Genomic DNA, 45612 nt, shown 5'->3' with positions numbered 1-45612 from the left:
GCTGTCAGGTTTTGCGCCGGCTGCGCCGTCGAGCGCAGCCTCGCGGGCTCGGCAGCGGCTACAGGCGCTACGGGCTCAGCGTTGCATGCCCCAGCGTTTCACGGTGACCCGCTCCAAGGTGTCGAACACCAGGTTCTCCACCAGCAGGCCGATCAGGATCACCACCGCCAGGCCGGCAAAGACTTTGTCGGTGTACAGCTCGTTGCGGTTCTGGAAGATGTACCAGCCCAGGCCGCCCTTGCCGCTGGTGGCGCCGAACACCAGTTCGGCGGCGATCAGGGTGCGCCAGGCGAAGGCCCAGCCGATTTTCAGGCCGGCGAGGATCGACGGCAGCGCCGCCGGGATCAGGATGAACAGCACGAAGCGCATGCCCTTGAGCCCGTAGTTGCGCCCGGCCATACGCAGGGTTTCGGAAACCCCGAGAAAGCCGGCGTAGGTATTCAAGGCCAGGGCCCAGAGCACCGAATGCACCAGCACGAAGATCAGGCTGTTCTCCCCCAGGCCGAACCACAGCAGGGCCAGCGGCAACAGGGCGATGGCCGGCAACGGGTTGAACATCGAGGTCAGGGTGCTCAGCAGGTCGCGGCCCACCTGGGTCGACACCGCCAGGGTGGTCAGGGCAAAGGCCAGGGCGATGCCGATCAGGTACCCCTTGAGCAGCACGACCAGGGAGATGCCGACCTTGCCCAGCAGCTCGCCGCTGAGCAGGCCGTCGTACAGCGCGCTGGCGGTCTGCAAAAAGCTCGGTAGCAGCAGGTCGTTGTTCTGGTAGCGGGCCACGGCCTCCCAGAGCAGCGCCAGCACGATCAGGATCAGGCTCTTGCGCAGCCAGCCTTGTTGCCACAGGCGCTGGCCCAGCGGCAACTCACGCTCCAGCGGCACCGCCAGCAAGGGTTCGAGGGCAACTTCGTATTCCTGGCGAACAGGTGATGAATGGCTCATCGGGCGTTCCTCTTAAAGGCTCAATAAGCGATACGGATATCGGTGAAATCCAGCTCGCGCTCGGTTTCCGGCGACTGGCCTTCGTCGAACAGCAGCCGGTGGATACGCCGCGCCGTCTGCTGGAACGCCACGCCGCCGAGGCTTTGCAGGTCGTACTGATGGCTGTGGATTTCCGCTCGCACCCGCCCCGGATGGGGCGACAGCAGCAGGATGCGGTTGCCCACCACCAGCGCTTCCTCAATGGAGTGGGTGACGAACAGCAGGGTGAAGCGCACCTCTTCCCAGAGCAGCAGCAACTCCTCCTGCATCTTGCGCCGGGTCAGGGCATCGAGGGCGGCGAAGGGTTCGTCCATCAGCAGGATCTTCGGCTGCATCGCCAGGGCGCGTGCTATCGCCACCCGCGCCTTCATGCCGCCGGACAGGGTGTGCGGGTAGGCGTCGGCAAACGCCGCCAGGCCGACCTTGTCCAGGTAGTGCAGCGCGCGCTCCTCGGCCTCGCGACGGTTGAGGGTGTTCGACGCCAGCAGCGGGAACATCACGTTCTGTTTCACGGTTTTCCACGGCGGCAGCTGGTCGAACTCCTGGAACACCACGATCCGGTCCGGCCCCGGCTGGCTGACCCGCTGTCCTTGCAGGCGAATCTCGCCCTCGCAGGGCTGGATGAAGCCGGCGACCGCCTTGAGCAGGGTCGACTTGCCGCAGCCCGAGGGCCCGAGCAGGACGAAACGGTCGGCGGGATCGATTTCGAAACTGACCTGGTGGGTGGCCCGCACCACGCGCTGCGGGGTGCGGTATTCCAGGTTGACCTGGTCGACCGCCAGCAGCGCCTGGGCCGCCGTGGTCGGGTTGCTGGCCGTGTGGCCTTGCAAGGGGGCGTTCATGGCGATCAGCTCCCTTGCAGCGGCGTGGTGTCCTGGAAGAAGTAGTCCTTCCACGATTGCGGCTTGTTCTTGATCGCGCCCACGCGGTAGAGGAATTCAGCCAGCGGGTAGGTGTTTTTCGGGGTGACGGTGAATTCGAACTGCGGGTTGTCGATGATTTTCAGCAAGGCTTCGCGGTCGATCTTGGCCTTGGTCACGCGGATGTAGGTATCCGCCGCCGCGCCCTTGTCCTTCTGGGCGAAGTTGGCGGCCTCGGCCAGCGCCTCGACGAAAGCCTTGTAGGTTTTCGGGTTCTCGCTGCGGAATTTCTCGGTGGCGAACAGCACGGTCGGCGAGTTCGGACCCAGCAGGTCGTAGGTATTGAGCACCACATGCACATTCGGGTTGGCCAGCGCCTGGTCCTGGAACGGCGGGTTGGAGAAGTGCCCGGTCAGCTCGGTGCCGCCGGCGATCAGCGCCGCCGTGGCGTCCGGGTGTGGAACGGCGATGGTGTACTTGTCCAGGCGATTGAATTCCTTGTCGCCCCATTGCTTGGCCGCCGCGTACTGCAGGAATCGCGACTGCACGGAGACCCCCACCGCCGGCACCGCGATGCGGTCCTTCTCGGTGAAGTCGGCGATGGTCTTGACCTTGGGATTGTTGCTCACCAGGTAGTAAGGGAAGTTGCCCAGCGACGCCACCGCCTTGACGTTCTGCTTGCCGTGGGTGCGGTCCCAGATGGTCAGCAGCGGGCCGACGCCGGCCCCGGCGATGTCGATGGAGCCGGAAAGCAGGGCGTCGTTGACCGCCGCGCCGCCGGACAGCTGGGTCCAGTCGACCTTGATGTCGATGCCTTCTTCCTTGCCGTGTTTTTCGATCAGGTTCTGGTCGCGCACCACGTTGAGCAGCAGATAGACGATGCCGAACTGTTCGGCGATGCGGATCTCGCCTTCGGCATGGGCCACCGTCGGCGCGACCAGGCCAGCGGCCAGCAGGCTGAAGCCCAGACCGATGGCGGCCGCCAGTTTGCCCAGGCGCGGGAGGCGTTGAGTAGGTTGGGACATGGTGTTTCTCCTGCCGTGGGTGGCCGATCAGTAAGGGGCGTCGCCCTGGATGGTGGTGCGATAAAGCTTGCGGCGCAGGTGGCTGGGGCAACCGGCGGCCAGGTGGATCAGCGAGCGGTTGTCCCAGAACACCAGGTCATGGGGCTGCCATGGGTGGCGGTAGATGTTTTCCGGCAGCACGCTGTGGGCGTAGAGCTCGGCGAGCAGCTGGCGGCTCTCGTCTTCCGGCAGGCCGACAATGCGGGTGGTGAAGCCTTCGCTGACGAACAGCGCCTTGCGGCCGTTTTCCGGGTGGGTGCGCACGACCGGGTGCACCACTTCCCGGACCTGGGCCAGTTGCTCCGGGGTCAGGGTCGGGCGCCAGTTGCCCTCGAACTTGGTCTCGCTGTAGCGCGCGGTGTAGGAGTGCGCGGCAGAGCGGCCATCGACCGCCTTGCGCAACGCTTCGGGCAGGCTGTCCCAGGCTTTGTGCATGTCGGCGAACAAGGTGTCGCCGCCCTCGGACGGCAGCTCCTGGGCGTGCAGCATCGAGCCCAGGCTCGGCAGCTCCTTGTAGGAGAGATCGGAATGCCAGAACTTGCCAGCGTCCCCCAGGCCGATGGACTGGCCGTTTTCGATGATGTTGGAAACGATGAGGATTTCCGGGTGCCCGGCCAGCAGGAACTGCTTGAGCACATGGATCTGCAGCACGCCGAAACGGCGGCTGAAGGCGATCTGTTGTTCGGGGGTGATGCGCTGGTCGCGGAACACCACGACGTGATGATCCAGGTGCGCGCGGTGAATGCGCGCGAAGTCCTGGTCGTTGACCGGCCGGGCCAGGTCCAGGCCGACGATCTCGGCACCGACGGCGCCGCGGAACGGGCGGATATCAAAAGCTTGTGCGGCGATGGGCGCGGCACTTGGAGAGGGTACGGACATAAATCACTCCCACGCAGAGCACGCCCGGTGGCGCGCGCGTCGATCAGAAACTCACGGAGGTCCCGTGTGGGTTCATTTCGTGCGGCGCGCCGATTGGTCGGCAGGTACGCAGGGAGTCGACTTTATAGATATAAGAACTTAATTTTAAATACCGTTAACGAATAACGATATGGCGATTCAGGCGGGGGAATTCAATGGTGAATCCACAGGCGCCATCGCGAGCAAGCTTCGCTCCTACAGAAGCCGCGCGGTGCCTTCTGTAGGAGCGAAGCTTGCTCGCGAATGGATCGAAGATCGACGCCGCTCATATCCTGCCCATCCGCAGAATGATCAGACGCAGGCGGCAGCGGCTACCGCATCAACGCTCGTGCAGCGCCTCGGCACGGGCGCGGATGATCGGCTTGAGCAGGTAGCTGAGCACGCTCTTCTTGCCGGTGATGATGTCCACCGAGGCGACCATGCCGGGGATGATCAGCAACGGCTTTTCATCGGTGCCCAGGTGGCTGCGGTCGGTGCGCAACTTGATCACGTAGTAGGTGGTCTTCTTGTCTTCGTCGGTGATGGTGTCGGCGCCGATCTGTTCCAGCTTGGCCTTCAGGCCGCCGTAGATGGTGTAGTCATAGGCGGTGAACTTGACTACTGCTTCCTGCCCCGGGTGCAGGAAGGCGATGTCCTGCGGACGGATCTTCGCTTCCACCAGCAGGGTGTCGTCCAGCGGCACGATCTCCACCATGTCGCTGCCCGGCTGGATCACACCGCCGATGGTGTTGACCATCAGTTGCTTGACGATGCCGCGCACCGGCGAGGTGACCAGGGTCCGGCTGACCCGGTCCTCCAGGGCCTTGCCGGTGGCGCTGGCCTTGTTCAGTTCGGTGCGCGCCTCGTTGAGCTGGGTCAGGGCTTCGCTGCGGAATTTGCCGCGGGTTTCGTCGACCTTGCGCTGGACTTCCTTGATCGCCGACTCGGCACGGGGAATCGCCAGGGTGGTGGCGTCCAGTTGCCCACGGGTCTCGACTTCAGCGCGCTTGAGCCGCAGCACTTCCACCGGCGACACCGCGCCCTGGGCCACCAGCGGCTCGGACATGGCGATTTCCTGGCGCTGCAGGCTCAGTTGCTGGCGGTACTGCGCCTGCTTGGAGGTGAACTCGCGCAGTTCCTGCTGCTTCTGGATCAGTTGTTCCTGCAGGCCGCCGACTTCGTCGTGCAACTGCTGGCGACGGCTTTCATACAGCGACTTTTCGCTGGCCGCCTGGCCAGGCACGGCGGCCATGGCATCGGCCGGGAAATTCAGTTCGCGGTTGTCGATCTCCGCGCTCAGGCGCTCGACCCGCAGCAGCATCGACAGGCGATCGGCCTCGGTCTCGCCGACATTGGACTTGAAGCGCGTGTCGTCCAGGCGGATCAGCGGGGCGCCGGCTTCGACGATCTGCCCTTCCTTGACGAACAGTTCGGAGACGATACCGCCTTCCAGGTTCTGGATTTTCTGCACCTTGGACGACGGGATCGCCTTGCCCTCGCCCTTGGTCACTTCGTCGATCACCGCGAAGTTGGCCCACAGCAGCAGGAACAGGAAGAAGCCGATGATGCCCCAGATGGTCAGGCGGATAACCCGCGGCGCATCCTCGATCAGCGCCTTGTTGACCTCGGGCAGGGGTTGGTCGTGCAGCGATTCGGTGCCTTTGAAGTAGCGCAGGATCGAGTCTTTGAAACCGGATTTAAGCAACACTGATCTGCCCCTTCTTCAACGCTTCCATCACGACTGCTTTCGGCCCGTCGGCGAGGATCTGCCCGCGGTCGATCACCAGCAGGCGATCCACCAGCGACAGCAGCGAGGCACGGTGGGTGACCAGCACCACGGTCTTGGCTTCCACCACGGCTTGCAGGCGTTGTTTCAAGCGTTCTTCACCCGTGTTGTCCATGGCGCTGGTCGGTTCGTCGAGCAGCAGGATCGGCGGGTTGAGCAGCAGGGCCCGGGCCAGGGCGACGTTCTGCCGCTGGCCGCCGGAGAGGTTCTGCCCGCGCTCGCCGACCTGCAGTTCGTAACCCTGCGGGTGCAAGCGGGCGAACTCGTGGACGCCGGCCAGTTCGGCGGCCTGCAGCACCAGTTCGTCTTCGACGTAACGGGCGCCGGAGGTCAGGTTGTCACGCAGGGTGCCGGCCAGCAGCTGGATGTCCTGGGCCACATAACCGATGTTGTGGCGCAATTCGCTGACGTCGATCTGCCGGATGTCCACGCCGTCTACCAGCAAGGCGCCGGAGTCCGGGGCATACAGGCCCACCAGCAGCTTGGCCAGGGAGCTCTTGCCCGAGCCGCTGCGGCCGATGATGCCGATCTTCTCGCCCGGCTTGACCACCAGGTTGATGTTCTTCAACGCCGGATTCTGCTGCCCCGGGTAGGTGAAATTCAGCTGCCGGCATTCGATGGCGCCCTGCAACACGTTGCGGCTCAGGGGGCGCTCGTCGAAGTTGCGCTCCTGGGGCAGCTCCATCATCTGGTCGACCGAGGTCATGGTTACCCGCGCCTGCTGGTAGCGGGTCAGCAGGCCGGACAACGAGGCCAGCGGGCTGAGGGCGCGGCCGCTGAGCATGTAGCAGGCGATCAGCCCGCCCATGCTCAGGTTGCCGTCGATGATCTGGTACACGCCGAAGACGATCATGATCACCCCGGCCAGTTGCTGGATCAGCAGGGTGATATTCATCGCCAGGCTGGAGAGCATCTTCACCCGCAGCTCGAGGCGGCCCAGGGTGCCGATGGTCTGTTCCCACTGGTACTGGCGTTCGCTTTCGGCGTTGTTGACCTTCACCGCGTCCAGCCCGGCCAGGGTCTCGATCAGGCTCGACTGGCGCTCGGCGCCCAGGGCCATGGTTTTTTCCATGGTGGCAATCAGCGGTTTCTGCAGGGCATAGCCGATGCCCAGGGCAATCGGGAAGGCCAGCACCGGAATCCACACCAGGTGCCCGCCGAGGATGGCGATCACCAGGAAGATCAGCAGGGTGAACGGCAGGTCGATCAGGCTGGTGAGGGTCAGCGAGGCGAGGAAGTCGCGCAGGCTCTGAAACTCGTGGATGTTCTGGGCAAAGCTGCCGACCCGCGCCGGCCGGTACTTCATGGCCATGCCGACGATGCGCTCGAACAGCGTGGCCGAGATGATCAGGTCGGTCTTCTTGCCGGCCAGGTCCAGGCACAGGCTGCGCAGGCTCTTGAGAATCAGGTCGAATAGATAGGCGCCAGTGATGCCGATGGCCAGCACCCACAGGGTGGCGGCGGCCTGGTTGGGGACCACGCGGTCGTAGACGTTCATCACGAACAGCGGCGCGGCCATGGCAATGACGTTGATCAGCAGGCTGGCGGCGATGGCGTCGGCGTACAGCCAGCGCGAACGCTTCAAGGTGTCGCGGAACCAGGAGCGGGCGCGAGGAATCAGCGAGCCGTGGTTGACGTCGAATTTGTGTTGGGGCTGGGCGAAGAACACTTGCCCGCTGTAGTCGTCGGCCAGCATCTGGCGACTGACGCTGACCTCGCCGCCGTCGCTCTCGCTGAGCAGCAGGCGGGCCTTGTCTTCGCCCTGCCAGCCGAGCAGGACGGCGCTGCGGCCGTCCTTGAGCAACAGCATGGCCGGCATGGCGATGGCAGGAATCTGCTCCAGCTTGCGCCGCAGCAAGCGCCCCTGCAGGCCGGCGCGAGCGGCGGCGCGCGGCAGCAACTCGGCGCTCAGGCGCTGGGAGGGTAAAGGCAGGCCGGTGGTCAGCATGGCCGCGCTGGCCGGCTTCTGATGCAAGGAGCACAGGGTTAGCAGGGCATCCAGCAGCGGGTCGTCATGCATGCCGCGTGGATCATGGCTAAGTTGCACTCGACTGACTTCTGATTCCACGCTCGGCACTCTTTAACTGTCTATTGGATGAAAAGTACTCAATTCATCCCAGGCAGTTGGACCTTGGGCTTCACATCGTTCTGCACGACGGAAGCCATGGGTGCGACCACTCCCTGGCTCTTGAGCAATTCGCCCATGGTCGCCTTGATTCGATATTGAGTAAATAACTGAATGTTCTTGATTTCCGCCAAACGACGCGAGGCGGTGAACAGTTCATTCTCGCTATCGAGCAAGTCGAGCAAAGTGCGCTCGCCCAAACTGAATTGCTTCTGATACGCCTCACGCACGCTGGCGCTGCGATCGACATATTGCTGGGCGATCGGCACTTGCGCATTGGCGTTGTTCAAGGCGTTCCACGCCAAGCCTAGCTCTTCATTCAGAACACGCAGGGCGTTGTTACGAATATCCAGCGCCTGGGTGGACTGATAGGCCTTGGATTCCAGGTCGGCCTTGTTGCTGCCGCCGGCGAACAGGTTGAAGCGCATGCGCAACATGGCCTGCCATTCGTTGTTGTGGCCGTCGATGCCGTCCAGGTTGTTGTCGGCAGTACGCCCAAGCTCGGCATCGAAGCGCGGGTAGAAGGTCGACTTGGCGGCTTCGTACTGCTTCTCGGCGGCGACGATGTCGGATTCGGCCGAGCGCAGGATCGGGCTGTTTTCCAGCATCTGGCGCTGGGCTTCGTCGAGGCTGGCCGGCAGCAGGGCCATGAAGCCGACCGGGCGCTCCAGCTGATCCGGCATCTGGCCGACGGCGCTGAGGTAGTTGGTCTGGGCATCGGCCAGGTTGGTCTGTTCGGTGATCAGGTTGTTGCGCGCCTGGGCCATGCGCGCTTCCGCCTGGTCGAGGTCAGCGCGGCTGCCGACGCCGCGCTGGGTGCGCAGCTGGATCTGATCGTAGATGCGCTCGTGATTGCGCATGTTGTCTTCGGCCAGGCGCACGAACTCGCGCCGGGTCAGCACATCCAGGTACACCTGGGCCACGGTCAGCGCGGTGCGCTCGGAAGTGCCCAGCAACGAGTACGCCCGGGAATTGACGGTGGCTTGTTGACGCCCCACCTCGCTGGAGGTGGCAAAACCGTCAAAAACCATTTGCTGGAGACGTAAACTTGACTCGCTGCGGTTCAGCGTCTCCCAGTGATTGCTCGATCCTGCACGGGTGGTCGGGCTGTCGGTGCCTTCACGACCATAACCGCCCAGCAAATCGACCCGCGGCAAATAGCCGCCCTTGGCCGCTTTGAGCTGGTAATCGGCTGCCAGGCGGCTATTCACCGCGGCCTGGATTTCCGGATGGACATCCAGCGCTTTCTGCATGGCTTCGGGCAGGGTTTGTGCTTGGGCGAAACTGGCGGCGAGTACGAAGGGTAAGGCTTTGAACAACTGCGGACGCATAGAGGGGTTCCCAGGACTTCTTGTCCCAAATCACAGCAAAACGAGGCGCTGCATCGGATGATGGCAACCGGAATGACCGTATATCGGAAAGTTCAAACCATGAACTGGGTCACACACTTTTAGACAGGTCGCCGCATGAATATCAATGTGACATTACCTTGACGATTGTTTAGGATGACACTCAGAAGGTCAATAGTTTGGCATATGGTTAATAGCAAAAAAATATAGCCAATTTATTGACAAATGTTCGCGTCAAAATCACGCGTTTCTACACTCTGAAGAACGTCCAGACTGCGTCGGCGTATGCCCGTCAGGAACATGGAAGTCTACTGAACGGTACCCCCCGGAGAATCCTCAATGAGCAGTGTTGTTGCTACCGTCAAAAGCATTGTTGGCCAAGTTTTCGTCGTATCCCCCGAAGGGGTTCGCCGCGTACTCGTTGAGGGTGATCGCCTGTATGTAGGCGACCAGGTCGATACCGGCCTGGCAGGCGCCGTCAGCCTGGAACTGGCCGATGGCCGGACCCTGGACCTGGGTCGCGAAACGCAATGGAGCGGCAGTGCTCCGGACTCCAGCACCGACCTGGCCGAGGCCGCCGAGCAAGCTGCGCCGTCAGTCGCTGAGCTGCAGCAGGCAATCGTCGCCGGCGCGGACCCGACTACCGAGCTGGAAGCCACCGCGGCCGGCCCGACCGCCGCTGGTACCGGCGGCGCTGCGGGCGGCGGCCACAGCTTCGTGATGCTCGACGCCACGGCAGGCCGAGTCGACCCGACCATCGGCTTCCCGACCGTAGGCCTCGGCGCGGCGGGCACCGCGGCGCAAGACACCACCGGTGCGCTGACCACCAATGACAGCAGCACTACCACCGAGATCCTGCGCGACTCGACCCTGAGCCTGAGCGCAACCCCGACCATTACCGAAGCCGGCGGCGTGCTGGTGTACACCGCCACGCTGACCCAGGCACCGCTGACCGGCCTGACCATCACCCTGTCCAACGGTTCGGTGATCGTGATTCCGGCTGGGCAACTGACCGGCACCGTCAACGTGCCGCTGGCACCGAACGACACCGTCTACAACGACCCGAAAGAGATCAGCGTGGGCGTCACCGGTACTACCGGCGGCGGTGGCCTGGTCGTGACCGTCGACCCGACGCCAGCCGTCACCCAGGTCACGGACACCGTGGACACCACCACCGTGACCCTGACCGCGGGCTCCAGCGTGACCGAGGGTGGCCAGATCACCTACACCGCGACCCTGACCAACCCGGCGCAGACCCCGGTCACCGTGACCTTGTCCAATGGCTCAACCATCACCATCGACGCCGGCCAAACCGTCGGCACCGTGGTGGTCGATACCCCGCCGAACGACGTCTACAACAATGGCAGCACCGTCAGCACCAGCATTACCGGGACTACCGGCGGCAACTTCGAGAACCTGGTTCCGAACCCGACGCCGGCGGTGACCACCATCACCGACTCGCCGGACACCACCGGCCTGACCCTGACCGCCAACGGCACCGTCGTCGAAGGCGGCCAGATCACCTACACCGCGACCCTGACCAACCCGGCGCAGACGCCGGTCACCGTGACCCTGTCCAACGGCTCGATCATCACCATCGACGCCGGCCGGACCGTCGGCACCGTGGTGGTCGATACCCCGGCCAACGACGTCTACAACAACGGCAGCACGGTCAGCACCAGCATTACCGGCACCACGGGCGGCAACTTCGAGAACCTGGTGCCAAGCACCACGCCGGCGGTGACCACCATCACCGACTCGCCGGATGCCACCGGCCTGACCCTGTCGGCCACCGGCAACGTGGTGGAGGGTGGCCAGATCACCTACACCGCAACCCTGACCAACCCCGCGCAGACACCGGTCACCGTGACCCTGTCCAATGGTTCGACCATCACCATCGACGCCGGTAAGACCACCGGCACCGTGGTGGTCGATACCCCGGCCAACGACGTCTACAACAACGGCAGCACGGTCAGCACCAGCATTACCGGCGCCACCGGCGGCAACTTCGAGAACCTGGTGCCGAGCACCACGCCGGCACAGACCACCATCACCGACTCGGTGGACAACACCGGCCTGAGCCTGACCGCTACCGGCAGCGTTGTGGAGGGTGGCCAGATCACCTACACCGCGACCCTGACCAACCCGGCGCAGACCCCGGTTACCGTGACCCTGTCCAATGGCTCGACCATCGTGATCGAGGCCGGCAAGACCGTCGGCACCGTCGTGGTCGATACCCCCGCCAATGACGTCTACAACAACGGCAGCACAGTCAGCACCAGCATTACCGGCGCCACCGGTGGCAACTTCGAACAACTGACGCCCGACACCACGCCGGCGCAAACCACCATCACCGACTCCGTGGACGACACCGGACTGAGCCTGTCGGCCAGTGGTTCGGTCGCCGAAGGCGGCTCGATCGTCTACACCGCCACCCTGACCAACCCGGCCGGCACGCCGGTCACCGTGACCCTGAGCAACGGCGCAGTGATCACCATTGCCGCTGGCGCGACCATGGGCTCTGTGACCGTCGCGGCTCCCGCCGATGACGTCTACAAGGACGCCGGCAAGGTCGAAGCGACTATCCAGGACGCCACCGGCGGCAACTTTGAAAACCTGGTGCCGAGCACCACGCCGGCGGTGACGGACATCACCGACACCATCGACACCTCTACTGTTTCGCTGACCGCGACGCCGTCCGTGGCTGAAGGCGGCACTGTGGTTTACACCGCGTCGGTGACTGCGCCAGTGACTGGCTCGCCGGTTGTGGTGACCCTGTCCAACGGCCAGACCATCACCATTCCAGTGGGTGAATCCTCCGGTACCGTCAATATCACGGCACCGAATGATGCCCTGGCCGGCGGCAGCTCCCTGAGCGCGACCATCACTGGCGCCACCGGTGGCAACTACGAGAAGTTGGATGTCGACAGCAAACCGGCCGAGACCTCGGTTACTGATACCCCGGATACCACCAACCTGAGCCTGACAGCGACTGACACCGTCGCTGAAGGCGGTTCGATCGTTTACACCGCTACCCTGACTAACGCTGCCGGTACTCCGGTGACCGTAACCCTGTCGAACGGCGCGGTGATTACTATCGCTGCCGGCGCTACTACTGGTTCCGTCACCGTCGCAGCGCCTGCTGACGATGTGTACAAGGATGCGGGCAAGGTTGAAGTCAGTATCAAAGAAACTACTGGCGGCAACTTCGAGAACCTGGTTCCGAGCACTACCCCGGCCGTGACTGATGTCACTGACACCATCGATACCTCGACCGTCAGCCTGACCGCGACGCCTAGCGTTGCTGAAGGTGGAGCTGTCGTTTACACCGCTTCCGTAACGGCTCCAGTGACCGGCTCGCCAGTAGTCGTAACCCTGTCCAACGGACAAACCATCACCATTCCGGTGGGTGAGTCGTCCGGCACCGTGAACTTCACGGCACCAAACGATGCCCTGGCCGGCGGTAGCTCCCTGAGCACTACCATCACCGGTGCGACTGGCGGCAACTACGAAAAACTCGACGTTGACGGCAAGCCTGCCGAGACCTCGGTTACCGATACTCCGGATACCACTACCCTCAGCCTGACTGCGACCGATACCGTCGCCGAGGGTGGGTCCATTGTTTACACCGCGACCCTGACCAATGCCGCTGGCACTCCGGTAACCGTGACCCTGTCGAACGGCGCAGTGATCACCATTGCTGCCGGTGCAACCACCGGCTCCGTCACCGTCGCGGCTCCAGCTGATGATGTGTACAAGGATGCCGGCAAAGTTGAAGTCAGCATCAAAGACGCCGTAGGCGGGAACTTCGAGAATCTGGTGCCGAACACCACACCGGCCGTCACCGACGTGACCGACACCATCGACACCAGCACTGTTTCCTTGACCGCTACTCCTAGCGTCGCGGAAGGTGGCGTGGTGATTTACACCGCGTCGGTCACCGCTCCAGTAACCGGCTCGCCGGTTGTGGTAACTCTGTCCAACGGCCAGACCATCACCATTCCGGTCGGCGAGTCGTCGGGCACCGTGAACTTCACCGCACCAAACGATGCCCTGGCTGGCGGTAGCTCCCTGAGCACTACCATCACTGGCGCGACTGGCGGTAACTACGAAAAACTGGATGTCGACAGCAAGCCGGCCGATACCTCGGTGACCGACACCCCGGACACCACTAGCCTGACCTTGAGCGCCACAGACACCGTGGCCGAAGGTGGTTCGATCGTTTACACCGCGACCCTCACCAATGCCGCCGGCACACCTGTGACGGTCACGTTGAGCAATGGCGCGGTAATCACCATCGCCGCCGGCGCCACCACGGGCACCGTAACCGTGGCTGCTCCAGCCGATGACGTCTACAAAGACGCTGGTAAGGTTGAAGTCAGCATCAAGGATGCTACGGGCGGCAACTTCGAGAACCTCGTTCCGAGCACCACCCCAGCGGTCACCGATGTCACTGACACCATCGACACCAGCACTGTTTCGCTGACAGCCACTCCATCCGTGGCCGAAGGCGGCATCGTGGTTTATACCGCCTCCGTGACCGCGCCGGTGACCGGTTCACCAGTCGTGGTGACCCTGTCCAACGGACAAACCATCACCATTCCAGTGGGTGAGTCGTCCGGCACCGTGAACTTCACCGCGCCAAACGATGCCCTGGCAGGCGGTAGTTCCCTGAGCACCACGATCACCGCTGCAACGGGTGGCAACTACGAGAAGCTCGATGTCGACAGCAAACCTGCCGAGACCTCGGTTACCGATACTTCGGATACCACTACCCTCAGCCTGACTGCGACCGACACTGTCGCTGAAGGTGGATCGATCGTTTACACCGCGACCTTGACCAATGCTGCGGGCACGCCAGTCACCGTGACTCTGTCGAACGGTGCGGTGATCACCATTGCAGCGGGTGCCACCACAGGCTCCGTGACTGTCGCAGCCCCGGCGGACGATGTGTACAAGGATGCGGGCAAGGTTGAAGTCAGTATCAAAGAGACCGCTGGCGGTAATTTCGAGAACCTGGTTCCGAGCACTACCCCAGCTGTGACTGACGTCACCGACACTATCGATACCTCGACCGTCAGCCTGACCGCCACTCCTAGCGTCGCCGAGGGTGGCACCGTGGTTTACACCGCGTCCGTAACGGCTCCAGTGACCGGCTCGCCAGTAGTCGTAACCCTGTCCAACGGACAAACCATCACTATTCCAGTGGGTGAGTCTTCCGGCACCGTGAACTTCACGGCACCAAACGATGCCCTGGCTGGCGGTAGTTCCCTGAGCACCACAATTACCGGTGCAACCGGCGGCAACTACGAGAAGCTGGATGTTGATAGCAAGCCTGCCGACACCTCGGTTACCGATACCCCGGACACTACCAACCTGACCCTCAGCGCCACCGACACCGTGGCCGAGGGTGGTTCGATCGTTTACACCGCGACTCTGACCAATGCCGCTGGCACGCCTGTAACCGTGACTTTGTCGAACGGTGCAGTGATTACTATTGCCGCCGGTGCAACTGCGGGTTCCGTGACCGTGGCTGCTCCAGCCGATGACGTCTACAAAGACGCTGGTAAGGTTGAAGTCAGCATCAAAGAGACTGCTGGCGGCAACTTCGAGAACCTGGTGCCAAGCACCACTCCGGCGGTGACCGATGTCACCGACACTATCGACACTTCGACCGTCAGCCTGACCGCGACGCCGTCTGTAGCCGAAGGCGGCACCGTGGTTTACACCGCGTCCGTGACAGCCCCAGTGACTGGTTCGCCTGTAGTCGTCACTTTGTCCAACGGCCAGACCATCACCATTCCGGTCGGCGAATCGTCCGCTACCGTGAACTTCACGGCACCAAACGATGCCCTGGCTGGCGGCAGCTCCCTGAGCACCACCATTACCGGTGCAACCGGCGGTAACTACGAGAAGCTGGATGTTGATAGCAAGCCTGCCGACACCTCGGTTACCGATACCCCGGACACCACCACTCTGAGCCTGTCAGCGACTGATACCGTCGCCGAGGGTGGTTCGATTGTTTACACCGCCACCCTGACCAATGCCGCTGGCACGCCGGTAACCGTGACATTGTCGAACGGCGCGGTGATTACCATTGCTGCGGGTGCAACCACAGGCTCCGTGACCGTGGCCGCCCCAGCCGATGACGTCTATAAAGACGCTGGCAAGGTTGAAGTCACCATCAAGGACGCCGCTGGCGGTAATTTCGAGAACCTGGTGCCAAGCACTACTCCGGCTGTGACTGACGTCACCGACACCATCGATACGTCGACCGTCAGCCTGACCGCGACGCCTAGCGTTGCTGAAGGTGGAGTTGTCGTTTACACCGCTTCCGTAACGGCTCCGGTCACTGGTTCGCCTGTCGTTGTCACTCTGTCCAACGGCCAGACCATCACCATCCCAGTCGGCGCCAGCAGCGGTACCGTGAATTTCGTCGCGCCTAACGACGCACTGGCGGGCGGTAGCTCCCTGAGCACTACCATCACCGGTGCGACTGGCGGCAACTATGAGAAGCTCGACGTCGACAGCAAACCTGCCGATACCTCGGTGACCGACACCCCGGACACTACTACTCTGAGCCTGACGGCGACTGACACTGTCGCCGAGGGTGGCTCGATCGTTTACACCGCCACCCTGACCAATGCGGCCGGCACGCCTGTAACCGTAACGTTGTCGAACGGTGCAGTGATTACCATCGCAGCAGGCGCTACCACTGGCTCCGTCACCGTCGCAGCGCCTGCTGACGATGTGTACAAGGATGCCGGCAAGGTCGAGGCGACCATCAAGGACGCCACCGGCGGCAACTTTGAAAACCTGGTACCGAGCACCACCCCAGCCGTTACTGACGTCACCGACACTATCGATACCTCGATCGTCAGCCTGACCGCCACTCCTAGCGTCGCCGAGGGTGGCACCGTGGTTTACACCGCCTCCGTGACCGCGCCAGTGACCGGTTCGCCAGTCGTGGTGACGCTGTCGAATGGTCAGACCATCACCATCCCTGTAGGTGAATCCTCCGGCACCGTAAACTTCACAGCCCCGAATGATGCCTTGGTGGGTGGTAGCTCCCTGAGCACCACCATTACCGGTGCGACTGGCGGCAACTACGAGAAGCTCGACGTCGACAGCAAACCTGCCGACACCTCGGTCACCGATACCCCGGACACCACCAGCCTGACCCTCAGCGCGACCGATACTGTGGCTGAGGGTGGTTCGATTGTTTACACCGCCACTCTGACCAACGCCGCGGGCACTCCGGTGACCGTAACACTCTCCAACGGCGCAGTGATTACCATCGCCGCCGGCGCTACGACTGGCTCCGTGACCGTGGCCGCTCCTGCGGACGACGTCTACAAAGATGCCGGTACCGTAGAAGCCACAATCAAAACTGCTACTGGCGGCAACTTCGAGAATCTGGTGCCGAGCACGACTCCAGCCGTCACCAACGTGACCGACACCATCGACACCTCGACTGTGTCGCTGACCGCTACTCCGTCTGTGGCTGAAGGCGGTACCGTGGTTTACACCGCGTCCGTCACTGCTCCAGTGACCGGTTCGCCGGTAGTCGTCACTCTGTCGAACGGCCAGACCATCACCATCCCAGTGGGCGAGTCCTCCGGTACTGTGAATTTCACAGCCCCGAATGATGCCTTGGTGGGTGGTAGCTCCCTGAGCACCACCATTACCGGTGCAACCGGTGGCAACTACGAAAAACTCGATGTCGACAGCAAACCTGCTGACACCTCGGTGACCGATACCCCGGACACCACCAACCTGACCTTGAGCGCCACCGAAACCGTGGCCGAGGGCGGTTCGATCGTTTACACCGCTACCCTGACCAATGCCGCGGGCACTCCAGTGACCGTGACCTTGAGCAACGGCGCCGTGATTACTATCGCAGCAGGTGCCACTACTGGTTCCGTGACCGTCGCAGCCCCCGCAGATGACGTTTACAAAGATGCCGGCAAAGTCGAAGTCAGCATCAAAGAGACCGCTGGCGGTAATTTCGAGAATCTCGTTCCAAGCACCACTCCGGCTGTGACTGATGTCACTGACACCATCGACACCTCGACCGTCAGCCTGACTGCAACGCCGTCTGTAGCTGAAGGTGGCGTTGTCGTTTACACCGCCTCCGTGACTGCGCCGGTTACTGGTTCGCCAGTCGTTGTCACCCTGTCCAACGGCCAGACCATCACCATTCCGGTAGGTGAATCCTCCGGCACCGTGAACTTCACTGCGCCCAATGATGCATTGGTCGGCGGTAGCTCCCTGAGCACCACGATCACCGCTGCAACGGGTGGCAACTACGAGAAGCTCGATGTCGACAGCAAGCCTGCCGAGACCTCGGTTACCGATACCCCGGACACCACCACTCTGAGCCTGACTGCGACCGACACTGTTGCTGAAGGTGGATCCATTGTTTACACCGCCACCCTGACCAGTGCGGCCGGGACTCCGGTAACCGTAACTCTTAGCAACGGCGCGGTGATCACCATCGCTGCAGGCGCTACTACTGGTTCTATCACCGTCGCCGCCCCAGCGGACGATGTGTACAAGGATGCGGGCAAGGTTGAAGTCAGTATCAAAGAGACCGCTGGCGGCAACTTCGAGAACCTGGTGCCGAACACCACACCGGCTGTCACCGACGTGACCGACACCATCGACACCAGCACTGTTTCGTTGACCGCCACTCCATCTGTGGCCGAAGGCGGCACCGTGGTTTACACCGCATCGGTCACCGCTCCAGTCACCGGCTCGCCGGTCGTGGTCACCCTATCGAATGGGCAGACCATCACCATTCCGGTGGGTGAGTCGTCCGGCACCGTGAACTTCACCGCACCAAACGATGCCTTGGCGGGTGGCAGTTCTCTGAGCACCACCATTACCGGTGCAACTGGCGGCAACTACGAAAAACTCGATGTCGACAGCAAGCCTGCCGACACATCGGTTACCGATACGCCGGATACCACTACCCTCAGCCTGACTGCGACCGATACCGTGGCAGAAGGTGGCTCGATCGTTTACACCGCCACCCTGACCAACGCCGCGGGCACGCCTGTGACCGTGACTCTGAGCAATGGCGCGGTAATCACCATCGCCGCCGGCGCCACCACCGGCACCGTGACCGTGGCCGCTCCAGCTGATGATGTGTACAAGGATGCCGGCAAAGTCGAAGTCAGCATCAACGATGCTGCAGGCGGCAACTTCGAGAACCTGGTTCCGAGCACCATCCCAGCGGTCACCGATGTCACTGACACCATCGACACCAGCACTGTTTCGCTGACTGCTACTCCATCTGTGGCCGAAGGCGGCACCGTGGTTTACACCGCCTCCGTGACCGCGCCAGTGACCGGTTCGCCAGTCGTGGTGACGCTGTCGAATGGCCAGACCATCACCATCCCGGTCGGCGAGTCGTCGGGCACTGTGAACTTCACCGCACCAAACGATGCCTTGGCGGGTGGCAGCTCCCTGAGCACCACCATTACCGGTGCTACCGGCGGCAACTACGAGAAGTTGGACGTCGACGGTAAGCCTGCCGAGACCTCGGTTACCGATACCCCGGACACCACCAATCTGAGCCTGACGGCGACTGACACCGTCGCCGAAGGTGGATCGATCGTTTACACCGCTACCCTGACCAACGCCGCGGGCACTCCGGTGACCGTAACGCTCTCCAACGGCGCAGTGATTACCATCGCCGCCGGCGCTACGACTGGCTCCGTGACCGTGGCCGCTCCTGCGGACGACGTCTACAAAGATGCCGGTACCGTAGAAGCCACAATCAAAACTGCTACTGGCGGCAACTTCGAGAGTCTGGTGCCGAGCACGACTCCAGCCGTCACCGACGTGACCGACACCATCGACACTTCGACTGTGTCGCTAACCGCTACTCCATCTGTGGCTGAAGGCGGTACCGTGGTTTACACCGCGTCCGTGACTGCTCCAGTGACCGGTTCGCCTGTAGTGGTAACCCTGTCCAACGGCCAGACCATCACCATTCCAGTGGGCGAGTCCTCCGGTACTGTGAATTACACGGCGCCAAACGATGCCCTGGCGGGTGGCAGCTCCCTGAGCACCACCATTACCGGTGCTACCGGTGGCAACTACGAAAAACTCGATGTCGACAGTAAACCTGCCGACACCTCGGTGACCGACACCCCGGACACCACCAATCTGAGCCTGACAGCGACCGACACTGTTGCTGAAGGTGGTTCGATCGTTTACACCGCGACCCTGACTAACGCTGCCGGTACTCCGGTGACCGTGACTCTGTCGAACGGCGCGGTGATTACCATTGCGGCCGGCGCCACTACCGGCTCCGTCACCGTCGCGGCGCCAGCCGATGACGTGTACAAGGACGCCGGCAAGGTCGAAGCGACCATCCAGGACGCCACTGGCGGCAACTTCGAAAACCTGGTGCCGAGCACCACGCCGGCGGTGACCGACGTCACCGATACCATCGATACCTCAACTGTCAGCCTGACCGCGACGCCTAACGTCGCCGAAGGCGGCACCGTGGTTTACACCGCGTCCGTGACTGCACCAGTCACTGGTTCGCCGGTCGTGGTGACCCTGTCGAACGGCCAGACCATCACCATCCCGGTCGGCGCCAGCAGCGGTACTGTGAACTTCGTCGCGCCTAACGATGCCTTGGCCGGCGGCAGCTCTCTGAGCACCACCATCAAGGACGCTACGGGTGGCAACTACGAGAAGCTGGCTATCGACAGCAAGCCGGCTGATACCTCGGTTACCGACACCCCGGACACCACCAATCTGAGCCTGACAGCGACCGACACCGTCGCTGAAGGTGGTTCGATCGTTTACACCGCTACCCTGACCAATGCCGCGGGCACTCCGGTAACCGTGACCCTGAGCAATGGCGCGGTGATTACCATCGCGGCCGGCGCCACCACTGGCTCCGTCACCGTCGCGGCTCCAGCCGATGACGTCTATAAAGACGCCGGCACCGTGCAAGCCACGATCCAGACCGCCACCGGCGGTAACTTCGAGAACCTGGTGCCGAGCACCACGCCTGCGGTCACCAATGTGACCGACACCATCGACACCAGCACTGTTTCGCTGACGGCCACGCCGTCCGTGGCCGAAGGCGGCGTTGTTGTTTACACCGCCTCCGTGACCGCGCCGGTTACTGGTTCGCCAGTAGTCGTCACCCTATCCAACGGACAAACCATCACCATCCCGGTGGGTGAGTCGTCCGGCACCGTGAACTTCACCGCGCCAAACGATGCCCTGGCGGGCGGCAGCTCCCTGAGCGCCACAATCACTGGCGCCACCGGTGGTAACTACGAAAAACTCGATGTCGACAGCAAGCCTGCCGACACCTCGGTTACCGATACTCCGGATACCACTACCCTCAGCCTGACAGCGACCGACACCGTCGCTGAAGGTGGTTCGATCGTTTACACCGCTACCCTGACCAATGCCGCGGGCACTCCGGTAACCGTGACCCTGAGCAATGGCGCGGTGATTACCATCGCGGCCGGCGCCACCACTGGCTCCGTCACCGTCGCGGCTCCAGCCGATGACGTCTATAAAGACGCCGGCACCGTGCAAGCCACGATCCAGACCGCCACCGGCGGTAACTTCGAGAACCTGGTGCCGAGCACCACGCCGGCGGTGACCGACGTCACCGATACCATCGATACCAGCACCGTTTCGCTGACGGCCACGCCGTCCGTGGCCGAAGGCGGCGTTGTTGTTTACACCGCCTCCGTGACCGCGCCGGTTACTGGTTCGCCAGTAGTCGTCACCCTATCCAACGGACAAACCATCACCATCCCGGTGGGTGAGTCGTCCGGCACCGTGAACTTCACCGCGCCAAACGACGCACTGGTCGGCGGCAGTTCCCTGAGCACCGCCATCACTGGCGCAACGGGCGGCAACTACGAAAAACTCGATGTCGACAGCAAGCCTGCCGACACCTCGGTTACCGACACCCCGGACACCACCAACCTGACCCTCAGCGCCACCAACACCGTGGCCGAGGGCGGCTCGATTGTTTACACCGCCACTCTGACCAACGCCGCGGGCACGCCAGTGACCGTGACCCTGAGCAACGGCGCAGTGATTACCATCGCAGCGGGCGCCACCACGGGCACCGTGACCGTTGCGGCTCCAGCCGATGACGTCTACAAGGACGCCGGCACCGTGCAAGCCACGATCCAGACCGCCACCGGTGGCAACTTCGAGAATCTGGTACCTAGCACTGCACCGGCGGTGACCAACGTCACCGACACCATCGACACCTCGACCATCAGCCTCACCGCAACTTCGAGTGTGGCCGAAGGCGGCACCGTGGTTTACACCGCGTCGGTCACCGCTCCAGTAACCGGTTCGCCGGTCGTGGTCACTCTGTCCAATGGCCAGACCATCACCATTCCGGTCGGCGCCAGCAGCGGTACCGTGAATTTCGTGGCGCCTAACGATGCCTTGGCGGGTGGCAGCTCCCTGAGCACCACCATCACCAACGCCACCGGCGGCAACTACGAAAAACTGGCGGTCGACAGCAATCCGGCCAACACCACGGTCACCGATACGCCGGACACCACGTCCCTGACCCTCAGCGCCACCAACACCGTGGCCGAGGGCGGATCGATCGTCTACACCGCCACCCTGACCAACGCCGCGGGCACTCCGGTGACCGTGACCCTGAGCAACGGCGCGGTGATCAACATCGCCGCCGGTGCCACCACCGGCACCGTGACCGTGGCCGCGCCGAGCGACGACGTCTACAAAGACGCCGGCACCGTGCAAGCCACCATCCAGACTGCCACCGGCGGCAACTTCGAGAACCTGGTACCGAGCACTACGCCTGCGGTCACCAACGTCACCGACACCATCGACACCTCGACCGTCAGCCTGAAGGCGACGCCGTCGGCGGTCGAAGGCGGTGCCGTGACCTACACCGCCACCGTGACCTCGCCGGTCACCGGCAGCCCGGTCGTGGTGACCCTGGCCAATGGCGAGAAGATCACCATCGCCGTCGGCCAGACCACCGGGTCGGTGAGCATCACCGCGCCTAACGATGTGCTGGTTGGCCACACGCCACTGAGCAACTCGATCAGCACCGTCAGCGGCGGCAACTTCGAGAACCTGGTGGCCGACAAGACGCCGGTCAGCACCACCGTGACCGACACCCCGGACACCACCAACCTGTCGCTCAGCGCCACCAGCACCGTGGCCGAAGGCGGTTCGATCGTCTACACCGCGACCCTGACCAACGCCACCGGCACGGCCATGACCGTGACCCTGAGCAACGGCGCGGTGATCAACATCGCCGCCGGCGCCACCAGCGGCAGCGTGACCGTGGCCGCGCCGAGCGACGATGTGTACATCGACGCCGGCAACGTCAGCGCCAGTATCGCCAGCACCACCGGCGGCAACTTCGAGAACCTGGTGCCAAGCACCACGCCGGCCGTGACCAGCGTCACCGACACCATCAATACCACCACTGTGAGCATCAACGGCAGCACCTCGGTCACCGAAGGCCAGGCCGCGACCTACACCGTCAGCCTGACCAGCCCGGCGCAAACCGAGGTCACCCTGAAGATCAGCTACAGCGGCACTGCCGCCGACGGCTCGGACTTCACCGGCGTGTACACCGTGAAGATCCCGGCGGGCTCCAGCAGCGCCAGCTTCAACGTCGCCACCCTCGACGACAAGATCACCGAGAGTACGGAAAACTTCGTGGTCAAGATCGACTCGGCCACTGGCGGCAACTTCGAGAACCTGGTGGTCAGCGGCACCAATGGCAGCGTCACCACCTCGATCATCGACAACGATGCGCCACCGGTCCTCGACCTGGATGCCAACAACTCCAGCGGCGCCACCGGGGCCGACTACAAGGTGACCTTCACCGAAGGCACCAGCGGCCCAGGCGTGTCCATTGGCGATACCGACCTGTCGATCACCGACCCGGACAGCACGATGCTGACCGGCGCCACCATCGTGCTGACCAACCGTCAGCCGGGCGACTCGCTGAACCTGGGCAACAGCGTCAACGGCATCACCATCAATGCCAACAGCCAGGCGGGCACCATCACCCTGACCCTGTCCGGCAATGCGACGCTGGCCGACTACATGCAGCAGATCAAGAACATCACCTTCACCAACAACAGTGAGGACCCGAGCACCACGCCGCGGACCATCACCGTGACGGTGACCGATGGCAGCAACTACTCCAACGTCGCCACCACCACGGTCAACGTGGTGGCGGTGAACGACGCGCCAGTGGCCACCGGCGGCGCCGTGACCGGTACCGAAGACACCGCCCTGACCCTGACCTGGGCCACCTTCGGCGTCAGCGATGTGGACAGCCCTGCGGCCAGCCTCGGGGTGAAAATCACCCAACTGCCGGGCGACGGCAAGCTGCAATACCTCGACGGCTCGACCTGGAAGGACGTGGCCAGCAACCAGACCTTCAGCAAGGCCGATATCGACGCCGGCAAGCTGCGCTTCACCCCGGATGCCAACGAGTCGGGTGTCGACGGCTACAACGGCAGCGGCGTGGGCAACCAGCAGGCCGACTACGCGCAGATCAAGTTCCAGCCAACCGACGGCCAGGCCCTGGGTACCACCGGCACCGTGAAGATCGACATCACTCCGGTGGCCGATGCGCCGACCCTGGGCGTGGCGAGCAACAGCGTGAACTCCATCGGCCTGCTCAAGGAGTCCTGGAGCAGCCTCAGCGGCCTGGGCACCAACGGCAACGGCATCACCGGCGATGCGCTGAAAAACGTCTTCAACAACTCCGGCAACCCGACCAGCAGCACGACGGTGACCAATGCCCAGTCCGACACCAGCGTGGCCGGCGGCAGCGGCTCGAAGACCTCCGGCCTGATCTACCTCGAAGCCGGCAAGACCTACAGCTTCAGCGGTGTCGGCGACGACAGCCTGCTGATCACCATCGGCGGCAAGAACGTGGCCACCGCGACCTGGGGGGCCGGTGGCAGCATCAGCGGTTCGTTCACCCCGACCACCAGCGGCTACTACACCCTGGACATCTACCACGCCAACCAGAGCGGCCCGGGCACCTATGACGTCAACCTGTCGGTCAATGGCAGCACACCGGTCGACCTGAGCAACGCCAACATCCCGATGTACCCGAGCGAAACCGCGCTGAACAATGCCGGCGTAACCCTTTCCGAGCTGCACGGCAGCAACGGCGAGGGCTACTACGACGGCTACAAGCTCAACGAGGGTGCCGAAGGTGGCAGCGTCAAGCTGTCGAAGATCACCACCGCCCTGACCGATACCGACGGCTCGGAAAGCCTGAGCGTGAAGATCGGCGGCATTCCGGCCGGCTCGGTGCTCAGCGATGGCGCCGGTCATACCTTCACCGCGGGCAGCAGCGTCAGCGAAGTCAATGTCACCGGCTGGAACCTGGGTACCCTGACCCTGACCCCGCCGTCGCACTACAACGGCTCGTTCAACCTGACCGTGACCTCGACCTCCACCGAGTCCCTGGGCGGCTCGGCCAGCAGCACCGCGCAGATCCCGGTCACGGTGTACCCGGCAACCTACAGCGCCAGCGTCGCCACGGCGGGCGACGACAACTTCGTCGGCACCGAGGGCAACGACATCATGGTCGCCGACGTCGCCGGCCTGAACGTGGTGCAAGGCAAGAACTACAACATCGCGTTCATGGTCGACAGCTCCGGCAGCATGAGCGATGCCTCGCTCACCGCCGCCAAGAACTCGCTGACCACGGTGTTCAACACCCTGAAAAACAGCCTGGGCAGCAGCACCTCGGGCACCGTGAATATCTTCCTGGCGGACTTCGATACCCAGGTCAACAAACAGGTCTCGGTAAACCTCAACGATCCGAACGCCCTGACCCAGCTCAAGGCGATTCTGGACAGCATGGCGTCCGGCGGCGGCACCAACTACGAGGACGTGTTCAAGACCACGGCCAACTTCTTCCAGAGCAGCGCGGCTACCAGCAATACCAACGCCACCAACCTGACGTACTTCATCACCGACGGCAAACCGACGTTCTACCAGACCGGCGAGCAGACCAACCCGATCCTGTACGGCAGCGTCAGGCTCGATAACGTGATCACGACCAGCAACTATCAGCTGGGCGATACCGTCCGGCTGCAACCGGACAGCACGCACCTGATCGATATCAACAGCAGCGGCAGCGTCACGGTATGGACGCAGGCCTGGGGCAGCTGGTCCAGTTACAACGCTGGCACCCTGCATGCCCAGGGCGATGGCACCTATGAACTGTCCAGCCTGGGCGGTGCGGGCAGCTACACCAACAACGCCACCACCAGCAACTCCACCAGCGGCTTCACCCTGCTGAGCAACCTGTCGCAGGTGGAAGCGATCGGCCTGAACAACGACGTCAGCCTCAACGACCTGCGGCCGTACGACACCGACAGCACCCCACAGACCAATATCGACCCGTCGAACCTGGCCGACGCTATCCTCGGCCATACCGAAGCGACCATGCCGGGAGCCGACACGGTCAACGGCGGCAACGGCAACGACATCATCTTCGGCGACCTGGTGAGCTTCAACGGCATCGCCGGCGAGGGCTACCAGGCCATGCAGGCCTTCGTGGCGCAGAAGACCAGCGTGGCCGCGAGCAGCGTCACCACCAGCAACGTGCACCAGTACATCACCGAGCACTACACCGACTTCGATGTGTCCGGGGCCCATGACGGCAATGACACGCTGCTGGGCGGCACCGGCAACGACATCATCTTCGGCCAGGGCGGCAACGACCTGCTCGACGGTGGCAAGGGCAACGACATCCTGTTGGGCGGTACCGGCAACGACACGCTGATCGGTGGCGCGGGCAATGACATCCTGATCGGCGGCTCGGGTGCCGATACCTTCGTCTGGAAGGCCGGCGACACCGGTAATGACGTGATCAAGGACTTCAAGGCCAGCGAAGGCGACCGTATCGACCTGCGGGACCTGTTGCAGGGCGAGAGCGCCAGTACCATCGACAACTTCCTGAAGATCACCACAGTAGACGGTACCTCGACCCTGCAGGTCAGTTCCGAAGGCAAGCTCAACGCGGCCGGCGGCATCGCCAACGCGGACGTGACGATCAAGCTGGAGGGCAACAACTGGTCCAACACCAACATCAACTCGCTGATCGCCGGTAGCGACCCGACCATCAAGATCGATCACAACAACAGCTGATCCACGGTCGACCGGCCACCCGTCCTGGGTGGCCGGTTCTTCCCACCGTGACGATTGTGCCGCCACGTCGCATACTCGCGACCAAAGCGCGCCGGTGGCCTATGCTGCTGACAGCATGATGCCGGACCATATCTAGAGGGATTCCCCATGTTCTACGTGCAACGCGATGCACAGGGCCAACTGGTTCGCGTGGAGGCCACACCTTACGCCGAGGCCACGGAAACACTGGCGGCCGACCACAATGAGATCCAGCAGTGGTTCGCCAACGAGGTGGTGGAAGTCAGCCTGAAACAACTCAAGCAGAGCGACCTGGAAATGATCCGGGTACTCGACGACTTGATTCAGGTGCTGACCAGCAAGGGCGTGATCCGCGTCACCGACCTGCCACCGGCGGCCCAGGCCAAGCTGATGGACCGGACCCAGGCGCGTGAGGCGCTGGGTGGCCTGAGCCACCTGATCAACGACGACGAAACCGGCCTGATCTGATAATCGCCGGCCAGCGGTTCCCGCACCTGCGCGGGTGCCGCTGACCGGCGATCTTCGTTCAGCGCCTCAGCGCCAGGGCGCGGGCTCGCCGACCAGGCGGCCCTGGATGCCGTACAGGCCCATCTCGCGAATCACCTGCAACTCCCCTTCGGTTTCCACGCGCTCGGCGATCAGCGGCAGGTCGATGCTGTGGGCGGCGCGCTGGATGGCTTCGATAAACAGGCGCTTGTCGCTTTCCTGGTCGATGTCGCGGATGTAGCTGCCGTCGATCTTCAGGTAGGCCAGGCCCAGGCGCGCCAGGTTGCCGATCATGCTGAAGCGCCCGCCAAAACGCTGCAGGCTCAGGGAGAAACCCAGCTCGCGCAGGCGGCGGGTCAGTTGTTCCAGCAGCGCTTGTTCAGGCAACTGCTCTTCGCCGATCTCCAGGGTCAGGCGCGGCCCCAGGCTGGAGTGCTGGCGCAGGATCTCGAACACCTTGTTCAAGGCCTGCGGGTCGGCCAGGGTCGCGGCCGACAGGTTCAATGCCAGCGAGTCCTGGTGCCCGGCCATCTGCTTGAGCACCTGTTCGAGCATCAGCAGGTCCAGGTGCGAGGTCCAGCCAAAGCGCTCCAGCCACGGCAGGAAGCGTCCGGCGGCAATGGTCTGGCCCTGCTCGTCGAGCAAGCGCGACAGCACCTTGTAATGCAGCACCAGCACGGTATCGCGGGTCGCGACCACCGGCTGGAAGTACAGTTCGAACCGCTGCTGGCTCAAGGCTCCGTCCAGCAGGGTGTGCCAGGCGTGATGGTCGTCGCCGACGCTGGCCGCCGCGTCGTGGTCCAGGCAGGCCCAGCTCGTGTCGCCCTGGGCCTCGGCCTGGGCCAGGGCCTGGTCGCCCAGGCCGAGCACCGCCTGCGGTGAGTCGCCATGGACGAAAGGCGCCAGGCCGATGGAGGCCACGGACGCCACATCGGTGGCGCCGGTGGCGTGCAGGCTGGCCAAGGCGTTTTCCAGGTTCTGCGCCAGCTGCAGCGCCTCTTCGCGCACCAGCCCCGGCGCCAGCACGGCAAATTCGCCACCGCGGATGCGGGTCACCAGGTTATGGGTTTCCGGGTAGCGCGCGCATTCACGCTGCAATTGTTCGCCCACCGCCTGCAGCAACTGGTCGGTGCGCTGCCCGCCCAGGCGCTGGTTCAGGCCGGCCAGGTCCTTGACCCGCAGCAACAGCAGGTAGCCGGAGCTGGCCTGTTCCGGGTTGCTCACCCGGGCATTGAGCTGCATCTCGAAGTAACGACGGTTGGCCAGGCCGGTCAGGTTGTCCTGGTAGGACTCGACCCGCAGCCTTTCGCTGCGCTCGGCCTGTTCCTGGAACAGCGCCTTGAGTTTCTCGACCATCTGGTTCATCGCCTGCACCACGCGGCGCAGTTCCGGCGTGCGCGGCAACTCGGGCAGGCTGAGGAATTCGCGGCGGGCAATGGCGTGGGATTGCTGCACCATGTAGTCCAGCGGCTTGAGCTGGCGGCGCAGCAGCAAGGCCCCCAGCACCGCGCTCACGGCACCGCACAGCAGCAGCCAGCCGAGGCTGCCCAGGGCGCTTTGCCAGAGCTTGGCGACGGCGAACATCGGATGGCTGACCACTTCGACCCGCGCCGCCTGTTGCCAGCCACGGCTGACCAGGGCGTCGCCGCCGGCCGGCTCCAGGCCGATCAGCTTGACGAACCAGTCCGGTACGTCGCTGACCTCGGGCGTGCCGCTGCGCTCGACCATGACCTCTTCGGTGACCTGGTTGATCACGCGGATGCTCGAGTAGTAGCCGCTGTCGAAAATCGAGCTGACCAGCAGCTCGACCATCGCCGGGTCGTCGATGTTCGGGGTCAGGGACAAGGCCAGCGCCGTGGCCGCGTCCTGGGCATGGGAACGCAGCTGGTTGACGTACTGGGTGCGCGAACTTTCCAGGCTGACCATGAAGCTGCCGCTGAAGGCGACCACCAGGAACAGACAGATTGCGATCAACAGTTGTTTGAACAAAGACATCTGAGCTCGTGCTCCTAGTGAGTCGTCTCGACCGGAAAACCTTCGGCCTGCATTTTCTTCAACACGTCCTGCCACCGGGACAGGCGCTTGGTATCACCGACTTTCTTGCTGCCCTTGCCGGGCAGCCACAGGCCCTCGGCATTGAAGGCGTACACCGGCAGCAGGTCGGTACGCTGGCTGGCCGGCTGGATGGCGTCGATCAGGCTGTCGAGGACCAACGGCATGGCCTCCGGGCTTGAATAGTAGGTCAACACCATGTGCGCGCGGTTCTGGCGCAGGGCCTTGACGTAGGTGATGCGCAGCTTGTCACTGGAAACACCGAGGTGGCGCAGGCTGAAATACTTGGCGATCGCATAGTCCTCGCAATCGCCGGCGCCCTTCCACAGGGCCTCGACCGGGGTTTCCCAATAATCCACCTGATGCCACAGGTCGATGTCTTCCACGTAGCGCATGTTCTTGTTGAAGAACAGGTTGACCACCTTGAGCTGTTCCATCTCGCTGGCCTGGTTCTGGGTCGCCAGCAGCTGCTGCCAGGCGTCGATGCGCTTCTGCCCTTCGCCCAGCGGCCCGTACAGTGCGGTGGCGCGGCGGCTGATCTGCGAAAAGTCCCAATCGGCCTGCAGGCCACCCAGCAGCAAGCCGGCCAGCAGCAGCGCCGAAAACAGCCAGCGCAGGGTCCGAGAAAGAGCTAAACGTGCCGCCAATGCGAAGAGTCCATGGGAGCTGTCGTGGGTCGAAGGATGGTGCAGGTTGGTCCGCCAAAAGACAATGGCACCTTACAATCACAGCCCCTCTGGAGACGCTAAGCTGAAAGCAGGGACCTGTTCGTTTATCGGCCAGTGCTTGAGCCTCAGGAGGGCTGCCCCGAGAATCAGCGCCGGCAAAATCCATGACAGGGCCCAGACGGCTGGTTTGACAAGCTGCTGGGGGCTATCTAGCGTCCATTGGATCCAAACCTCAGAAAACAGGATAGCGTTAACGTGACAGAAAAACCGAGGCCCTTGAGCAAGATCGCAGTCAGCGGGCCGATCCCCGCCCACCTCGCGCGCTCGGTGATCGAGGAAACCCTGCGCGCGGCGATTCTCGACGGCCGCCTGCCCAGCGGCACGGCGCTGCGCCAGCAGGATCTGGCCGACCTCTTCGGCGTCAGCCGCATGCCGGTGCGCGAGGCCTTGCGCCAGCTCGAAGCGCAATCGCTGTTGCATGTGGTACCGCACAAAGGCGCGGTGGTCGCCGAGCTGATCGGCTATGACGCGGTGGAAACCTACGGCCTGCGCCTGCTGCTGGAACTGGAGGCGCTGCGCCTGTCGATCCCGCTGCTCGACGCCGAGGACATCGCCCAGGCCCGTGGCTACATCGCGCAGCTGGAAAACGAAACCGACCACGCCGAAATCGGCCGTCTCAACCGCTTGTTCCACATGTCGCTGTACCACCGGGCGCCGAACCAGAAGCTACTGCGCCTGATCGAGCTCGAGTTGAACGAGGAAGAACGCTTCTTGCGCTTCCATCTGTCCTCCATGGGCCTGGGCAAGTTGACCCAGGACGACCACAACGCCATGACCGACGCCGCCGAGGCCAAGGACGTCGAGCGAGCGGTGGAGGTGCTGCGCGGCCATCTGGAAAAGGCCGCGAAGACCATTCGCGACTACCTCGAACGGACCGCCGAGGGCTGACAGCGACAACGGCGGCATGACGCGGCCACCATGCAACACTCAATGACCGGCACACCGGCTTAAGGAAAAGCAGTGCACGCGCGCAATGACAAATGGCTGATGGTGCTCAACTCCGGCGAGCCGGCGAAAACCCGACTCATCTGCTTTGCGCAGACCGGCGCGGACCCGGAACAACTGCGCAACTGGTCCACCGGGCTGGGCGGACACATCGAGCTGGTGCTGGTGCGACTGCCCGGCCACGGCAGCCGCCAGGCCGAAACCCCGCTCGACGACTGGCCGCGGCTGCTGGCCGACACCTTCTCTGCACTGCGCCCTCTGCTGGCCAAGCCCCACGCCCTGTTCGGCCATGGCCTGGGCGGGATGCTGGCCTACGAAACCGCCAAGCACGCCCAGGCGCACTACCCCGGCCAGACCCGCCACCTGTTCATTTCCGCCTGCCGCAGCCCCGACTACCCATCGCCCCGGCCGTTGCTGCACATGCTGCCCGCGGCGCCCTTCCAGGAAGCCATGCTGTCGCTGGGCGCCACGCCGATCGAAATCCCCCGCGACCAGGCCAGCCGGAACCAGTACGAAACGCTGCTGCGCGCCGACCTGAAGCTGTTCGAATCCTGGCGCGATCTGTCGAGCGGCAACCTCGACATTCCCCTCACCGCCTTCTATGGCAGCGAGGACCCGCTGGCCCCCGCCAGCAACATGGCCAACTGGCGCGAGTTCACCCACCGTGAGTTCGAGCTGATCGAGGTGGCCGGCAATCACTTCTTCATCAAGTCCCAGCGCCAGCGCCTGCTGCAGATCATCAATATCCACCTGGGCCTGCTCGGCGAATAATCCGCCATCTTCCTCCCCCGCTCCTGCCCTCCCAGGCCCGCCGACGATGGCTCAGCCGGCGATTTGGGCCCACTCTTGCTGTCGCCGACTGAAAAAGGGACGTGAGTGGCGCGCAGGCTTGTCCGCACACGTCGATCTGCAGACCCACGCAAGGAGCCCAGCGACTGGAGGGCATGACCGGGATCGGCTCCCGCATGCCTTCTCCCAGATATTCAACGACTTCAACTCAGCGCTTCGAAGTTTGCTTCGAGTGAGGCATTCACTCAGCGTTAAAAATTCTGACTTATATAAGTCGGAAGGGGCAACTTCATCCCAACAAAACTTCAACCAGAAGTCTTGCAGCAACTTGTCGCACAACAAAAATACAAGTTTGAAAAGTATTATAAAAACAACTTGCCCGACACTTTCTCCTGTATTAGTTTTTTCTCGCCGACATTAAACAACGTCGAGCAGCCGTTCATGAGCACCTGGCAAGCCTCGGCTTTATTGGCTCTCTCAAGCCCATAACGCCAAGACGACAGTTCTTTAACGGATAGACAGGCCAGCACTATAAAACTTTCCAGATTATCAACTCAGGTTTGAGGCCCCTGCTCGCCCGCAACAAATAAGCACTGGTTAAAACACCTATACGAGCCGCAACTAATCGGCCAATCAAACACACTTGAACATCTCAGACAGGCAGCCCAAATGAACGCCAACAAAGAACTTCTCGACGCCAAGAAAGCCACACTCAGCACTCATCCCATTTTTGCCGAAATCAACACACTCGCGGTTCTTCAACGCTTCATGCAGGCCCATGTTTTCGCCGTGTGGGACTTCATGTCGCTGACCAAGCGCCTGCAACAGGAACTGACCTGCGTGCGCCTGCCCTGGCTACCGCCGCGGGACCCTCGCGCCGCGCGGCTGATCAACGAGATCGTGCTCGGCGAAGAGTCCGACGATCGCCCCGGGCAAGGCCATTACAGCCATTTCGAGCTGTACCTGGACGCCATGCGCGAAGTCGGCGCCACCACCGGGGTCGTGGAACGCTTCGTCGCGCTGCAACAGGAGGGCGTGAGTTTCGACACCGCCCTGCACAGCGTCGACGCCGACCCGGCCGCCAGCGCCTTTGTCCGCCAGACCCTGCACACCGCCGTGCAGGCGCCGGCCCATTGCGTGGCGGCGGCCTTTCTCCATGGCCGGGAAAGCGTCATCCCGCGGATGTTCCAGCGCATCCTCGACGACTGGGGCATCGGCATCGAGCAGGCGCCGACCTTTCGCTACTACCTGCAACGCCATATCGAAGTCGACTCCGACGACCACGGCCCGGCCGCGGAACAGCTGCTGCAGCGGCTGGTGGCTGGCGACCCGCAACGCCAGCAAGAGGTGTACGCGGCCGCCATCGCCGCGGTGGACAGCCGCATCGCCCTGTGGGACGGGCTGCGCCTGAGCATGGCCGAATCGGCGATCGGGGTGAGCGCATGAACGCCCTCGACTACCAATCCTTCGCCGACACCTGGGAAGAACGCGCGACCATCCGCACCCGGCCGCGGCGCATGCTCGAGGACGACGACAAGCTGATCTATCCCCTGAGCCGCCAGCCCCTGGTGCACAGCCAGAGCTTCCTCAACCACTGTGCCCACCTGCGGGATTTCGTGCTGGTGCAAAGCCTCTACAAGTTCATCAACGACGTGGTGATCTTCGAGACCGAGCTGGTGGACAAGACCGCCCGCAACATCGCCAAGAATCGCTTCGCCATTGTCTTCCCCTTCGCCTGTCGCTACGACGCCATGACCGTGGTGGTGGACGAGGACTACCACGCGCTGGTGGCGATGGACTTCATGCAGCAGACCATCGCCATGAGCGGCATCGAGCCCATCGAGCTGCCCCGGGAAATCGAACTCAGCCGGGCCATCCCCGCCGCCCTGCGGCTGGCCCCCGCACACCTGCGCGACGCAATGGAGCTGGTCTGCGTGGCCATCGCCGAAAACACCGTGACCAACGATGTCGCCGCTTTCGCCAAGGACGACACGGTCAAGCAGTCGATCAAGGGCCTGATGGCCGACCACCTGCAGGACGAAGGCCGGCATTCGGGTTTCTGGTCGCGGCTGGTGCGCATCTATTGGCACGGCGCCAGCGATGCCGACCGCGCAGAGATCGCCCGGGTGCTGCCGGTGTTCATCGCCCAGTACCTGACCAACGACATCCAGAAGGACTTCGACTTGCGGCTGATCGAGCAACTGCCCGTCGCCGCCCCGATCAAGCAGGCGCTGCGCGAGGAGGCAGCCGCCCTGGCCTACCCGATCAACCACCATCACCCGCTGATCGCCAACATCCTGCGCTTCTTGCGCAGCAGTTCGATGCTGGATTCGGCCTGCGTCCAGGACGCACTGGCCGATTACCTGCCCTAACGGAGGGACCCGAGCATGAGACGCCTCGACATCGTGTTGACGGGCCGCAGCCAGGCCCTGAACGAACTGGCCATGGAGCTGGAGCACCACGGCCATCTGGTGCGGCGGCTGGACTCGCCGCAAGCCATCGCCAACGCCGAGGGGCTGCGGCCCCATCTGTTGATCGACGACGGCAGCCTGAGGGATTCACCGCGCCTTGCGGCGGACACCGCGCGCCTGGAATTGCGCATCGCCCTGATCGCCCAAGCGGCGCCCGGGCTGCCGCAGGTGCGTCTGTTCCACCGCCACGACACTCGGCTGATCGAGCAGGCGAGCCTGCCGCCGGAGGCCAGCGGCAATGGCCAGGCCCTGCGCGGCAGCGCGGTGGCTAGGCTGGTCGCCAGCACCGCGCGGCTGGTCAGTGGTTTTTCTCGCGGCGCGGCGTTTTTCCAGCAGCTCGCGGCCCTGGACGAACCCAGCGAACCGCTGCTGGGCCTGGAACGCCTGGACTCGCTGGCCTTCGAGCACCGGCACAACCCACAGCCGGCACCGGCCTTGCTGCGCGAGATACAGGTACCGATCGCCCAGCGCCTCGACCAGAGCCTGCTGGCCTTCGCCCAGCGTCCGGCCTTGAATATCCAGGGCGTCGACTACAGCTACCAGACCCTGCATCGGCTGAGCCGCAACCTGCAGCGGCAGATGCTGCGGCACCTGCCTCCCGCCTCTGGCCAACCACCGGTGATCGGCCTGTGCCTGCCCAAGTCGGCGGCGCTGTATGCCGCGATTCTTGCGACCTTCGGCTGTGGCGCGGTGTACTTGCCCCTGGACCCGGAGCATCCGGTACAACGGCGGCGCTACATTCTCGACAACGCCGGCGCCACCCTGCTGCTGCACGACGGCTGCGAAGACCTGGCCGACCTCGAGATGGCGCAACTCGATGTACGCCCCCTGTTGCATGACGCCGCCGAGGACTGCCTCCCGCTGCTGCGCCAGGCACCGCCGCCAGAGGCGCCCTGCGTGGCGATCTACACCTCGGGCACCACCGGCCAACCCAAGGGCGTGTTGCTCAGCCAGGGCAATCTCAGCCACTTCTGCGCCTGGTACAGCGGCCATGTCGAGCTAGACCCAGACAGCCGGGTGCTGCAGTTCTCCACCATCAACTTCGACGCCTCGCTGCTGGATATCCTGCCCACCTTCCTGTGTGGCGCGCTGCTGGTGGTCCCCGACCAGGACCAGCGGCGCGACCCGCGGCAACTGCTGGCCCTGCTCCAGCGCCAGCGGGTCAGCCACGCCTTCCTGCCGCCGGCGCTGCTGAGCATCCTGCCCCTGGAGCAGCCGCTAGGCCTGCGGCATCTGGTGACCGGCGGCGACGTCTGCGAACCCTTCGTCATCCAGCGCCTGGCCGACCAGTGCGCGCTGCACAACATCTACGGCCCGACCGAAACCACGGTGCTGGCCACCACCCGCCGCCTGCGCGTCGACGACAACCCGCGCAACCTCGGCCTGCCGATCGCCAACAGCCAGGTGCTGATCCTCGACGAACAGCTGCAACCGCTGCCCGACCGCACTCCCGGCGAGCTGTACCTGGCCGGGCCCGGTGTCGGCCTCGGCTACCTGAACAACCCGGCGCTGAGCGCCGAACGCTACCTGACCCTGGACCTGCCGGACGGGCGCCGACTGCGGGTCTATCGCACCGGGGACATCGGCCAGTGGACCGAGAGTGGCATCGAGATCTGCGGGCGACGGGACAACCAGGTGAAGATTCGCGGGTTCCGGGTCGAACCCGAGGAGATCGAGCATTGCCTGCGCGACGGCCAGCTGTTCCGCCAGGTGGCAGTGGTGATCGACGAGCAGCGGCGGATCCTCGCCTACCTGGCCCAGCCGAACGCCGCCAGCGCTGCACTGCAAACCCTGCGCGAAAAGGTGCGCCAGCGCTTGCCGGACTACATGCAGCCCAGCGCCTACATCGAGCTGCCGAGCATGCCCTGCACCGCCAACGGCAAGGTCGACCGCCGCGCCCTGCTGGCCCTGCCGCGTACCCCAGGCAGCAACCACCGGCGACGCCTGCCACAGAACGCCACTGAACAGCACCTGCTGCAACTGTGGGCCGAACTGCTGGAACTGCCGGCCGAAGACATCGGCATCGACGACAGCTTCTTCAACCTCGGCGGCCACTCGATTTTGCTGTCGCGCCTGCTGCTGGCGATGCGCGAACAGTTCGGCCGCGGCCTGTCGATCAACCGCTTTATCGAGGCACCGACCCTGAGCAACCTGGCGACCCTGATCGACGGCGCCGCCCATGACGGCCCGGACGCGTCCCTCGACCCGGTGTTCGCCGATGCCAACGCCGAACTCGACCTGCAGGTGCTGCCCATCAGCCAACTGGGCAATGTGCACAAGGTGCTGGTCACCGGCGCCAACAGTTTCCTCGGCGTGCACATCGTCCAGGCGCTGCTGGAATGGGGCGCCAGCGAGGTGGCCTGCCTGGTGCGGGAAACGCCCACGCAATCGGCCGCCGCACGTTTTGCCCAGGCCCTGCGCGACAACCGCCTGGAGCATCTGGACCTGAGCCGGGTGCGGGTGCATGCCGCCGACATCAGCCAGCCACGGCTGGGGCTGGCGGCGGATGTGTACGAACGCATCGACCGCGAATACGGCGCGCTGGTGCACAACGCCGCCAACGTCAATCACGTGCTCGATTACCCGGCGCTGGCGCGCGACAACGTCGAGCCGCTGTTCGAGTGCCTGCGCCTGTGCGAAGGGCGCAGCAAGAAGGTCTTCAACTTCGTCTCGACCCTGTCCGCCTCCAGCAGCATCGACGCCCAGGGCCAGGTGCTCGAACAGCCGCCCGCGGCCACCCCGCCGATCTACATCCGCAACGGCTACAACCTGTCCAAGTGGGTCGGCGAGCGGATCCTGCAACGGGCCCGCGAACAGGGGGTGTGGGTCAATCTCTATCGCCCGGGCAACATCAGTTTCAACAGCCAGACCGGGGTCTGCCAGCCCCACCGCAACCGCCTGATGCTGATGCTCAAGGGCTCGCTGCAACTGGGCCAGGTGCCGCAGCTGGCGATGAACTTCGACCTGATGCCGGTGGACTTCCTTGCCCGCTTCATCGCCTTCCACGCCAGCCGTTATCAGCCGGCCCACGCGGTGTTCAACCTGCACAACCCGCAGCCCTTGAGCTGGGAGGCCTATGTCGCCTCGTTCCGCGAGGCCGGGCGCGAGTTCCGCATGGTCAGCGTCACCGACTGGCAGCGCCAGCTGGGCCGGGTCGACCGCGACAACGCGCTGTTCGGCGTCCTCGGCTTCTACCTCAACGGTTTCGAGGAAGACATCGGCGACATCTCGCTGATCGGCCACGCCAACGCCGAGGCCGGGGTGCGGCGCATGGGCGCCGACTACCCGCCCAAGGACCCGGCGCTGCTGCGCAAGGGTTGCCAGTACCTGAAAGACATCCGTTTTATCTGAACCCACCCACGCTGGAGAACACCATGAAAAACCTGCAACCCGACACCCTGATCAAGAACCCGAACGCCTGCCAGGTCCTGTCCACCGTGGACATCGGCGCCGATGCCCGAAGCGTCTGGAATATCGTCGGCAACTTCGCCGGCTTCCCGGCCTTCATTCCCGCGTTGTCGCACATCGAAATGACCGGCGAAGGCGTGCGCTCGGTGCGCAAGAAGTTCTTCCACGACGGCAACATCGTGATCGAGCAACTCAACTCACGGGACGACCAGGCGCGGTACATGACCTGGAGCCTGATCTACGACACCCTGGGCATCGGCAACCTGTGGGCAGCCATGAGCGTCGAAGCCCTGCCCGGCGAACGGGCGCGCGCCACCTGGCGCATCGTCGCCGACCCGGCCGAAGGCGGTGCCGAGGTGGCGGCCTTCCAGGGGTTCCTGCAAGGGTTTGCCGATGAGGCAATGGGCAATGTGCAAAGGATGTTCGAGTAACACTGGAAATGCCCCTGTAGCCGCTGCCACAGGCTGCGATCGACGCCGAAGGCGGCGCAAGATTTGGGGATCGCTGGAAGGCCTTCGGCCTTTTCGCAGCCTGCGGCAGCGGCTACAGGGGTTCGGAGGCCGGTGGAGACGGAGGCAGTCCGAAGAACGGCAAGGGGTGCCGCTGGGCCGGTGGGGCAGGAAAAAAAACGCGATGAGCCATACCGGCCTCATCGCGTTTTTCAGGGCAGTGCGGGTCAGATCTTGAAGCTGTCCACCAGTTGCTTCAGGCGGTTGGCCTGCAGCGACAGGGCATCGCAATCCTTCAGGGTTTCGTTGAGGTTGGCCACGCCCTGCTGGTTCAGCAGGTTGATCTGGCTGATGTCGACGTTGAGGGTTTCCACCACGGCGGTCTGCTCTTCGGTGGCGGCGGCCACCGACTGGTTCATGCCGTCGATCTCGGTGATGCGCTGGGTCACGCTGACCAGCCGCGCACCGGCCTGGTTGGCCACTTCGACGCTCTCTTCGCTGGACGCCTGGCTGGCGTTCATGGTCGATACCGCTTCGCGGGAGCCGATCTGCAGCGAGGTGATCATCTTGTGGATCTCCTCGGCCGATTCCTGGGTGCGATGGGCCAGGTTGCGGACCTCGTCGGCCACCACCGCGAAACCGCGACCGGCTTCGCCGGCGCGCGCCGCTTCGATGGCCGCGTTGAGCGCCAGCAGGTTGGTCTGCTGGGAGATGCCTTTGATCACATCGAGGATGTGGCCGATGTTGTCGGTGCTGGCGTTCAGGGTTTCGATCTGGGTGCAGGACAGGCTGATCTTCTGCGACAGCTCGGTCATGGCCAGGATGGTTTGTTCCACCACCTGGCGACCATCGTCGGCCTGCTCGCTGGCGCCGCTGGCGTGCTGCGAGGCATCGGCGGCGTTGCGGGCGATTTCCTGGGTGGCGGCGCCCAGCTGGTTGATCGCCGCGGCCACGCTGTTGGTGCGCGCGCTTTGTTCGTCGGAACCGATGATCGACGCGTTGGACGAGGCCATCACGCGCTGGGACAGATCATGCACCTGGCGGGTGGCCGAGGACACTTCGGAAATCGACGCATGGATACGTTCCACGAACTGGTTGAACGAGCCGCCCAGTACGCCGAATTCGTCCTTGCTCTCCACCACCAGGCGGCGGGTCAGGTCGCCCTCGCCCTGGGCGATGTCCTGCATCGCGCGGCCCATGGTGGTCAGCGGACGCATCAGCACCTGGATCAGCAGGCTCAGCAGCACGGCAATCGCGGCCACGGCGATGAACATCGCCAGCAGCGCCGAGGTGCGGAACTTGCTCAGCGGGGCGAACGCCTTGTCACGGTCGATGGACAGGCCGATGTACCACTCGGCATTCGGCAGGCCGGTCACCGGGGTGAACGACAGGATGCGTTCCTGGCCGTTGAGCAGCACTTCCTGGGTGCCTTTCTGGATATGCACGTTGGCGCCCGGGTAGACATCCTTGAGGTTCTTCATCACCTGGTCCTTGTCCGGGCTGACGATCACCTGCCCGTCCGCGCTGACCAGGAAGGCATGGCCCAGACCGCCGAAGTCCACCGAGTTGATGATCTTCACCAGGGTTTCCAGGCTCAGATCGCCCCCCACCACGCCCAGCAGCTGGCCGTCCTTTTTCACCGGCATGGCGATGGTCACCACCAGCCCGCCGACAGCCGCCATGTAGGGCGGGGTCAGCATGGTCTTGTCGGCCGCCACGGCCTGCTTGTACCAGGGACGCTGACGCGGGTCGTAGCCGTCCGGCATCTTCGCGTCAGGCCGCTGGGTAAACACACCGTTGACCTGGCCCACGTAGGTGAACTGGAAGTTCGTGGTGAACGCCGGCTGGTCCACCAGCCCCGGGAAGTCAGCGTTGGCGCCCTGGTGGGCGACATTCTGCGAGAGGTTCTCGAGCACCAGGATGCGTCCGCTCATCCAGTTCTGGACGCTGCTGGAAGTGAGGTCACCCGCCTGTTCGATGGACGATTCGAGGTTCTGGCGAATGGTGTTTCGCTGCAGATAGTCGTTGTACAAAGTGAACAACGCGAATGCCAGAACCACTACACCGGAGGCGGCCAAAAGGATTTTATGGCTGAACTTGAGATTCATGTCATGGGACTTCTTATGCCGAAAGTGGGGATGCGTACGGGATGCAACTTTCCATGTAACAACGCAGGCGGCGTTCTACGACCGCTCTACTTTGGTGCACGCATGGGTCTCACTGTCTGTCGGCACGAGACGGATAAATCTTAGCGATTTGTCAGAAATGTACCTGTTATCTGCAAAAAACCGCTGAACGGCAGGCTAGAGCGGTCGCATCGAACTTTTCCGTAGCCGGCCGCCCTGCAGCTGTTGCAAAATCCCAAACCCTTGATGACAATGCGACTAATTATCATTTGTGACACCCAGGCAGTCGCATCCATGTCATCACCTGAGTTCGCGGTACAGGCGCTTTACAGCCATCACCATGGCTGGCTCAACACATGGTTGCGCAGCCGGCTGGGCAACGCCGCCGATGCCGCCGACCTGGCGCAGGATACCTTCGTGCGCCTGTTGCAGCGCACCGAACGCCTGGAACTCAAGGCCCCGCGCGCCTTCCTGCGGACCATCGCCCGCGGCCTGGTGATCGACCACTGGCGCCGCGAGGAAATCGAACGCGCCTACCTGGAAACCATCGCCCATCTGCCGCAAGCCCAAGCCCCCAGCGAGGAAGCCCGCGCCCTGGTGCTGGAGCTGCTGGAAAGCATCGCGCGCATGCTCGAAGGCCTGAAGCCGAAAGTGCGCAAAGCGTTCCTGCTGGCCCAGTGCGAAGGCCTGACCCACAAGCAGATCGCCGAACAGATGGGGCTGTCCCTGCGTTCGGTGGAGCGTTACGTGGCCGACGCGCTGTTCCACTGCTACCTGCTGCGCTATGAGGCGTGAGCGCTGTGGATAACCCCTCGATCAATCTGCGCCGGCCCGTGGACCCCAGGCACCTGGTGGTCAAGCAGGCCATCAACTGGATGCTGCGCCTGCGCAACAATGCCGGTAACCCCCGGCTGCTGCAGCAATGCGATACCTGGCGCGCGGCCCATCACGAGCACGAGCTGGCCTGGCAACGGGTGCAATCGCTGCAGCAGGAACTGCACAGCAACCTGCGGGCCGTGCCCGGTGCCCAGGTGGCCTTCGATACCCTGGAAAACAGCGCCCAGCGCCTCGGCCGACGCCAGGCCCTGAAGCTGCTCGGCGGCGTCATGCTGGTGGGCTCCGCCGCGTGGCTGGGCAAGGAGCAACTGGCCTGGCAGCAATGGAACGCCGACTTTGCCACCGCCACCGGCGAACGCCGCGGCTTCCAGTTGCCGGACGGCTCGCGCCTGGAGCTCAACACCGACAGCGCCGCCGACATGGACTTCAATGCCCGGCAACGGCTGATCCGGCTCAGCCGTGGGGAAATCATGCTGACCTGCGGCCCGGACTCGCAGGCGAGCCCTTCCAGGCCGCTGCTGGTACGGACCCGCCATGGTCTGTTCGAAGGGGTCGACGCCAGTTTCGTGGTGCGCATGGAGGGCGACTGCACGCGCCTGAGCGTGACCGCCGGCAGCGTTGCGATTCATTCGCCGCACACCGCCGATGGCACCTCGGCCCGGGTACAGGCCGGGCAAAGCTATCGGGTCAGTGCGTCCCAGGCAGTGCCGGTGCCGCCGCTGGACATGGACCTGGGCGCCTGGGCCGATGGCCTGATTGTCACCCGCAACATGCGGCTGGCGGACTTCATCCACGAGGTCGGGCGTTATCGCCACGGTTACCTGGGCTGTGCCGACGAGATCGGCGACCTGCGCCTGTCCGGCGTGTTCCGCCTGGAGGACACCGACAAACTGCTGGCGATCCTCCCGCAAACCCTGCCCGTGCGCCTGCGTTATCGCACCCGCTGGTGGGTCACCCTGGAACGTCTGGCCTGAGACGCTTCAACCCGTTGAATTTTTTTTGGCGGCTTTTTCCCGTGAGTCCGGCTTAGACAGTAAGCACTTCCATCTGCCTTCAGCGACTCAACGGAACCCTTCCATGATTGTGCACTTCCACCACTCCTCTTCTGCACGGCCCACCCTCGGCCTGCGCCATGCCGTGCGCGTGGCCCTGCTTTCCTCGGCGCTGGGCGTCGTCGCCTTGCCTTGCCTGGCACAGGCGGCCGAGTCTGGCGCGGCCAGCCTCAGCCACAGCTACAACATCCCCGGTGGTGCCCTGAGCGAGGTACTCAACCGCTTCGCCCGCGAGGCCGGCATCACCCTGTCGATGACCCCGGCGCAGCTCCAGGGGCGCCAGTCCGCCGGCCTGAAGGGCGAGTACTCCACCGACCAGGCCCTGGGCCAGATGCTCAATGGCTCCGGCCTGGAAGCGCTGAGCCAGGACGGCAGCAGCTATGTGCTGCGGGCCTTGCCCGAGACCGGCGCCCTGGCGTTGCCGACCACCGACATCAAGGGTTTCGCCCTGGGCAATGCCTTGGGCAGCATGGAAGGCTACAACGCCACCCACAGCCAGATCGCCACCAAGACCAGTACCGCGCTGCTGGAAACCTCGCAAAGCGTCTCCGTGGTGACCCGCGAACAAATGGACGACCAGGGTTCGCAAACCGTGTCCCAGGCCATGCGCTACACCCCCGGCGTGCTGACCAACCCCTACGGCGCGACCCACAGGTACGACTACGTGGCCATGCGCGGCTTCAACGACGGCTCGGTGGACAACATCTACCTCGACGGCCTCAAGTCCATGGGCGACAGCGGCACCTACAGCACCATGCAGGTCGACCCGTACTTCCTGGAGCGGGTGGACATCCTCAAGGGGCCTTCGTCGGTGCTTTACGGCCGCAGCTCCCCGGGCGGCCTGGTGGCACTGACCAGCAAGAAGCCGCTGTTCGAGCCCTACCATCAGATCCAGGCCACGGTCGGCACCCAGGGCCAGCGCGGTATGGGCTTCGACTTCAGCGGCCCGGTGGACGACGACAAGCGCATCGCCTATCGCCTGACCGGGCTGGCGGACCGCTCCGATACCCAGTTCGACCACAACAAGGAAAAACGCTACGCCCTGGCACCGACCCTGAGCATCGACTTCACCGATGACACCTCGCTGACCCTGCAGGCGTACCTGCAACACGATCCGGACGGCGGCTACCACAGCGGCATGCCGGCCGATGGCGCGTTGCACCCGCGCAACGGCCGGCGGATTTCCGAGAACTTCTTCGAAGGCGAACCGGGCATCGATCGCTACAAGCGCGATCAGCAGTCGTTCGGTTATCAGTTCGAACATCGCTTCAACGATGTCTTCACCGCGCGGCAGAACTTCCGCTACCTGGACTCCAAGGTGAAGCTGGACCAGGTCTACGGCTACGGCTGGACCACCCCGACCAGCAACGAGCTGAACCGCTACTACACCGGCGGCGACGAGAAGCTGCATGCGTTCATCGTCGACAACATGCTGCAGGCCGAATTTCTCACCGGCGCGACCAAGCACACGGTGCTGATGGGCGCGGATTACCAGCGGCGCAAGACGGTGGTGGACTGGACCAGCGGCTCGGTGGCGCCGATCAATGCGTTCGATCCGGTCTATGGCAACTCGGCCATCAGTTACTACGACCCCGTCAGCTATCTGCGTCGCCTCGAGCAGACCGGCGTCTACCTGCAAGACCTGATCGAGATGGACCAGTGGCGCTTCTCCCTGGGCCTGCGCCAGGACTGGGTGGAAACCTCGGACGAGAACCGCCTGGCCGAAGCCTCGCGCCCGGTGGGTACCGAGATCAATGACAAGCGCACCAAGCTGACGGGCCGCGCCGGGGCGCTGTACCTGTTCGATAACGGGTTGGCGCCTTACATCAGCTATTCCGAATCCTTCAATCCCAACTCTTACGCGGACAGCGCCGGTAACCCGCTGGCCCCCACCGATGGCACCCAATGGGAACTGGGCCTGAAGTACCAGCCACCGGGCACGGATGACCTGTACACCGCGTCGCTGTTCCGCATCGACCAGGAAAACCTGGCCACCAAGCTGCCCCAGGAAAACTTCTATCGCGCGGTCGGCGCCGTGCGCTCCCAGGGCCTGGAACTGGAAGCGCACCTGCAGTTGAACGACAACCTCAAGCTGCTCGGCAGCTACACCTTCACCGATATCGAGTACTCGAAGTCGATGATCAGCACCTTGAGCACCGCCACCGACATCATCGAGAACAAGGGCAACTCACCGACCCAGGCGCCGCGACACATGGCTTCGCTCTGGGCTGACTACAAGTTCGACAGCGGCTCGCTCGACGGCCTGCGCCTGGGTGGTGGCGTGCGGTATGTGGGCTACAGCTGGGCGGATGCGGAGAACACCATGAAGGTGCCGTCCTACACCCTGTTCGATGCCTCCGTCGGCTATGACCTGGGCAAGGTCGGCCTGAAGGGCGTGGATGTCCGGCTCAATGCCAACAACCTGACCAACGAATCCTATATCGCTTCCTGTGCCAGCCTGAGCTTCTGCTACATGGGCGAGGAGCGGAACGTCGCAGCCACGGTCAGCTACCAGTTCTAATCATTTGTCATTCCCCCGAAGCCAGCGCATGCGCTGGCTTCGTCGTCTCTACGGGAAAATTCCATGCGCGCAATTCTGGTTCTACTGCATCGTTATATCGGCCTGGCCACCGCGGTATTTCTGCTGCTGGCAGGGCTGACCGGCAGCCTGCTGGCCTTCAATCACGAGCTGGACGAGTGGCTCAACCCGGGGTTCTACGAGGCCCCCGCCGAGGGTCAGGCACTGCCGCCTGGAATCCTGGTCGACCGTGTGCAGACGCAGCATCCGCGCCTGCAGGTCTGGTACATGGAGTACCCCAACGAGCCCGGACATACCGCGCTGCTCGCGGCGGTTCCCCGTAACGATCCGGCCACGGGCAAACCCTTCGACGACCCCAACCAGGTGTTCTATCTGGACCCGGTCAGTGGCGAGCAGACCGGCAAGCGGTTCTGGGGTGCCTGCTGTTTTCAGCGGGAGAATCTCATCCCCTTCATTCTCGAGTTCCACTACAACCTGACGCTGCCGGGTAACTGGGGACTGGTGTTGATGGGGCTGGTGGCGATCTTCTGGGTCGTCGATTGCTTCATCGCTTTGTTCCTCACCCTGCCCCGTGGCCGGCCGTTCTGGAAGAAGTGGTCGACCGCCTGGAAGATCAAGGGCGGGCACGCTTATCGTCTCAACATGGATCTGCATCGGGCGGGCGGGTTATGGCTGTGGTTACTGCTGCTGCCGATAGCGATCAGCAGTGTGGCGATGAACCTGCCGAGCCAGGTGTTCAAGCCGGTGGTTTCCTTACTCTCACCGATCGAGCCGAGCGTCTATGAAGCTCGTGGGCGCATGCCCAGCGATCAGTTGGGGATTACCCGGCTCACCTATCAGCAGGCTTATGAACGCGCCCAGGAAGAAGGCAAACGGCTGGGCCTGACAGCAGCGATCGGCGAGCTGTATTACAGCTTCGAATACAACTTCTATGGCGCCGGTTTCGGTCAGCACGATACCGAGGCCCATGGTAAGTCGTGGTTGTTCTTTCATGGCACCGATGGGCGCCTGCTGGGGCAGGAGATCGCCGGGCAAGGCACCTTGGGCGAACGTTTCTATCGGCTGCAACTGCCGATCCATGGTGGCCGGATCATCGGCTTTACCGGGCAGGTACTTATTGCGGTGTTGGGATTGGTGATTGCGATGTTGTCCGTCACCGGGATCTACATCTGGTGGCGTAAATGGCTGGCCCGCAGAAGCAGCAAGATGCGTCAGCGGTGAGGTGAGGGACAGAGCGGAGGTGCTTCGCTCTGTTCTGATGCTGTGGAGCATAGGTTGGGGGCTGGAGGGGGATTCAGCTCACCTGCTAGGTGACCTGGAGACCTCGCTCGGATGTAAGCCTCAAGGCTTTCAGACGTACAAAAACAAAACCCCTGTCTGCGTCAGCAGACAGGGGTTTCGGAATTTAATCTTGACGATGACCTACTCTCACATGGGGAAACCCCACACTACCATCGGCGATGCATCGT

The 45612-nt window shown here is 63.6% G+C and carries 22 protein-coding genes and 1 pseudogene; 12 read left to right on the top strand and 11 right to left on the bottom strand.

Annotated elements, in window-relative coordinates; translation table 11 throughout:
- Positions 1-75: 75 nt before the first annotated feature.
- The 7 genes from AC07PQ_RS12150 to AC07PQ_RS12120 form a co-directional block, all read right to left on the bottom strand.
- Positions 76-942, bottom strand: a complete 867-nt coding sequence (locus AC07PQ_RS12150; protein WP_007928653.1) for an ABC transporter permease — start codon at positions 940-942, stop codon at positions 76-78.
- A gap of 20 nt (positions 943-962) precedes the next feature.
- A complete protein-coding gene (locus AC07PQ_RS12145; RefSeq protein ID WP_493185575.1) occupies positions 963-1823 on the bottom strand; it encodes an ABC transporter ATP-binding protein in 861 nt (286 codons plus the stop codon).
- Positions 1824-1828: 5 nt separating this feature from the next.
- Positions 1829-2866: an ABC transporter substrate-binding protein gene (locus tag AC07PQ_RS12140; RefSeq protein ID WP_493185574.1), complete on the bottom strand. Its 1038-nt coding sequence runs from the start codon at positions 2864-2866 to the stop codon at positions 1829-1831.
- A gap of 27 nt (positions 2867-2893) precedes the next feature.
- Positions 2894-3784 (bottom strand): TauD/TfdA dioxygenase family protein, encoded by an 891-nt coding sequence (locus AC07PQ_RS12135; RefSeq protein ID WP_007928657.1) that lies wholly within the window; start codon positions 3782-3784, stop codon positions 2894-2896.
- Between the two features lie 358 nt (positions 3785-4142).
- Positions 4143-5510, bottom strand: a complete 1368-nt coding sequence (locus AC07PQ_RS12130; RefSeq protein WP_007928658.1) for an HlyD family type I secretion periplasmic adaptor subunit — start codon at positions 5508-5510, stop codon at positions 4143-4145.
- A complete protein-coding gene (locus AC07PQ_RS12125) occupies positions 5500-7656 on the bottom strand; it encodes a type I secretion system permease/ATPase (RefSeq protein WP_037035296.1) in 2157 nt (718 codons plus the stop codon). The genes AC07PQ_RS12130 and AC07PQ_RS12125 overlap by 11 nt, the downstream gene beginning before the upstream one ends.
- A gap of 38 nt (positions 7657-7694) precedes the next feature.
- Complete coding sequence (locus tag AC07PQ_RS12120) at positions 7695-9044, bottom strand: TolC family outer membrane protein (RefSeq protein WP_007928660.1); 1350 nt, start codon at positions 9042-9044, stop codon at positions 7695-7697.
- Positions 9045-9401: 357 nt separating this feature from the next.
- Here AC07PQ_RS12120 and AC07PQ_RS12115 point away from each other — a divergent pair, with 357 nt between their 5' ends.
- Positions 9402-26243, top strand: a complete 16842-nt coding sequence (locus AC07PQ_RS12115) for a LapA family giant adhesin (protein ID WP_493185573.1) — start codon at positions 9402-9404, stop codon at positions 26241-26243.
- 147 nt (positions 26244-26390) lie between these two features.
- Entirely contained in the window at positions 26391-26729 is a 339-nt protein-coding gene (locus AC07PQ_RS12110; RefSeq protein ID WP_007927325.1) for a hypothetical protein, read from the top strand.
- A 66-nt stretch (positions 26730-26795) separates the two neighbouring features.
- Here AC07PQ_RS12110 and lapD read toward each other — a convergent pair whose 3' ends face one another.
- Positions 26796-28742, bottom strand: a complete 1947-nt coding sequence (gene lapD / locus AC07PQ_RS12105; RefSeq protein ID WP_493185572.1) for a cyclic di-GMP receptor LapD — start codon at positions 28740-28742, stop codon at positions 26796-26798.
- A 14-nt stretch (positions 28743-28756) separates the two neighbouring features.
- On the bottom strand, positions 28757-29446 hold the full coding sequence (gene lapG / locus AC07PQ_RS12100; RefSeq protein WP_007927321.1) for a cysteine protease LapG: 690 nt from the start codon (positions 29444-29446) through the stop codon (positions 28757-28759).
- A 276-nt stretch (positions 29447-29722) separates the two neighbouring features.
- Between lapG and AC07PQ_RS12095 the strand changes: the two genes are divergently transcribed.
- The 6 genes from AC07PQ_RS12095 (at position 29723) to AC07PQ_RS12070 (ending at position 37571) form a co-directional block, all read left to right on the top strand.
- The gene (locus tag AC07PQ_RS12095) at positions 29723-30415 is read left to right on the top strand and encodes a GntR family transcriptional regulator (RefSeq protein ID WP_007927320.1); all 693 of its coding nucleotides are present in this window, start codon (positions 29723-29725) and stop codon (positions 30413-30415) included.
- A gap of 72 nt (positions 30416-30487) precedes the next feature.
- On the top strand, positions 30488-31243 hold the full coding sequence (locus tag AC07PQ_RS12090; RefSeq protein ID WP_102680788.1) for a thioesterase II family protein: 756 nt from the start codon (positions 30488-30490) through the stop codon (positions 31241-31243).
- A 687-nt stretch (positions 31244-31930) separates the two neighbouring features.
- Positions 31931-32707, top strand: coding sequence for a DUF3050 domain-containing protein (locus AC07PQ_RS12085; RefSeq protein WP_493185571.1), 777 nt, complete (start codon positions 31931-31933; stop codon positions 32705-32707).
- On the top strand, positions 32704-33633 hold the full coding sequence (locus tag AC07PQ_RS12080) for a diiron oxygenase (protein WP_493185570.1): 930 nt from the start codon (positions 32704-32706) through the stop codon (positions 33631-33633). Before AC07PQ_RS12085 ends, AC07PQ_RS12080 begins: the two co-directional genes overlap by 4 nt.
- 15 nt (positions 33634-33648) lie before the next feature.
- The gene (locus AC07PQ_RS12075; RefSeq protein ID WP_493185569.1) at positions 33649-37083 is read left to right on the top strand and encodes an amino acid adenylation domain-containing protein; all 3435 of its coding nucleotides are present in this window, start codon (positions 33649-33651) and stop codon (positions 37081-37083) included.
- Positions 37084-37106: 23 nt separating this feature from the next.
- Entirely contained in the window at positions 37107-37571 is a 465-nt protein-coding gene (locus AC07PQ_RS12070) for an SRPBCC family protein (RefSeq protein ID WP_007927311.1), read from the top strand.
- A gap of 245 nt (positions 37572-37816) precedes the next feature.
- Here AC07PQ_RS12070 and AC07PQ_RS12065 read toward each other — a convergent pair whose 3' ends face one another.
- Together AC07PQ_RS12065 and AC07PQ_RS12060 are read right to left on the bottom strand one after the other, a co-directional pair.
- Complete coding sequence (locus tag AC07PQ_RS12065) at positions 37817-38602, bottom strand: methyl-accepting chemotaxis protein (protein ID WP_370686837.1); 786 nt, start codon at positions 38600-38602, stop codon at positions 37817-37819.
- A 69-nt stretch (positions 38603-38671) separates the two neighbouring features.
- Positions 38672-39697, bottom strand: a pseudogene (locus AC07PQ_RS12060) (HAMP domain-containing protein); the annotation flags it as partial.
- 312 nt (positions 39698-40009) lie between these two features.
- On the opposite strand from AC07PQ_RS12060, the gene AC07PQ_RS12055 reads away from it, so the two are divergent.
- From AC07PQ_RS12055 to AC07PQ_RS12040, 4 genes are all read left to right on the top strand, one after another.
- Positions 40010-40510 carry a sigma-70 family RNA polymerase sigma factor gene (locus tag AC07PQ_RS12055; RefSeq protein ID WP_009041561.1) on the top strand — a complete coding sequence of 167 codons (501 nt, stop codon included), beginning with the start codon at positions 40010-40012 and terminating at the stop codon, positions 40508-40510.
- A 5-nt stretch (positions 40511-40515) separates the two neighbouring features.
- The gene (locus AC07PQ_RS12050; RefSeq protein WP_493185568.1) at positions 40516-41526 is read left to right on the top strand and encodes a FecR domain-containing protein; all 1011 of its coding nucleotides are present in this window, start codon (positions 40516-40518) and stop codon (positions 41524-41526) included.
- 103 nt (positions 41527-41629) lie between these two features.
- Positions 41630-44125, top strand: a complete 2496-nt coding sequence (locus tag AC07PQ_RS12045; RefSeq protein WP_493185567.1) for a TonB-dependent siderophore receptor — start codon at positions 41630-41632, stop codon at positions 44123-44125.
- Positions 44126-44188: 63 nt separating this feature from the next.
- On the top strand, positions 44189-45364 hold the full coding sequence (locus AC07PQ_RS12040) for a PepSY-associated TM helix domain-containing protein (RefSeq protein ID WP_493185566.1): 1176 nt from the start codon (positions 44189-44191) through the stop codon (positions 45362-45364).
- Positions 45365-45612 lie beyond the last annotated feature (248 nt).

It is taken from the genome of Pseudomonas sp. GW821-FHT09E12 (assembly GCF_059416085.1).
This window is presented reverse-complemented; position numbering and strand designations above follow the sequence as displayed.

Coding starts and splice junctions, on each gene's coding strand:
- AC07PQ_RS12070 (WP_007927311.1), top strand. CDS start 37,107: ATGAAAAACCTGCAACCCGACACCCTGATCAAGAACCCGAACGCCTGC.
- AC07PQ_RS12085 (WP_493185571.1), top strand. CDS start 31,931: ATGAACGCCAACAAAGAACTTCTCGACGCCAAGAAAGCCACACTCAGC.
- AC07PQ_RS12040 (WP_493185566.1), top strand. CDS start 44,189: ATGCGCGCAATTCTGGTTCTACTGCATCGTTATATCGGCCTGGCCACC.
- AC07PQ_RS12075 (WP_493185569.1), top strand. CDS start 33,649: ATGAGACGCCTCGACATCGTGTTGACGGGCCGCAGCCAGGCCCTGAAC.
- AC07PQ_RS12140 (WP_493185574.1), bottom strand. CDS start 2,866: ATGTCCCAACCTACTCAACGCCTCCCGCGCCTGGGCAAACTGGCGGCC.
- lapD (WP_493185572.1), bottom strand. CDS start 28,742: ATGTCTTTGTTCAAACAACTGTTGATCGCAATCTGTCTGTTCCTGGTG.
- AC07PQ_RS12080 (WP_493185570.1), top strand. CDS start 32,704: ATGAACGCCCTCGACTACCAATCCTTCGCCGACACCTGGGAAGAACGC.
- AC07PQ_RS12110 (WP_007927325.1), top strand. CDS start 26,391: ATGTTCTACGTGCAACGCGATGCACAGGGCCAACTGGTTCGCGTGGAG.
- AC07PQ_RS12115 (WP_493185573.1), top strand. CDS start 9,402: ATGAGCAGTGTTGTTGCTACCGTCAAAAGCATTGTTGGCCAAGTTTTC.
- AC07PQ_RS12145 (WP_493185575.1), bottom strand. CDS start 1,823: ATGAACGCCCCCTTGCAAGGCCACACGGCCAGCAACCCGACCACGGCG.
- AC07PQ_RS12150 (WP_007928653.1), bottom strand. CDS start 942: ATGAGCCATTCATCACCTGTTCGCCAGGAATACGAAGTTGCCCTCGAA.
- AC07PQ_RS12065 (WP_370686837.1), bottom strand. CDS start 38,602: ATGGCCTCGTCCAACGCGTCGATCATCGGTTCCGACGAACAAAGCGCG.
- AC07PQ_RS12135 (WP_007928657.1), bottom strand. CDS start 3,784: ATGTCCGTACCCTCTCCAAGTGCCGCGCCCATCGCCGCACAAGCTTTT.
- AC07PQ_RS12045 (WP_493185567.1), top strand. CDS start 41,630: ATGATTGTGCACTTCCACCACTCCTCTTCTGCACGGCCCACCCTCGGC.
- AC07PQ_RS12120 (WP_007928660.1), bottom strand. CDS start 9,044: ATGCGTCCGCAGTTGTTCAAAGCCTTACCCTTCGTACTCGCCGCCAGT.
- AC07PQ_RS12055 (WP_009041561.1), top strand. CDS start 40,010: ATGTCATCACCTGAGTTCGCGGTACAGGCGCTTTACAGCCATCACCAT.